Genomic DNA, 57,671 nt, shown 5'->3' on the forward strand with positions numbered 1-57,671 from the left:
AGAATTCCAAAAAGATTCAGGCTACGAAGTTCAAGTTCTTGCTGCTGGTACTGGTAAAGCATTGAAAATGGGCGAAAATGGCGATGTTGATTTAGTAATGACTCACGCACCAAAAGCTGAAGCAAACTTTGTTGAAAAAGGCTACGGTGTTGAGCCAAAATCACTGATGTACAATGACTTTGTGCTAGTAGGTCCTAAAGCTGACCCTGCTCATATTCACGGTATGAAAGACGTTACTGCAGCATTCAAAAAAATGGCTGAATCTGACGTAACTTTCGTATCACGTGGCGATGATTCTGGTACAAACAAAAAAGAATTGAATCTTTGGGCTCAAACTAAAATTGAACCAAACTTCGGTGGTTATAAAGCAGTTGGTCAAGGTATGGGTCCAACACTAAACATGACTTCTGAACTACAAGCTTATACCTTAACAGACCGTGGTACTTGGTTAGCTTACCAGAACAAACTTGATCTTGAGATCATGGTTGAAGGTGATAAACGTCTATTCAACCCTTACCAAGTAATTCTAATTAACCCTGAGCGTTACAAAAACCTAAACACAAAAGGTGCGCAAGCATTCAGTGATTGGTTAGTAAGCGATAAAGGTCAGGCAATGATTAATAGCTTCAAACTGAATGGTAAACAACTGTTCACAGCGGACGCTAAATAATACATGACTATTTTAGCCACCTCTCAAGAGGCAATTCAATTACTGTTTAGTGGTGATACTGCATTATGGAGCATCGTAGGTGTTTCATTTTCTGTATCCCTATTTGCAATGGCAGTTGTATTATTACCTGCTCTTTTGTTGGCATTTGCGCTTGCTTATGGATCTTTTCCTGGGCGGTGGCTATTACTTTCTATTATGAATACATTGCAATCCGTGCCCACCGTTGTTATTGGGTTGCTACTGTATATGATGCTTTCTCGTGCTGGCCCATTAGGTGACTGGCAACTACTCTTTACCCAAGAAGCAATGGTTATTGGACAGATATTTATCTGTTTTCCAATTATGGTCGCTATGATGCATGGTGCATTTCAGCACAGTGACCGTCGTGTTTGGGAAACCTCATTCACGCTTGGTGCTTCACTTCCACGCGCATTTGGCAGCTTAATTTGGGAGACTCGCTTCCCTATTTTAGCCGCTGTAATCGCTGGATTTTCTCGTATAATTACTGAAGTAGGTTGTTCAATGATGGTTGGTGGTAACATCTTCAACTCTACTCGAAATATTCCAACTGCGATTGCAATGGAAAGCCAAAAAGGCGCATTTGCACAGGGTGTTGCTCTTGGTATGGTGTTATTAGTTTTAGCACTCGTTTTAAACTTTTTACTCTCTATCACTCGTGGTAAAGGGTATTTACGTACTTAGTAGGCATATAACGATGACAATTAGAATAACTGCCGATAATCTATCTATGCGATTTAACGATCGTGTGCTTTTTCATATCCCTCATTTATCTCTTGGGCCAAAAGAATCTGTTTATTTACGTGGCGCAAATGGCGTAGGTAAAACCACTCTACTCAAAATCTTATCGGGTCTGCAAACCGCGACAACGGGTAAGATCAACCTTGATCAACCTCACTGGTCTGTTCGTTTACTAGGCCGTTCAGGTAACAACCAAATCGTTTATTTGCATCAGAATCCATTTCTTTTTGATGGTACGGTTTATGACAATGTCATTTACGGTGTTAAATACACAGCAATGAGCAAGCAAAACAAACGTAATATGGTGATCAACGCCTTACGTATGGTTGGACTTGAGACATTAGCTGACGAACATATTTCTGTTTTATCTGGTGGTGAAAAACAACGTGTCGCTATGGCTCGAGCTTGGGTATTAAAACCGTCTATTTTACTAATGGACGAACCAAGTGCCAGTGTTGACCAAGAGTCCATCGATTTATTAGTAATTATGGCTAAAGATCTACTTGATCGTGGCTCTAGTATTGTCGTTACCAGCCACCAAACCAATGCCTTAACTGAAATTTGTCATCGTCAATGGACCATTTCAGATGCAAAGCTGATAGAATCAACCCCATTAAAAGTGATTGTTAGCAAGGATAAGTATGCTCCAGCCAAAGCAAACTAGTTGGGTAATTTTAGCGGGTGGGCAAGCTCGTCGTATGGGTGGAAAAGATAAAGGGTTTGTTTTATTTCAAGATAAACCACTCATCGAGCACGCTCTAGACACATTGACATCTCAAACTGATCAAATTGCCATTAATGCTAATCGCAGTATTGAAGAATACTCACGTTACGCCGTCACCTTTCCTGACCAATTTAGTGAATACCCAGGGCCTTTAGCAGGTATGCATTCTGGTCTTGTAAATATGAATTCTGACTGGGTTGGGTTTATTCCATGTGATTCCCCTAACCTACCAAACAATTTAGTTTCTTTGCTTTGTAATGCCGTCAAAGAAGATACTGATATTGTGGTGGCTCACGATGGTGAGTACATGCAACCTGTTGTCACTTTAATGCACAAACGTATTATTCCAAAAATTGATGCCTTTTTAACGCGTGGAGACAGAAAAATCATCCTATTATACAAAGAGTGTAATACTGTATTTGCTGATTTTTCTGACTATCCTAACGCGTTTATCAATTTGAATAGTCCTCAAGAACTTGAACAATTTGGAACTTTATTATGAGCTTAACGTCTGCGTCTATCCCTTTATTGGGTTTTGCTGCTTATAGCGGCACAGGTAAAACAACATTACTTGAAAAACTGCTGCCTAAACTGACTGATATGGGACTAAAAGTCGCAGTCATTAAACACGCTCATCATAATTTTGATATCGACCAAGAAGGTAAAGACAGTTACCGCTTACGTAAAGCGGGCGCTAGCCAAATGTTGATCAGTTCACGCTTTCGCAATGCCTTGATCACTGAAACACCCGATGAAGAAACAACGTGTCAGCAGTTAATCAATAAACTCGATCAAACTGAATTAGACTTAATTCTTATTGAAGGGTTTAAACAACTGCCATACACCAAGATTGAATTGCATCGTGATGAAATCGGCAAGCCTTGGATTTTCCCAGAAGATGAGAACATCATTGCGATTGCCTCTGATTCAAAAGCCGAATCTGAACTGCCTCAAATGGACATCAATGATACCGATTCAATCACTTCGTTCATTGTTGACTACGTCAAACAACATCAGCATAAACAGCAAAGTGACCTATCCGCTAACTGTGATGAGTTATCTCCTGCGTTTTTATCTGTTAGCCAAGGCAGAGCAAAGATTTTAGAGGCGATTACTCCACTAAATTCACAAAGTAATGTTTCTTTAGTTGAGTCGATTAATGCATTAGCCGCTCAAGATATTTTATCACCGATTAATGTTCCCCAACATAACAATTCAGCAATGGATGGCTATGTGATTTGTGGTGATGATTTAGAGCGTGAAAGCTATACGATCGTTGCCGAAATCATGGCAGGTCACAGCTATGATCGCCCTCTTCAACATGGTGAAGCAGCAAAAATCATGACGGGTGCGCCAGTACCTGAAAATGGTCATGCCGTGATCATGCGAGAACAAGCGACTCAAGAAGATGATCAAGTACGCTTCGATGCGGGTAAATCAGGCATTCGTAAAGGCCAAAACGTTCGTCTAGCCGGTGAAGATCTGGCTATCAATCAGATCTGTGTGGCTAAAGGTTCACGTATTACCGCACCTGAAGTAGGTATGCTTGCGTCTTTAGGCATTGCTTCTGTTCCTGTTATCGCTAAAACAAAAGTGGCTATTTTCTCGACTGGCGATGAAGTTCAAGCACCGGGTGAAGCACAGAAAGCCAACTCTATTTACGACTCAAACCGTTTTACTTTAACGGCATTACTGCAAAAATTAGGCTGTGAAGTAATTGATTTCGGTATCATTGAAGACAGTGAAGCTGCTTTAGAGTCAACGCTTTCTCAAGCATCACAACAAGCAGATATGATTTTATCTTCTGGTGGTGTATCGGTTGGTGATGCAGACTACATCAAAACGATTTTAGACAAACTGGGCAATATTAATTTCTGGCGTATCAATATGCGCCCGGGTCGCCCTCTTGCCTTTGGTCATATTGGCGATACTCCATTCTTCGGTTTACCAGGTAACCCTGTAGCAGTAATGGTGGCGTTCTTACAGTTTGTTGAGCCTGCACTTCGCAAACTTCAAGGCGAAGATAATTGGCAGCCTGAAACCTTTACTGCAATTGCAAAAGAGTTTATTCGTTCTCGCACTGGCCGAACTGAATACAGCCGTGGTATTTACTCTATTAACCAAAATGGTCAAATGGAAGTCGTAACCACAGGTAAGCAAGGCTCAGGTATTTTACGTTCAATGAGTGAAGCCAATTGCTTAATCGAAGTGCAACCAGAAGTAGAGTCGGTAGATATTGGTCAGAAAGTGACGATCATTCCGTTGAGTTCGAGAGTGTAAACATTCAATATAAAGCTAGCTCATAACAAACAGCTTACCATTCTATGCCCCTACTCTTTAGGGGCATTTTTTACCTACAAACGCTATAAAAAAACACCGCAATCACGTATTATATCCCCATATTTCATTCGCTTAATTAGCAACAAATAAGCGTGACACATAACAGCTAGGTAACTCATGCCACATACCCAAATCAACCAAGACGACATCAACAAAGCCGTATGGTCTGCTTGCGATACTTTCCGCGGCACCGTCGACCCATCTATCTACAAAGACTTCATCCTTACCATGTTGTTCTTAAAATACATCTCAGATGTACGCCAAGACAAAGTCGAAGAACTAACTAAACAGTTCGGTGACAACAAAGAGATGGTTGAAGCCATGCTTGCCAGCCAATCATTCAAGATCCCAACAGGTTCAACCTTCTGGGATTTGTACGATGCACGTAATACCGCAGGTAACGGTACTCGCATTGACCAAGCGCTGCACGCGATTGAAGAAGCCAACGGCACCAAGCTAAAAGGCGTGTTCCAAGACATCAGCTTTAACACCGATAAATTGGGTGATGAGAAGCAAAAGAACGACATCCTACGCCACCTATTAGAAGACTTTGGTAAGCCAACCCTAAACCTACGTCCAAGCCGTGTTGGTTCGCTGGATGTGATTGGTAACGCTTACGAATACCTGATCAAACACTTTGCCGCAAGTAGCGGAAAATCGGCAGGCGAATTCTATACCCCGCCAGAGGTATCAGATCTGCTTTCTATCATTCTAGAGCCACAACAAGGTGACAGCATTTGTGACCCAGCGTGTGGTTCAGGCTCACTATTGATGAAGTGTGGTAAGCAAGTTCAAAAAAACTTTGGCGGCTCTAAGCAGTACGCTCTGTTTGGTCAAGAAGCGATTGGCTCAACATGGTCATTAGCAAAAATGAACATGTTCCTGCACGGTGAAGACAACCACCGTATTGAATGGGGTGACACCATTCGTAACCCTAAGCTTCAGGATACTGAAGGCGGTCTACTGCACTTTGATGTCGTAACAGCCAACCCTCCATTCTCATTAGATAAATGGGGCCATGAAGATGCAGAAAGCGATCATTTTGGTCGTTTCCGTCGTGGCGTGCCACCAAAAACCAAAGGCGACTACGCTTTCATCTCGCACATGATTGAAACCCTAAAGCCTGCTACTCCAACAAGCAAGGGCGGTCGAATGGGCGTGGTTGTGCCTCATGGTGTGCTATTCCGTGCATCAAGCGAGGGCAAAATCCGTCAACAACTGATCGAAGAAAACCTATTGGATGCCGTGATCGGTTTGCCTGAAAAACTGTTCTTTGGCACGGGTATTCCAGCGGCAATCTTGATCTTTAAGAAGAAGAAAGACACCAAGGATGTGATGTTCATTGATGCGTCGCGTGAGTTCAAATCTGGCAAAAACCAAAACGTTCTAACAGTAGAAAACATCGACAAGATCGTGAAGACCTACCGCAGCGGCGACAACGTGGATAAATACGCGTATGTGGCAACGCTCGATGAGATCCGTGAGAACGACTACAACCTGAATATTCCTCGTTACGTCGATACGTTTGAAGAAGAAGCGGAGATCGATTTGATGGCAGTGCGCAGTGAGCGTTTGGCGCTGCAAACTGAACTAGCCGATCTAGAAGCAGAAATGGCGGGCTACCTAGAGGAGTTGGGTTATGAATAGTGCTTTTGAAAGGCATACCCTATCGTCCTTAGTTGATATTGATAAAAAATCTTTAGGGAAAAAAACTCCTGGTGATTACGAATTTTCCTACATTTCATTATCTAACGTATCAAAGGGACAAATTGAACGTAATCTAGAACGCTGTATCTTTAGTTCAGCACCTTCAAGGGCAAGAAGAGTGCTGCAAACTGGGGATATATTACTCGCAACAGTAAGACCAAATCTTCAAAATTTCGCTAGGGTAACTGGCTCTTTTAGTGATTGTATTGCATCCACAGGCTTTGCGGTGCTAACTCCAAAAACAAATGTTTCAGGAGGGTTCGTATATCAAACACTATTTAGTCACCAAGTTACACAACAGATTGAATCTTTAGTTGTAGGTTCTAATTACCCAGCTATCAATTCATCTGAAGTCGCTGGTTTACATATTAATGTCCCCCGTACCCAGAACAACGCAAAATTGCCAAAATCCTCTCAACATGGGACAAAGCGATTAGCACCACTGAAAAGCTGATTGAAACCAGCAAGCAGCAGAAAAAAGCCTTGATGCAGCAGCTTTTGACGGGTAAGACGCGTTTGGTGAACCCTGAAACGGGTAAGGCGTTTGAGGGGGAGTGGGCTTATGTTCAAGCAGGCAGTATATTTGCGACAAGGTCTAATAAAAAACATAACTCAGATCTACCTATACTTGCGATCACGCAAGATCAAGGTGCTGTTCCAAGAGAACTGATTGATTACAATGTTTCAGTGACTCAGGGCAGTATTGCAGGCTACAAAGTTGTTGAGATAGGAGACTTCATTATTAGTTTAAGAAGCTTCCAAGGTGGTATTGAATATTCTAAATACAAAGGTATTTGTAGCCCCGCTTATGTGATTTTATATCCGAAAATAGAAGTAAGTGATAACTTTTACAAATATCATTTAAAGTCTTTTTCTTTTATTCAAGCAATGAAGAGTCGACTTGAAGGTATTCGTGATGGAAAGATCATTAGTTATAAATATTTTTCAGAAATCAAATTACCTCAACCATCACTAAAAGAGCAGGAAAAAATCGCCTCAGTTCTAACCGCTGCCGACAAAGATATCGAGTTGTTAGAAGCCAAGCTTTTGCATTTCAAGCAAGAGAAAAAGGCGCTGATGCAGCAGTTGTTGACTGGTAAGCGTCGCGTGAAGGTTCCTGAAACCGAAGTCGCATAACAAGCGCATCTTTTGACAACCAATACAGGGCTTGTTTACAAGCCCTGATAAACAATAAGAACAACGTCATAGGCTAAGTATGGAACCATTATCTCCTAGTGAACCTAAGCACCACACTCCCAACTTTAAAGAAGAGCAAAGCGCAAAAATCCCCGCGTTAACTTTGCTCACTAACCTTGGCTACCAATTCATTCCACCGAGTGAATGCATGATAATGCGTGGCAACAAAACCACGGTGATCTTGCCGCAAATCTTACGTAAGGTTCTGAGCTTTAAAACCTATTCTTTCATGGGTAAAGAGCGACATTTATCGCAAGCGGCAATTGATAAAATCGTGCAAGAGCTTGCCAACCCTGCGATGAATGAAGGACTTAAAGCCGCCAATGAAAAGCTCTATAACGCCTTAACCTACGGCATTAGCGTCACTGAGTTTGTCGATGGTAAAAAAGCCAACCCAACCATTCAAATCATCGATTGGGATACGCCAGAAAACAACCAATTCCATTTCACCGAAGAGATGGAAGTCGAGAACGCTCGTGGTACAGGTAAACGCATTCCTGATGTGGTCTGTTTCGTTAATGGCTTGCCGTGGGTCGTGATAGAAGCAAAACGCCCTGACAGCAGCATCAACGGCAAACCAACCATTGTTGAGGGTATTTCGCAAAACATTCGCAACCAAAAAGTGGATGAAATTCCTCATCTGTTTGCTTACAGCCAACTGTTGTTATCCATCAATGGTCATGATGGTTTATACGGTACGTGCGGCACACCTGAGAAATTCTGGGCGAAATGGAAAGAAGAAGAAATTACTGAAAGCACCTTTGAACGCCTTAAGAACACCCCTCTGAATGACGCGCAACTGAATGCGATTTTCAGCCATCGCACGCCAGCAATCAAAGACGAATACCTATCACTGATTGCAGGCGGTGATTTGGTGGTGACAGACCAAGATCGCTTATTGGTATCCTTACTGCGCCATGACCGACTACTAGAGCTAACCCGTTTATTTACCCTGTTTGATAAAAAAGCAGGCAAGATTGTAGCTCGTTATCAGCAAGTATTTGGCATTAAAGCTTTAGTGGAACGCATCACCTCTTTTGATGACAAAGGCGCACGTAATGGCGGTGTGATTTGGCATACCACAGGTTCGGGCAAGTCTTTTACGATGGTGTTTCTGTCAAAAGCGCTGATTTGGCTAAAAGCGTTAGCGAAATGCCGCGTTGTGGTTGTGACTGACCGTGTGGATTTAGAAGATCAGCTTGCTCGCACCTTTGCCTCTGGCGGCGCACTGTCAGATAAAGATAAAAAAGAGGCAATGGCAACCACAGGTAAACGCCTTGCCGAGCAAATTGGTAAAGGCAATGAACGTATCATCTTCTCGATCATCAACAAGTTTGGTACAGCGATTAACCTACCTGAATGCTACAACGATAGCCCAGACATTATCGTATTAGTGGATGAGGGGCACCGTAGCCAAAACGGTGAGAACAACATCCGAATGCAGCAAGCCTTGCCGAAAGCCGCTTACATCGGTTTCACTGGTACACCTCTGCTGCAAGATGATAAAACCGAGAACAAGTTCGGTAAGATCATTCACTCTTACACCATGCAGCAAGCCGTCGAAGATGGCACCGTTACGCCGTTGTTGTACGAAGAACGCAAACCTGATTTGAGCACCAACGACAAAGCCATTGATGCATGGTTCGACCGCATTACCGATACCCTATCGGAAAAGCAACGCAGCGATCTAAAACGCAAGTTCGCACAAAAAGGTCAGATCTACCAAACCGAAGGGCGTTTAGAGTTAATCGCGCACGACATTTCTGATCACTTCCAAAACTTTAAGCAGCAAGGTTTGAAAGGTCAACTGGCTTGCGACTCCAAAGCCTCTGCGATCCGCTATAAGAAGCTTCTCGATCAAATCGGTAAAGTCACTTCAGTGGTTGCGATGTCGCCACCAGATACTCGTGAGGGACACGATAACGTCGATAATGAAAGCACTGATTTAGTGCAAAATTGGTGGAAAGAAAACGTCGCACAGAAAGGCTGGAGCGATGAAAAAGCCTACACCAAGCACATCATTGCAGAATTTGAAAAGGATGAAGGTCCCGACATTATGATCGTGGTCGATAAGCTGTTAACGGGCTTTGATGAGCCTAAAAACACCGTGCTCTATATCGACAAGCCGTTAAAGCAGCACAACCTTATTCAAGCCATTGCACGGGTTAACCGCCTGCACAGTAAAAAGCAGTTCGGTTATTTGATTGATTACCGTGGCATCCTCAAAGAGCTGGATATCACCATTGAAAAGTACCAAGACTTGGCTGAACGCACCCAAGGCGGCTTTGATATCGATGATCTCAAAGGCTTGTATAACCGCATGGATACCGAGTACAAGAAGTTGCCAGGTTTGTATGATGACCTTTGGGCAATTTTTTCTTGTGTGAAGAATAAGCAAGATGGACAAGCACTGCGTCAGGCTTTGGCACCTAAAATTGATACCATTGATGGTCAATTAACGGATACCAACTTAAAGCTGCGTAATGATTTTTATGATGCGCTGACCGCGTTTGCTAACTGCCTAAAGGTTGCCCTGCAATCGGCGACCTACTTTGAAGATAAGAGTTTCGACAATAAGCGAGATTTATACAAGAGCACGCTGAAATCCATGAGCCAACTGCGCCAACAAGTACGCGCAGATGCAGAAGAAACCGTGGACTACGACGAGTATTCGGAAAATATTCGCGCCATGTTAGATAAGCACATTGCAGGTGTGTCGATTGAAGAGCCAGAAGGCGCTTATCTGGTTGGTAACATGGGTAAAGATGCCAAACCAGAGCAAATGACCGATGATGAGGCCAAAAACAAAAAGGATGTCATCACAGGTCGTGTAACCAAGATGATTGAGCAAGATTTGGCGGATGATCCGTATGCCCAAGAGTATTTCTCAAACTTGTTAAAGCAAGCTATTGAGAAAACCAAGGAGATGTTTGATAGCCCCGTTAAACAGTATCTTCTATTTGCGGATTTCGAGCAGCAGGTCAGAGACCGCGATGTGGCAGGATTACCAACGGATCGCTTTGCAGAGCTTGACCCTAAAATCAAACGTCATGTTCAAGCCTACTTTGGGCTGTTTCGGAAAGTGCTAGGCGAACCATCACCACTAACGGAAGACCCCGCTCTTGAAGATAAATACTTTCAGTATGCGTTAGACATTGATGGAATTGTGCGTAAAGCGGTTGCCGAGTTTTCAATTAACCCATCAGAAATTGAAAACCAGATCCGTTTGGGGCTACTGCCACTGCTGTTCGCTGATGTGGGTATCGATAAGGCACAAGCCATTATCACGGATGTCATTCAAATCACCCGATTTGGCCTCTCTGGTTACAATAAGTCAGGTCACTAAGCATGACTTCGGTTAACCATAAAGAAGGCAACACCGAAGAGTACAGCTTCATCTATGGTGATGAAGCAGTTACCTATGAGGTGATCCGCAAGGTATTTGCTTTAGATAAAAACGGGAAAGCTAAGAAAAAGAAAATCACCATCCGAGTGCATCCAGATTGTCGAGTCGCTGTGACTGCGCCTCAAGATACTGAAAAATCAGCAATCCATGAGGCGGTCATGCAACGCGCTCAATGGATTTGGAATGCCCTGACGGAATTTCGAAGCCATTTAGAATATGTACAAACCAAGCACTACGTGAGTGGTGAGATGCAATTCTATCTAGGCCGCCGCTATGTGTTAAAGGTGGTTGAAGACAGAGATGCCATTTCCAAAGTGAAGATGGAGCGAGGCAAGTTGTTAGTTACTCTCAACCGCTTTAACGAAGATAAGCCCAAGCTCGTTAAAGCACTGGTGTCTGGTTGGTATGGCGTTCGCGCAGAGCGCATATTCCATGAACGTTTAGCTGCGCTTTTGCCGCAGGCAACGTGGGTAGAAGGTATTCCTTCATTTCGCATTATGCCGATGCAAAAACAATGGGGAAGCTGCTCAGCCAAAGGTACGCTGATGCTCAACCCTCACCTGATCAAAGCGCCTAAAGAGTGCATTGATTACGTGATCTTACATGAGCTTTGCCACATCGCAGAATACAACCACAGTGAACGTTTCTGGCGCTTATTAACCAGTGTAATGCCGAACTGGAAAGAAGTAAAAAGCAAACTCGATGGCATGGCAGAGTTATATTTAAATGAATAGGGATTAATACAATGAGTTTACTCGATCAGTTAGTATTTCCAACAATATCAAAACCTCTGTATTCATTTGGTTTTACTTACAACCTAATGCGTGCATTTATCAACCACACAGAAGAAGCCATTGATACCAGTATTACAGCTTATAAGAAAGCAGGTCCATCCGTTGAAAAAATAGAAATTTGTCCTGTAGAAGGGATTTATCAATACATCAACCATTATCAAGGACTCTATGAGCACATTGATGATGTAATCTTGGATGATGTCGCTGAAAACTATTTCCCAAGTCTTCAGAGACGTTCTGCTTTGCTGACACTAATTGCAACTTATGAGCACGAACTAGAAAAATTTTGTTCTTTTTATTCCCAAGAACATAAAACACCAGTGAAACTAAACGACTTGAAAGGCAGTGGTTTAGAGCGTGTTCATCTGTTTATGACAACATTGATTGGTTTGGAAAATTCTCAATCATTTCCAATGATTAAAAAACTCATCAAGTTAAGAAATAGTTGCGCTCATAATGACGCAAAAATCACTACAAATGATGGGCAACCGATAAAAGAAATCAAATATCTCATCGACGACGGTTCAATAAAAGTACGTCAAGATGGCCAGTATGTTCGCATCGATAAAGGATTTTTATCTGATGTATTGGAAGAGTTGAACTCTTACATTTCAGAGATTCAGAAAGTAATTGAGAAAGGTAAATCGTAGTAACAGTTTATGCTACCAAAGGAAGGTGGCATTTTGACTGTAAATATGTAGATGGCATTATGTAGAATTGACCACCTTTTTTACCTTCTGCAAGCGCAAATTGACCAAGCATGTATTCATATACGTGACCAAGGATATCTTTACAGTTTAGGTCGGCATGAACAAACGGAATGGTAGCGCTCAGGTTGATTCGCTCATTCAGCTTTGTTTGGTCAATTTTAGCGCTGAGTATGACTTCTTAAGTACACCTTTTAGTTTCGGGTTGTCACGCTCGATGCCATCAAGAGCGTTATCAATCAAGTGACCAACTGAAGTGATTTTTTTAACTTTACCGTCGTTCTCAAGATCGGCACCACCAATCACACGAGGGCCGTTATCTTATTAGAACTGCCGACTCTTCTTCTGAGAAGTCGGCTGGATCTAGGTAGTATTCGTGCTCTGGATTAGCGAGGTCTGGTTTGATTTCTTCCTGACGCAGCTTAAACGCATCAGAAACGTATTTTAAGGGATGGTTACAGCGTCTAATGTTGAACATAGCTTGTCTACGGCATTCCAAAGCTTACCTTAAAGCTCTTTAAGATATTGTTGTTCATCGTTTTTCATGACTGTGTTCTTCTACAAGAAATATTCCGTCAATCATATCATGAGATAGGGCATTGTCTTTGATTTGTGCCTTACTTAAAGTGCATTTTTATGAAGTAAGGGACAGGCAATTCCATACCATTACTACACTACGCTAGTGAACCGTTTGGTAACCAATATTGGGTTAGATAAAACCCAATATGGCACACATTCTCTACGTCGAACTAAAGCTTCTTTGAACTACGACAAAACCAAGAATCGTCTAGATATTCAGTTACTTATGGGACATGCTAAACTCGAAAGCACGATTGAATACCTTGGTGTCGAAATTGAAGATGAACGCATTGAGCCAAACGAAGAGTTCGAGTGCCCTAACTGTGGTGTAATGCTGCGTTACACCATTGATGAGGGTACTTATTATGGTGCCCAGCATAAATCTGTTGAAGTGGTTGATGATTGAATACTAAAGTTACGCCCCTTAAACCATCAGTATTGAAAGCCGGCTAACATAAAGGAAATAATTAAGCCTAATTGATCTTATCAGACTTAATTATTTCACGAATGAGTCTACCCGTTTATGTGGTGAGGTTTTACAGTCATCAACATCTACCAAGGTCTCAGACTCACAATATGTCTACACGATTGCCATCCCAATAGTTGATAGAGAGCTAGATGTAGACCTGTTTAATGAACGGCTACAAGACCTGTGTATTAAGTTCAAAAAATACAATTTAAGATTCTAAACTATCTAGCATGTCGATATGTATATCTTTGCCATCATATCGTACACCATTGAATAATATAGTTTTTTTATAACTCATAAGATTTTCGACTCCGACTTTACTTTCAGATGTCAATAACTGCTCAAAAGATATGCATCGTACTAAATTTTGAATATCAACGGTCGCATTCAAACGTAACTTTTTCTTGGGAACGTTAAACTCAAGTTTCACCTTACCCTCTGGTAATTTAGATAGCGAAATGAACTCTAGTTGTTCAACCTGACTCTCCTGATCTCTGCTTTCAGATTTCCGAAATAATTGTTCAATATGAACACCTGTTTTCGGGTCAACAACATATACACGAAAATGGCGTTTTTTCTTCGTGTCTTCAACCCATGCATCTAAGTGTTCACTACCCTTTAATAACCATTGGTTGATCGCTTTTTTAGCACTACGGATAAATTGAATATCCTGTCCATCATATGAAAGTGATATATGAACACGTTTGTCTTCAATGTTAAGATAAAATGGGATCTTTAACTTGCCGAGTGGGTCAAAGATTTTTTTCTCTTGCACTGTCGTAGTTTGGGAAACTTTGGTCTCATTTACTTGCTCCACCAGTTCCCCTAGCATTGTCCATGACTGAAGCCCGCTTGTAAGCGCAATTTCTACCTTAGGTCGAATTTTGTCTTCGGTCTTTCTTGACAGCATAATTAGCTGTTCTATATCATCCCCACTGCAAAATTTTTGCTTCAACAACTGATTTTTTAAAAGGAATCTAACAGAATATTCACTAGTCTTTGCTTGTACCCTAACCCCCTCTCCATTAGCGAGCTTTACTTTTTTTTCTAAAATTAGCGGCTTCCAATAACTACTCATCCAATTAGCCGAAACTGGCTTATTTTTCGAAATTTTGTGCTTAGTGGAAGTACGACGCTCGATTACACAAGGGTGTTTCGGCCATGGTGGTCCTAACTCATCAAAATATACTTTTGCCCCATTTGGATGCTCATAATAAAAAACATTATCACCACAATTTGGACACTTTGCATTTGGAACCGTAAAGGCCTGAACTGAATTATATTGTTTTGAGTTAGATTTAAAACCTGTTGGTTTCTTAACATTTAATAATGTTGTAGCGTTTCTTGTTGTTTTTCTATTCACCGAAATTGGACGCACAATCCCGTCAATAGTCACAAATTTAATAGACATAAAATTAACCTTACGAGCCTCTACAAACTTCTCTCACTGCATGGTGTATTTTAAACTAATGCTCAAGGAACACTCTTGCTATCAATCAAAATATGATTTGTACACATAGCATATCTCTGGACAATACTAGTTCCGAAAGTCGTAATTAGTATTCTTCCTGACATACCTCTGAACTAGTAGTTACTCTGTTTCAGAAAAAAAGTTACTAGTTTAACCAGATCTTGGCTGCTGCACTTGGTAAGTAGAAATCTGCACTTTTCTGCAAACTCTTCATTCTGGATAGTCACACCAGAACAAATGACCGCATGTACCTTGTCATAATCTTCATTATGAATAGATAATAGCAATTGAGACTCCCAAGGACCTGAGACTTGTTCTTGCTGTTCCATTGCTCGTTCTATATCTCTCTTCGCTTCTTTACGAGCAACTATTTCACGAGCCTCGTTAAGAATCTTCGCTTCATCAACAATCGACTCCGCTCTGAGCTGTATATAAATGCTCTCACATTTATTTTTATCACCTTCAGACAATCCACGAGCTTTGGTCCACAAGCCTCTGCGTATTTCTCCAACACTCAGTTCATCAGCAACACGTTCATATACCCACTCTTCAATTATTCTCTTCTTCGAACTTCTATTCTTAGTAAAAAATCGCATTGCTCTCGTACGTCCATCCTAGTTCTTAATTTCGTAATTTTATCAATGCCAATCATCTGAATCCACCATAAGAGTCAAACCTGTTTGAAAACACCTAACATTATGCCAAACACGCATCTCGCTTCTGTCCCAAAGCCCTCACGACACCGCCCACGCTGCGCCAATAAAAAACACCGAATAAACCCAAAGTAATCACAACCCTCACCTGATCAAAGCCCTAAAGAGTGCATTGATTACGTGATCTTACATGAACTTTGCCACATCGCAGAATACAACCACAGTGAACGTTTCTGGCGCTTATTAACCAGCGTGATGCCAAACTGGAAAGAAGTAAAAAGCAAACTCGATGGGATGGCGGAACTGTATTTGAATGAGTAAATCAAGATTACTTTTTTTTAAACTTTATCACTCCACCTGTTTATAGTATAAACATGCCTAAAATACTGTGTTCTAAAATTATAAGGCTCCAAGATGTCTAAAATGTTCTTCAAAGGTCGTATCGAGACTCGTCAAAACCACGTTCTTTCTGGTTACAACACTAAGCGTGACGTTAAGTTAGGTACTGAAGAAGCACCATTAACTCTAGTTGTTCAAACAGAAGAGCGTAAAATCGAAGTTGAAGCCCAAGTTGCTGAGCATAAATTGTTTGCTAACATTGAAGTGAATGCAGAGAAAGAAGAAAATATTCTTGAGCTTGAAGGCGTATTAAACAAGCCTAAGACAACTCGCTTTGAGAAAACACCTAACCGCAACGATCCTTGTTCTTGTGGTAGCGGTAAGAAATACAAAAAATGCTGTGCTTAATAGCTAATTAACGTTAAGTTACTTAATTAAATCTAAACGCATTACAAAAAAGAGCCTCTGTTTATCTGTTAGTAATAACAAACAACATGAGGCTCTTTTTGTATCTAAATTTCTATCTTATTTTCGTAGAACTTAGTCTTTAATATTCAAGAATGCTGCACCACGCACACCACCAGAATCACCGTGTTTCGCTTTAATAATACGAGGAACGCGACCTACTGATAATAAATGTTTTGGTAAACGCTTTGGTAGCTCTTCGTAAATCAACTCAAAGTTAGATAAACCACCACCAAGAGCGACAACGTGTGGGTCAAAACAAGTAAATAAATTAGCGAAACAGATTGCTAAGAGCTCCATGAAACGATCAACATGTTCTACTGCATTCGCATCACCTTCAGCATGAGCTTTAATAATATCAATCGCTTTCTTTTGCTCACCATAGTAATGCGCGTAAAGCAGCTCAAAGCCACGTCCAGAAAGGTAGTTATCAATACAGCCTTTGTTACCACAGCCACATTCAAGTAATGGTGCGTTTTCACCTAAATGAAACCATGCATCAATAGGTAAACGTGAATGACCTAATTCACCAGCAACATGGCTGTAACCCGAGAAGGCCTTACCATCAAAAATTAAACCACCACCAAAACCAGTCCCTAGAATTAATCCCATCACTGATGGTGAATCTTTTAACTCTTCATCCCATGCTTCTGATAATGCAAAACAGTTAGCATCGTTATCAATTTTTACTGAACGACCAATTTTTGCTTCTAAATCTTTACGTAAAAATTGCCCTTTTGCTGCCGGAACATTACTTGTTAATAAAGCACCAGTTTCAGCATCTTCCATTCCCGGAATACCTAAACCGACTTTACCTTCAACGCCAAACTCTGCATCATACTTTGCAATCAATGATGCAATATCATCAACTAATAACGAGTAATTTTCAGTTTGTGTTGGAATTCGCTCAGTTGCGACACGCTCAAGTTTTTCATTAAACGCACCAAACTCAATCTTGGTTCCACCCACATCAAAACCGTAGTACATAAGGTATCCTTGTCCTAATCTATTCTAAATTTTTATGGTGTTATCTTACCTAATTTTTAGCTATACAGACTGTGACCTATCCGATATTCATCGGTTTTTAGTGTGAATTGAACCTCAAACTGGTATTAGATTTCGTTATTTACTTTCAGATTTGTACGAAATTCAATCAAACGTTTTAACCCCATACCTCGTTCTGCACCTTTTACTGGTCGCTTACTATAAAGGTAATGCTCTCGGAACAATTCAAACCAGTGCTCTAAATGTCTTGCGTTCTGTTGTTCACCAAACAGATCAAGTACCAAGCTGGCAACTTCTGCAGTAGCAAGCTGATGATCTTTTGAAGCTTTACGCATAATGTAATTAGAAAGTTGCTCACTCTTAAAAGAAAGAACGGGTAACTGATGTAAATATGGGCTTTTACGATACATTCTTCCTGCTTCACGCCAGCTACCGTCTAATAAGATAAATAGTGGTGTTTTCCCTTCTTCCATAATCACTTCGTTACGCACTAATGACTTATCTTCAATTTGCTCTTCTGGGAAAACCACAAAAGGCTGATAAGCTTCATTATTTAACAATGCTAACATTTCTTCACTTGGCTCAGTACGCGACCAAAGATAGGCGTGCGTTTCTGGGATCACATCAGCAATCAATTTGCCTGTATTACTTGGTTTTAATACCTCTGTATCAAACATAATAAGTAAGAAAGCAGCATCTGATGTGGTTTCTGGTTGATATTCACAGATACAGTGGTCTTTATGAACTTGGCAAAATTCACAGCGATTCACATTCGCCCCTCTTGCATTAAAAGGTTTAGAAGAACGAGCTAATCTTTCTTTATGTAACTGGTGAACTTTATGAATGCGCATGAACAACAACCAAGCAATTTTATTTATATGGAAAAAAAAGCGCATTTTACTTACAGTATGAGTAATAACAAGTTCTAAAGAGAAATTCCTAATGGAAAATAATTGGATTGAATACAGTGACACGTTACGTTTTGGATTTTTTGTTACTGCTTTCATCATTTTTGCTTTGGCTGAATACAAATGGCCTCGTAAAGCACTCACTCAAAATAAACAGTTCCGTTGGTTAAACAATATAGGCTTAATTTTTTTCAACAGTATCGTCCTTCGTTTAACCTTACCGTTATTAGCCGTTGATGCTGCTCTTATCGCAAATCAGGAACAATTTGGTTTATTTAATTACCTCAATACGCCTACTTTCTTAACGATTCTCTTATCCATTTTATTATTGGATTGGCTGATTTATTGGCAGCATCGAGCGTTTCACCGCATTCCTTTACTGTGGCGATTACATCGTATGCATCACTCAGATCAAGATATTGATGTCACGACAGGAACACGCTTTCACCCCATTGAAATTATTCTCTCTATGTTGATTAAAATCGCAGCGATAGGGTTACTTGGTATTCCAGTTGAAGCCGTCATTATTTTTGAAATTGTTTTGAACGTCAGTGCGATGTTTAATCACAGTAATTTATTTATTCCACGTACACTTGATCGATACATTCGAGGGTTATTCGTTACTCCTGATTTTCATCGAGTGCACCACTCTGTTCACATCTCTGAAATGCATAATAATTATGGTTTCTTTTTATCTATTTGGGACCGAATTGGAAATACTTATTTAGTAAAGCCCATTGATGGTCATCAGGATATGAAGATTGGATTGGGATTTTTCAGAAAAGAAAGAGAACAACGCTTAGATAAAATGCTGACTCAACCCTTTAGGAAGAAATAAAAAAAGGCGATCCAAAGATCGCCTTTTTTATTTATAGATTATGTATTTCTCGCTAAATTTCTATATTAATTATGGTGTATAGAACGTAGCTGCACCAGGACCAACTGGTAGACCAAATACAAATACCCACACGTAAAACAGAACACTCCAACCAAACATAAAGCAGATTGAATAAGGTAGCATAGTTGCAATCAGAGTACCGATACCTAGATTCTTCATGTAACGTGTTGCTACAGCAAGAATAAGACCGAAGTAGCTCATCATTGGTGTAATGATGTTCGTCGTTGAATCACCAATACGGTATGCAGCTTGAATTGTTTCAGGCGCATAACCTACTAGCATTAACATTGGAACAAAGATTGGTGCGGTTACTGCCCATTGTGCAGACGCTGAACCGATCATTAAGTTAATGAAGCCACACATTAAGATAAATGCGAAGAATAACATAGGACCAGTAAGACCAACGTCTTGTAAGAAGCTCGCCCCACCAACCGCAATCACTTGACCAAAGTTAGTCCACTTAAAGAAAGCAACAAACTGCGCAGCAAAGAATACAAGAACAATGTACATGCCCATTGACGACATTGATGTAGCCATTGCATTGATGACATCACGATCATTCTTCATTGAACCAGTCACTTTACCGTAAACAAAGCCTGGAATAGCAAAGAATACAAAAATAAAGGCAACGATACTCTTAAGGAATGGTGAACCAGCGACGGTACCAGTAGCTGAACGTAAAACACCATCTTCAGGAACAATTGTCCATGCAAGTAATGCACTCACGACTAGAACAGCTATACCAGCTAATTTAAGACCTTTCTTTTCAACATCCGTAAGTTTACCCATCGAATCATTAGACAGATCTTCAGATGCTTCTTCATCATTGTATTTACCCAGTTTCGGCTCAACAATTTTCTCTGTTACAAATGCACCAGTGATAGCAATAAAGAAAGTAGAAACAAACATAAAGTACCAGTTTGCTTCAGGACCAACAGTATAAGTTGGGTCAATCATTTGCGCTGCAGTTTCAGTAATACCTGAAAGCAGTGGATCAACCGTACCAATAAGAAGGTTTGCAGAATAACCACCTGATACACCCGCAAACGCAGCAGCAAGACCGGCTAATGGGTGACGACCCAATGAGTGGAAAAGCATAGCAGCAAGGGGAATAAGTACAACATAACCAAGCTCTGATGCTGTATTTGAAATAATACCAGCAAAAACAACGGTTACAGTAACCATACGCTTAGACGCACCCATTACCATACCACGCATTGCCGCTGATAATAGACCTGAATGTTCTGCAATAGCAACACCAAGCATCGCTACAAGTACGGTACCTAATGGAGCAAAACCAACAAAGTTTTTCACTAAGTTAGTTACGATTAATTGTAAGCCTTCTGCATTAAACAGGCTTACTACGTGGATCATCCCATCAGCGGCACGTCCTTTCGCTCCTTCTGGGCGAGGATCCATAACTGATAGCTCAAAATAACCTGCGATACCGGATAAAACGAGAATGGCCACACAAAAGATTGCGAAAAGAGTAATTGGGTGTGGTAGTAAGTTTCCTAGGTATTCAACAGAATCAAGAAAGCGAGTAAATAAAGGCCTTTTAGGCTGTTGTTGTGATGCAGACGAACTCATCTGTAACTCCTTGTTTTTGACCTACCTTAAACAAATCATATTAAACGTTAGAAACAATGAACAATATTGTGTGATTTAGTTAAAAGTAAGTACATCCAAAATTCACAGAAAGGTTACTTGATTGTTACAATCATTAAAAGAGCAAAATGTCACAAAGTATTTCAAATGTAGTTAATTTAACCAGTTTAACATCACAAAACAAAACTTTTAATTAACAATCAATCAGTTTATTTCACATAAAAGTCGAGATGAAAAATGAGAAAGTACTATAATTAGCTTTCAATATTCTCTATTTTGATGTTAATTCCCGTGAAATTCATTCAAAATAGTTATCTGCATTTTTTATATAGGCTTGTTATGTTTCGTCACCTTTTCGCTATATTTACTGTTGTTGGCTTATTGGGGTGCTCCTCAACTCCTCCAGTGGCAGAGTTATCAAAACAAGAGATCACCACTCAACATCCACAGCTCTCATCATCAGATGCTTATCAAGATTATTTTTATCAATGGCAAGGAGTTCCGTATAAATACGGGGGTACTTCTAAGAATGGCGTTGATTGTTCTGCATTTACTCAAAACGCATTTGATGTTTTACATCGTTTATCGCTGCCAAGAACTACAGAGTATCAAGCAACTTCTGGCACTCAAATCGCATTAGCTAATGCTAAAAAAGGCGATTTAATCTTTTTCAAAACCAGTGTAAAAGTAAGGCATGTTGGTGTTTATATTGGAAATAGAGAATTTATGCATGCATCTACATCCAAAGGCGTGATTATCTCTAGCTTAGATAATCCTTATTGGAAAAAAGCATTCTGGCAAGTTCGAAGAGTGTTATAAACAAAAAAGCTAAGTGAAATACCCCTACTTCACTTAGCTTCACGATCTTTCGTTCTTTATGATATGAATTACTTAAATGCGCTATCAAATAAGTTTTTAATTAGACCAATATAATCATCTAAAAACATTACTTGTTCATTTGTCGCTTTTTGAACCCATGCTCCAGCTAACACTTCCCCTAAGTCATCAACAACAGCATCAGCTTCTCTTAGCAGTGTAAATCTAACATCAGGATCCAATTCAGGATTTTGCTGAAAAACGACCATCAAATTTGAAGCAACAAGATCATTAACGATATCTTCAACCGTCTCTTCTCCTGTATCACCTTGTTGGTTTGCAAAAATTGAAAGGTGTTCAGTCAAATATTCAATTAATGCGTGGTATCCATCAGTGTTGACAATCATATTCTGTCCATTTAGTTGTAATTTATTATTAACTAACCAGTAATTTATCAAAATTGAGATCGACACTCAAACGCTTTCCATTAAGCTTGACAGATAGATCAACTCTTTAATTGATTTTCTTCACGCTTATTACTTCCTTTTTACGAATTGCTTATAAGCTTTTCACATTGAGGTGTTTTTTAGTCTTACCTCACAGATATTTATCTCAAATATACTATGCTTAGTGTCTGTTTATCAGATATTGTGAGGTAATATTATGTGGCAAGCTATTGCAAAACAAATCTCTGAAGTAACTCAACAACCTTTCAGTATCTCAGAACGTGAGAGTGTGAATGGTGGCGAAATAAATGACTGCTACATGATAAGTAATGGAAGTCAGCGTTATTTTGTCAAAATTAATGAAAAAGCAGAACTTCCTATATTTGAAACTGAAATAGAAAGCCTCACTCAACTTGATAAATCAGATCATATCTTTGTCCCCTCCCCAATCCATATAGGAACAACCAAAGAACATTCATTTTTAGTTCTTAATTACCTCCCAACCAAAAGTATGGATAAAGACGCTTTTTATGAATTAGGTGTCAGTCTTGCGAATCACCATCTATGGGGTGACCAACTCGAATACGGTTTTGACTGTGATAATTATCTTGGAAATGTATTACAAGTAAATACTTGGCACCGTCGTTGGGATTGTTTTTTTGCAGAGCAGCGCATTGGCTGGCAACTTCAACTACTCAAAGAAAAAGGGATGGTCCTTGGGGATATCGATACCCTAGTTAAAAATAGTAAATTAATTCTTCATAACCACCAACCCAAACCGGCATTACTGCATGGTGATTTATGGCATGGCAATATTGCTTTAAGTGTTAAGGGACCAATAAGTTACGATCCCGCATCTTATTGGGGAGATGCTGAATGTGATTTAGCAATGGTTGAACTGTTTGGAGGGATTCAAGACAGTTTCTTTGAAGGTTATGAATCCATATCCCCTATTTCTGAAGGCTTTGAGACTCGTCAGCACTTATATAGCCTTTATCATGTATTAAATCATTGCAATATGTTTGGTGGTGAATACATGTTCCATGCACAACAACTGATCGATAAGCTAAATTTAAATGAATGACAATAGGTATTCACCTAGCAAATACAATGAGATGGTACTTGCCATCTCATTTTTTGTTTAATGTTAAACTCTTTGGCTTAAAACATCGCATCAATCAACTTTTTTACTTAATTCACTGCAGAAACAAACTCTTTTTTCTACTATTAAATGGATATTCATTAATGCGTTATGCCAATTCTATAAAAGTTAATTAAAACTGGCATTTACGATTACAGGACAGTAAAAGGAGTTTGTTGTGAATAATTACATTAATAAAAATATCCAGTGCCCTAACTGCCATCACTCAATTGATATGGTTATCGACCAATCTCAATCAAATAAAAAAGTATACGATGACTGTCCATCTTGTCATCGTGCCATTGAATTTAACATGGAGATTAACCCATATACTCAATCGGTAAGTCTTTCTATCAATAATGATGAAGATGGATTGTTTTAGCTGATCTTATTGTTGGTTCGCTAACACTCGCTCAACAGTATCTACAATCGCTTGTGTTTGCGGATCAATCTCTAGATTAATTTTATCGCCAATTATTCTAGTACTTAAATTGGTACGCTCTAGAGTTTCAGGGATTAAATTTACATTAAATCCTTTTTCATCGACATCACCAATCGTCAAACTGATCCCATCAACCCCAATATAGCCTTTATGTAAAATGTATTTTGTCCATTGTGCAGGAACATCAAACCATATTTGGCAATTCTCACTGGTTTTATTAATTTCACGTACAACCATTACATCAACGATATGGCCAGACATTGAGTGCCCACCAATCTCATCTCCAAAGCGAGCTGCACGTTCAATATTAACCTCTTGCCCTACTTCTAATAAACCAAGATTCGTTAAACGTAACGTTTCCTCGATAAGGTCAAAGTGCGCTTGTTGGCCTTCAATCTTAGTTACGGTCAAACAACAACCATTATGAGCAACTGAAGCACCAATTTCTAAACCTTGATGGTACGGAGTAGGAATTTCAATAATATGAGTTTGAAACTTGTCTTTTTTTACAATATTAACGACTTTTGCAGTGGTCGCGACAATACCTGTAAACATTTGCTTCTCCAATAATCTTTTATCAAGCATTTGAACTATAAATAATTAACTCAACTTTATTACAATAATCTACAATACTTGGAATATTTCATTTTGTGAAGCTCACTGTTTTCTATATAATGACGCCTTTCTGCTTACCTTTAACAGTTCCTCTGTTCAAAGCACTCAATCAGACCTTTTTTCTTCATTACATCCTTATGTGATGATGAATCGATAAATTAAACTCCTTATTTACAAATATATTGATACGGTGACGCAGTGCACAGATACCAAAAAGAAATCGTTCGTTTAATTAAACTCTCTACACCTGTATTAATTGCAAGTGTGGCACAAACAGGCATGGGCTTTGTTGATACAGTAATGGCTGGTGGCGTAAGCGCAACTGACATGGCTGCTGTAGCCATTGCTGCAAGTGTGTGGCTACCTTCTGTATTGTTTGGTGTTGGTCTACTTATGGCCCTTGTGCCTGTTGTAGCTCAACTAAACGGTTCAGGAAAATCAAAAAAAGTACCATTTGAGATCCACCAAGGTGTTTACCTTGCTTTATTAACCTCAATTCCAATTATGCTGGTGTTATATAATGCTGGCTTTATTATTGCCGCAATGGATGTAGAACCTGAGCTATACGAAAAAACTCAAGGCTATTTACATGCTGTATTGTGGGCTGCGCCAGCATTTTTATTATTCCAAACTCTGCGTAGTTTTTGTGAAGGTTTATCTCTAACCACTCCAGCAATGATTATCGGCTTCATTGGTCTTGCTGCTAACGTTCCATTAAACTGGATGTTTGTTTACGGTGAGCTTGGCGCTCCTGCTCTTGGCGGTGTTGGTTGTGGTGTTGCTACTGCTATCGTTTATTGGTTGATGTTCTTAACCATGACTTTGTATACGTTTATCGCTCCGAAACTGCGTCGCGTAAACCTATATGAAAACTGGAATAAACCACAAAGAAAAGAGATCTATCGCCTTTTCAAACTGGGCCTTCCTGTTGCTTTGTCTATTTTCTTTGAGGTGACCCTATTTGCAGCTGTTGCATTACTGGTTTCTCCGTTAGGCTCTACGGTAGTTGCCGCTCACCAAGTTGCGATTAACTTTTCATCATTAATTTTTATGATCCCGATGAGTATCGCTGTTGCGGTAAGTATTCGAGTTGGTCATAAATTAGGTGAGAAAGATCTCGATGGAGCAAAAGTAGCAAGTTATTGCGGTCTAGCTTTTGGTTTGTTGATGGCATGTTGTACAGCTATTCTAACTCTTATTTTCAGAGAACAAATTGCTTATTTGTATTCAGATAACCAAGAAGTAATTACCTTAGCGGTAAGTTTAATGCTATTAGCTGCTATTTATCAATGTACTGATGCCGTGCAAGTTGTTGCAGCTGGTGCCCTACGTGGTTATAAAGACATGAATGCCATCTTTAAGTGTACTTTTGTCTCTTACTGGATAGTTGGTCTGCCTTCAGGTTATGTTCTTGGCATGACAGATTGGATTAGAGAACCAATGGGCGTTTATGGTTTTTGGTTTGGCTTTATTGGTGGCTTAACGACATCTGCAATCCTACTAACTTGTCGCCTACTGTGGCTTCAACGTAATCCTACTCGTATCGATATGGAAGTAGATGAACTGCAAATCATGCACTAACTTTCCATTCTAAAATAATAAAAAAGCCGAACATATTAGATATGTTCGACTTTTTTATTTTTAATCAAATACTTATATTAATTGTTATTACTTACGTTTCTCTTTAATTGTTCAATTACATATTCAGGCGCTACCTTTGCTAGCTCTTCTAAACAAGCATCTGTTTTTTCATTTCCATAGCGTACATAAATATCACATACTGCATATAACTGCTCTGGCGAACCAGAAATTAAATACGCCTTTTCAAACGATTCAGTCGCTAATTTCACATCAATACTTTCTTGTAGAACACCATTCAAATACCAATAATAACTATTATTATCCGCTAATGTTGCTGCTGTCTGAATCGATTTAGCGGCGTCTTCTTTTTGATTTAAACGCACTTGAGTTAATGCTTTTGAATAAAATAAGCTCGGTTCTTTAGGTAATTGCTTTATACCTTGATTTAGCGTAACTAGCGCTTGTTCATCTTGATTTTGGCCACGGAAATTATCAGATAAATTCAACCATACTTCTGCATTTTCAGGTTCGGATTTAACTAATTTTTGATAAATAACATCGGCTTTAGTCCACTCACCATGCCAGCGGTATATGTCTGCTAATTGCAGTTGAGTATCCTGTCTATTTTGCGATGTTAGAGTATCAACTAACTCTTTATATACAGGTTCCATTTGAACCTGTTGTTCTGCCGTCATAGAACGATATTCACGCATTAAATTAATACCAGCAGCGAGACGAACACTCATTTCAGAATCACTCAATAACGGTGAAATCATTCTCCAACGATGAGATAACTTGTATAACTCTGATCCTGTAATTGCCGCTTCTCGGATAACCGGATTTGGATCTTTTAGCCCTCTAGCGACCGCAACCAAACTGTTTTGGTTAGGAAATCGAGCTAATTGGCGTAATGCATCTGCTCTATTTTCTATCGTTTCATTTTTATTTTGAGCCCTATACGCTAATTCTTGCTCAGGGCTCATCTTTTGTGCTTGATTCACTGTCGGAGCTTGCTGAACACTGTCACTAGCAAATGAAGGCGCAGAAAATCCCAATATGGATAACAAACTAATGCAGACTATTTTTTCATAAGGTACTCTTAAACGTACGATCTTAAAGATTAAATAATTAAAACTTAGATTATTAAAACTTAGTAGGAAAAGCATTTTGGTGAACTTGCTGCATCTTCGCGTCACTGTATTTACCGTGCTGAACAGGATTCCCTAGCATTTTCAATATATAAGCGATTGATTTATCAGCATGAGCAAAAAACTTCTTCCAACCTGCACACAGATAATTTAATCCTGGCTCACCATCACGTGTTTTAATAAAACGGTTTTTAGGACATTCACCATGACACGCAAATTTGTATTCACACTTCTGACATTGAGTCGTTAACGTTTTTGATTTGGCAAAACCAAACTCTTGTTGCTTTCGGCTAAACGCTAATGTATCCAGCTCTTCATTATGAATATTTCCGATTTTATATTCAGGGTACACATAATGGTCACAAGCAAACACATCTCCATTGTGTTCCATTGCTAAGCCTTTTCCGCAAATCTCACCTAATGTACATAATGGGTTTTTACGCCCCATCCATGTTTCAACACTGGCTTCAAAATACTGAACAAATACTTTACCTAGGTCATGCTGAGTCCATTCATCAAATACAGCAATTAAGAAATTACCCCACGCTTCATCTGAAACACACCAAGGTTCCATAATGGATTCTTTATTACCTGGAATTAAACGTTTATCGCCTTGACGTAACTGTGCTGCAATTTGCTCAGTTTGAGGTGCAACTGTTCTAAACGTTTTTTGCTCAACGATTGGGATAAACTGCATTTGTGGCGATTTCACCACATCACGTAAGAATCGATATACCTCAAGAGGGTTTCGGCTCGTTAAATTATTCACACACGTTAACGTGGCAAATTTCACATTATGTTTATGGAGTAATTCAACGGCATTCATCACCTGCTTAAACGTACCGCGCCCCGCTTTGTTGGTGCGATAAGCATTGTGTAGCATTTCAGGTCCATCAATACTCAAACCAACTAAAAAATTGTTTTCAGCAAGAAACTCACACCATTTATCGGTTAATAACGTACCGTTTGTCTGTAAATCATTAGAAATCAAGATCCCTTCAGGCTGATATTTTTTTGAAATTCAACAATTTTTTTAAAGTAATCAAGACCTAATAACGTCGGTTCACCACCTTGCCATGAGAAGATAATCTCTGGCGTGTTTTGTCCTTCAATATATTGACGAATATAAGTTTCAAGCGTTTCGTCATCCATTTGTGGTGAACACCCTTTTTATACTCAAGTAAATCTTCTTTACTTAAGTAATAACAATAAGAACAATCAATATTACATACAGCACCAATAGGCTTGGCCATAACATGTAATCGTTTTGATGCTTTACCTTGAAATTGTGGGCCTTGAGTAATGATCATATTGATTCCTATTATTTTACGAATTTGGTTAAGTAGAACTTACCTAGCCAAAGAGAAAACCACCCTTATAGTTTTGCTGCTAAGTAAGTTCTAACTCTATAATAAACAAAAAGAACTACTCTATTAGTTATATACGTTATTCCAATTTGGAATGTTAAGTTACTGTATGATAAACGTACAAAAATAACTGTTGAGGATGTCATGTTTAACGTCTCTTTTTTACAAAAAACAAAACTTTTTTATCTATTTCACTCCTCTGCTTTGCTTTATTGGGATGTACAAACACACCTCCACATCCTATCACTCAAAAAATTGAGCAAAACATGGTGTCCGTTCAAGGTGGAGAGTTTCAAATGGGCTCTAACGCCCCTGAAGCGAAAAAATCCGAAAAGCCAGAACATTCTGTATTTGTTGATGATTTCTATATTTCTAAGTTCGAAGTTACTCAAGAAATTTTTGAATCAGTAATGGGCTCTTCTCTTAGCTATTTCCAAGATCCTAATGTTCCAGTTAATAACTTAAGCTGGCAGCAGGCTAATTTTTTCATTCAAAAATTAAATGAGCTGACAGGTGAAACTTATCGACTACCAACCGAAGCTGAATGGGAATACGCTGCTCGTGGAGGAAATTTAAGTAAAGGTTATATCTATAGTGGTTCAAACAATATTGATGATGTGGCTTGGTACTCTAAAAACGCCAATAACCGTGCGCATCCAGTTGGAATGAAACAACCAAATGAACTAGGCTTGTATGATATGACGGGGAACGTTGGTGAGTTTGTAAGTGACGCCTATGATGATAATTTTTATCGCGTTTCACCAAAAAATAACCCTAACAACGCACGTGATGAAGCAAGTGGTTTAGTACATAAATCAGTTCGCGGCAGTAGCTTTTCTTACGATGCAGATGAATCAGAAAACTATCGACGTGATTTTGCCAGTCAGTCTATTATCATGTCGGATATGGGATTACGTTTAGTAAGAGATAAAAACTAAACTAACTAAAAGTCTTCATTCAAAATTAATTCTTCACAAATAAAAACAGCGCCGAAAATTCAGCGCTGTTTGTTTAAAAGACATTTTTAGCTGCTTTTTGAATTTGTTGTCGCAACCAACGATGGCCACTATCATTACTTCGACTTGGATGCCAAATGCTACATAAATCGTGTTGTTGACGATTCAAAGGTAAATCTAAAGATTTCAAATTGTAGTAATCGCCTAAATCATCAATAGATGACTGAGGTAACATCCCAATCATCTCAGTAGACCCAATAATTGGCATCATTTCAAAGGCACCAGCTGCTCGAATAACAATATTACGAGCTTCTAATTCTCCAATATCTTCAGCATTCAATAAGCTGCTTCGGCTATGCCAACGAGACGCGGCAACATGCTCTTCACTTAAGAATTGTTCAAGGCTAATTGAATCCCCTATTCTTGGGTGATCTTTACTGCATACGACTCTTAATCTTTCAGTATAAACTACCTCAGATTTTAAAATAGTGCGTCCACGAATAGCCATATCAATCACCAGATCGTAACGCTGTAAACGTAAGTCTGACTCTAGATCTTCAGTAAATTGAGGATGTATTTCTAACGAAATATTAGGTGCAGATGAACGAAGCTGTTTCACCAATTTTGGTATTAATGAATAATTCACCGTAGACACAACCGCAATTGAGAAAATTCGATTGGATGTCTTAGGATCAAATTCTCTTGATGCTGACAACGTAGAAGTAAAATTCTTAAGTGCTGCAGACATTGCGGGGTAAATATCTGAAGCAAAAACGGTGGGTTCTACTCCCGTCGTATTTCGATGAAAAAGTGCATCATCATAGATTTCTCGTAGACGTTTTAATGCTTTACTCACCGCAGGTTGGCTAATATTCATTCTTATTGCCGCCTTTGAGAGGTTTTTCTCTTCATAGATGGCGACAAAAATAGGGATCAAGTTTAGTTCTGTGCTTTTCATAATAACCGACACGGCTGATTCATCCTGATTTCACTTTATATAACTGAGCAGATGAAACAAGTGCAGTCCATCAGTTCTGTGTTGATTATCTTACTTTTTCGTTTTGCTTATTCGACACTTATTCAGCTGAGGCAAAGCTTTCTTAAATTTAATTATTTCACCTAATTGATATTTGGCTGTATCTCTACGATTAATTGCTTTCCACAACCGTTTAGATAGTGACATTGTCACCTTTTCATTTTGAAATTGTGTTGTTTCACTCTGCCATTCTTGCTTGCTTTCATACGCTTTGAGCTCAACGAGATTATCTGTTTCTCTCAATAAACGATAAAGCAGCATTCTAACCGTTCCCCATTCCTCTTGATTTACCGCTCTAGAATATACGAGCCATGCAGGAAGTGGATGAGTTTGATAATAACGCAGTGTTTTAATCGCTGCGACAATTAGAATTAGAAGAATGAATACACAAGCTGCGAATGGTTTCCAATATTCAATAAACCAAGAACGCAAAGTATGTGATACCGCAAAAGTTTCGCCCTCAATATTAATCGTTTTTAATTCCCCTGCATCAACATCCCACCAAACTAGCTCAAGAGCCGGAAACGTAACTTCTCCACCAGTTTGTAATACATAAACTGAAGATTCTTCTCGTTGAGATAAATAGTCACCTCGAGTTTGTGTATCACTCAATTTAGGTGGTTGATTATAGGTTTGATAGTGCGTGCTTGATGTCGCTGGCAAAATCTCAGGGATCAACATTGCAAGTGTATCAGCCCCTTTAATCGTAATCGTACGAGTTATCGAATCGCCAGCTTCGAGTTCTGAATTAGACGTATCCCATTTTTGTTGCACGGTAAAATCTAAACCAGACACCCATTGTTGTTTATCATCAAGTAACCCAGACGGTTTAATTACTTTAAATGTTTGAGCTTGGGTATAAATGGTTCCTGAGACATTACCTACACCTTCTTTTGATACTTGCACTTTTACCGCCGTAGGAGGAATAACATAAGTACCTGCTTTTTGAGGATATAATGTCACTTCCCAGCGTTGGTGTGTCCAAGTTACTCCGTTTTTACGTTCTGTAAAATTAGTCGCAAGCTGATTACGTTGTTTAACTGCAACGTTGGGAATATCAATTGCAGCAATGCGAGTACCGCCTGTAAACCACCTTGGAGTAACCACTTCTATATACAAAATAATTTGTTGATTAATGGCATATGCTCTCTGCTCTTCATCTGTTTTTGATGGTTCACTTAACCACGTTTTAATCGAGACATTATCAGCACTTTCAAGTTTGTTCGCTGCATTGGATCTTGCACTAAAACTTACCGTAATAAGCAGTACTATCATAAACACAAGAAGGTGTATTAAACGTCGTTTATCATTATGCTGAGACATTATTTCACCTCTTCATTTTGCATTTGTGTATTACTTGTTTGTTCACGAAGTTGTAATTGAAACTTGGCACGCAAGAAATATTTTGGGTCAGCCTCAACACGACGAAGCCATTTGTCTGCCAACTCTTGACTTCCTAAGATCTCATTTGCATTTAAACTTTCTTTCGTCATTAAAGAAGAGTCCACTTCTTCATCTGCACCATCACCGGTTCTAGGCTTATCATCACCCAGTTCAAATGACTCTTCTGGGCCATCTGTTGTGCCTTTTTGGCTTTCACTCATCCGGTTGACCTCATCAACAATGCCTTGCATGACGTTTAAATTATTCTGCGTTTTTTCTTTTAAATCAGGATCGAGATCTTTCTTTAACAACATACGATAGATGTCTCTCGCAGCAACATATTCTCTTTGTCGAGCCAACGCATTTGCAGCATTAAACATTCCTAAATCAGATTTTACAGCAATAAAAGCACTGTGAGCTAACTTATACTCACCTGCATAATAATACGCAGTACCCTTCATTAATGGGTCTTGATAACTTTTTGCTGCTTTTAAATATTCTGATTTATCAAAATACCATTGCCCTTGTTGATCGGGGTTAACCACAAATCCATCCACCAATCTGTCGTTTTTTCCCATAAAGTCACTTCTTTAACAGGTTCTTGAGTTTTCGCTTTTAAACTTACGGTTTCTGCATACGTTGGCACTGAATAAAATGTAGGGGAAACCAATACCACCACAAAGCACCATTTCACTAACCACCCCTTTCTGAACCATGACAACATAAGTAATGAAACAGGAAATAGTAGGTAGTAACCCATGTCTTTCCACGGCATAGCTGATTCATTATTTAATTGCATATGTCGCTCGACTTTACTGTTTAAGCTACGAACATCGCTATCATCCACAGTAACGCTTATAACGCTTCCACCACTTTTACTTGCTAATTTTTTTAATGAGGCATAATCCATCGGATTGTCACTCGCTCTGTTTTCATTGCCGGCAGCAAGCACAAGCAGCTGATGACGACTCTTAGAAAAGTATTTCTCATAAGCCGCGATGGTTTCAGGGTTAGCGCCATCCGTAATTAATAACACGGTTCCCGCACTCTCTGTCCCTAATTGAGGCTCAATGAGTGGTAATGCACTTTCTGCATTCTTCCCTTCTATAGGCATGATATCTGGCTGAATCGCCGCTAAGAATGGCGCAAAAACGGAGTTATCTTTGGTTAACGGCATAGCCAAGTGTGAAGTTCCCGAAAAGACAACAAGCCCTGTTTTCCCACCTTTACGTAATGCAATCAAATCTCGAATTTTTTGCTTAGAGCGCTCTAATCGATTCGGAGCTAGATCCTTTTGCAACATGGATTCACTATTATCTAATACAATAAGCAATGCGGCTTTATCTTCACCAAATGGCGAAGCCTCACGCTCCCATGTAGGACCAGCACAAACCACAATGGCTACGAGCATAGAAACAGCCAATAATTTTAGTGGTAGTTGTTTTTTCCAACCAACATCATTGACCGTTAGCACTGAACGAAGGTGTTTTGGTAATTCTTGTTGCCACTCATTTTTACTGTCTTGTTTCCAACGTAAATAAATAACAATACTTAATGGAATCAAGGCCAATATCCATAGTGGACGAATAAAATGAAATTCATTGACAATTTGTTGCCACATCAGAAGATCAAACATGCTTTTCTCCTGCTTTTTTTGAAGACGATGAAAAATGACGTCTAATAGTGGCGAAACCAAAGGCAAACAAATACATCGCAACAATTAGCATTGCTGGGTATTGGTGAATTGACTGCTTTGGTCGGTAAGTCGTACTTTCATAAAGCTGAGGTTCTAACTCACCAATTTCATCATAAGCTTGTTCTAATTCATCACGGTTAATCGCTTGGAATGCTTTACCTCCAGACTCTTTAGCAACACGATTAATGATGTTCATATCCAATGCTTGTTCACCCACAGTTCGTGGATCACCCATTGCAATCATATGTATACGCACGCCTTTCGCTGCTGCAACTTTTGCGGCATCAATAGGTTCAACATAACTGCCAGTGTCGTTACCATCCGTTAAGACAATCGCGACTTTTTCTCGTGGTTTTGCATTTTCTTCTGCTGACGCTTTATCTTCGCTGCTCTGCTCAAACACTTTAATCGCAAGGCCGATAGCGTCACCTAGATGGGTACTTTGCCCTGCCATTGCAACGTCTGTTTGATTCAACAATTCAAGCCAAACGGATTGATCAGCCGTGAATGGCGTTTGTACAAAGGCGGCATCACCAAATAAAATAAGTCCTAAACGATCCCCTTTACGTGTCTTAACAAAATCGGCTAATACTTCCTTTGTTGCTTCTAGACGTGAAATCTTCTTTACTGCGCCTGAATCTGATGATTGCTTAGAGACAAAATCTTGCTCAGCCATTGAACCAGATAAATCCACCACAACCATGACATCACGACCTAAACTTTCACGGGTTTGTGGCTCTCCTAATATCGTAGGCTTTGTTAAAGCAAAAATAAGCAGACACCACGACACAACCAAAAATGTTTTTTGCCATAAACTTGCACTTAATTGACTCGCACCTTCTGATGGTTCCTCATCTAACGCTTTAACCAATACATCAAAAAATGGCACTTTAATCGCTGATTGACGTGTTCGATATGCAGGTATAAACCAATATATTATCAGTGGTAAAGGAAGCATCCATAACCAATATGGATTTGCTAATTCAAGTTGATCAAACGGCATAATCCTCTCCTTTTTTAATATCTTGGCTCGCCGTTTTTATATCTTTGTGACTTTCTAACCAATCGATACACAACGCAAATAAGGCTGCAATTTCTTGTTCATTTAATGCTTTTTGTGATTGAACTAATGAGCGCATCCATTTTTCACCTAATTCTGAATGAAATGTCTCTTTGTCATCTCTTCCATATGAATCAAGTGCCTTCAAAAAAGTATCTCCAAATTGATTAGAGCGACTCGGGTCGATATACACTAATACCGCTTTCATCACTTCAAATATTTCATAACTGATAGATTGATTAGGTACTTGTGAATCTCGCAGTAATAAAATCACATCCAATGCTTCACGACGATAACGATTTGTCCACCATCGTTTTAGCCATAGCACACTTTTGTAGACAATAAATGCAAGCAATACAAATGCGAGAATTTTCCATCCAATGGTCTGAGGAAACCAACTGACGTGTTCAGGAACTGTAACTTCACTTAATTTTTTAATATATAACTGCTAGGTGGCTGATGTACGCTCATCGACGTCCTCCTATTGCACGCTTGAACTGCTCAATATGAGATCCTGACGTATCCACTTCTATAGTAGGAAGTCCTTTTGCTGCCATTAATTGAATAAGTTGTTCTTTTTTCAATGACTGATGCTCAGCAAGTCCTTTGTTCGCTAAATCAAACTTTTTGGCATCATTTAGGTTAATTTGAAAATCCCCATCACCAACAACCCATTCATTATTTAATGAAGGAAACATTGATTCGAAAGGATCAGAGATAAGAACACCAAGCACATCATTATGCTTTTGAAGGTGTTTTAAATGAGTAACATCATCAGGAATTGCACCACTCCAATCACTCAAAATAATAATCGTGGCTTCTTTTAGTTTTAAACGACCAAGCAGGGTGACAAATTGTGTAAAACTAACGGAATCAACATCGGTACTCGTCACATTTAAAGATTGATTCGAACTTGCTAACAATTGTAATCGATGGAGTAAATCACCTTGAGAACGTTTTGGCGTCAACCAATGTAATTTCTCGGTTGCATTAATAACAAAACCAACACGATCACTGTCTTGTAAAATGCGCCATGCTGTTAAAGCGGCTAATTCCGCCGCGACAACCGATTTCATCGTATCGACCGATGAAAAAAACATACTACTGCGTTGATCAACACAGATAATAAAATTTCGATCTTTCTCTTCGGTATAGGAACGAACATGAGGTTTGCCTGTTCGCATGGTCACTTTCCAATCAAGATTTCGAATATCATCCCCTAATTGTAGTGCCTTAACTCTTCAAAATTTAATCCGCGTCCACGAAATACTGAAGAGTGACGACCAGACAATGCCGTCCCTGATTTTAGGTTAGGAAGCAAACTAAAAAAACCAGCTTGAGACTGTAATTTTACCAGTTTGCTATATTCACAGTGTATGCGTGCGTCTGTGCTTTTCTCTGTCATCAAAAGCCCTACCCAATAACAACGTGATCCAATAATTCATTTATCACTTGCTCTTGTGTCACTCCATCCGCTAAAGCGTCATAACTTAACGTAACACGATGACCGAGAACTGAGTGTGCCATTGCTCGAATATCATCGGGCTCTACATAATCTCGGCCCTGTAACCAAGCATAAGCACGGGCACATTTATCTAATGCAATAGATGCTCGTGGACTTGAACCAACTTCAACCCAACGAGATAAATTAGATTCTGCGTAACGCTCAGGCTTACGTGTCGCCATCACTAACGCCACAATATAACGCTCACTGATTTCTGAAACTTCAATTTTGGACAGCTCAGCTCTCGCTTGCATAACTACCGACGGATCTAATTGAATAGCATCAGGCTTAGGAGTCGTATCATTTTCTAAACACTCTTTATCCGATGGTTTGTTATCAAGATTTTCTTCGCTTCTTACTAAACGAATAATATCTAGCTCTGCATCATCATCAGGATAATCAACGATACTTTCATAATAAAGCGGTCCATTTGCGCTTCTGGTAATGGGTATGTCCCTTCTTGCTCTACGGGGTTTTGTGTTGCTAATACCATGAACAAATCAGGCAAAGTATGTGTTCTATCACCAACGGTGATCGTTCCTTCAGCCATTGCCTCTAAAAGCGCTGCTTGAACTTTCGCAGGCGCCCTATTGATTTCGTCCGCTAGAACGATACTGTTAAAAATCGGGCCAGGCTGGAAATTCAATTGGGGTTTACCATTTTGCTCTTGATAAACCTCAGTACCGGTAACATCAGAAGGCAAAAGATCTGGAGTAAACTGAATACGACCAAATGATGTATGTAAATTATCAGCCAACGATTTTACTGAGCGTGTTTTTGCCGTACCAGGCAAACCTTCAAGCAAAACATGACCTTGAGTAAGTAACCCAATAACTAATGAACGAACAACATGAGCTTGACCAATAACTGATTGCTCAACCTGTGACATAAGTGTATTTATTGCTTGTTGCGTTTGGTTCATGTTTCCTCCTAAACCCGATACGATTCGTTATCCATATTCATTGTAAGTAAATTAACTATAACTATTGGTTATACACATCATTAATGGGTGCTCACCTGATTAAGACGTTGGTTTAATGAATTAATCACATTCGCAGGGGCGTATTTCTGTAGTTCATTAATACATGCTTTTGCTTTATTTGACTGATATTTCAATAACATGTCACATTGTGCGAATAAGTGCTGAGGGTTACCACTAATGGTAAAAGCACGCCCCAATGCATCGGCCGCTTGCTTACCATTAAAGGATTCCATTGATAACCCATAAACATACCAATATTGGGCATTTTGTTTTTCTATCTGAGTCGCTTGCTTAAATCGCTCTGCTGCTTCCGCTTTTTGATTCAAACGTAAAAGTGATAATCCTGCACTATAACGAAGTGCTCCTGAATTAGGTTGCGCTTTAATGCCCTTTCTTAATATCTCGTATCCCTTATTTTCATTACCTTGAGAACGATATAAATCAGCAAGATTGACGTAACTATTCACAAAATACGGTTCTATCTCGATTGCGCCTAAATAAGCGTCTTCTGCTTTAGTTAGCTCTCCCTGAGCACGGTACACATTACCTAAGTTTGTTCGACCAAAGCCCCTGTCAGAATTAAATTTTTGAATCTCGATGTATTCATCTAGTACAGGTGCCAACTGCTCTCTTTGTAATGGATTCAATTCAGGCCAATAAGCCGCTAAAGCGCCTGCTGTCTCCGTTCTAATCGCTAATACAGGATCGGTTAATAAAGGAGAGATAATTTGCCAACGATCAAATGCCTCATAGCCAGCAGACCCTTGAATGGCTCCTAGCCTTATTAGCTCATCATTATTTTTAACCGCTCGTCCTAAAGCTACTAAGGTATTTTTACTTGGGAAAGCGCTTAGTCTCTGTAAAGCAGAGCCTCTGATTATTCCTGCTTGTTTCGCATCTTGAGCGGTATAAGACAATGCATCACCGGCTCCTCTATAATGAATATCTGATGCATAGAATGCCACGGCAAAGTGTTGTTGGTTTCTATACGGAGAATCAGGAAACCATTGTCCAACTTGCTCGTCAGCCCAAACATCATCTTTATCTTCATGACATTGAGTGCAAACGTTCGGAGTACCAATGTTCTTGCTAAGATCTGGTCTTGGTATTTGCCAACTGTGATCACGCCTTGCATCAACTCCCATATAAACCGTTTCAGGCATATGGCACGTCGTACATTGAGAGGCTTCCGTATTGGCTAAATGAAAGGTGTGTTTCTCTGGTGTGTATTCTGATGCGATATGACATTGACTGCATATTGCTTCTTCTGGGATGCTTAATTTTGTCGTGTGTGGGTCATGACAATTTGTACATGTCACCCCTTTTTTGGCCATTTTTGACTGCATAAATGAACCATAAACATAATCTTCATCATAAATTTGACCATCATTATGATAAAGCTCTGGAGTAATTAGACTTGGAAGGTAGCTATCCAGTAATGAACGCTCCTCGAGATCACCTTTTGTATGCGCTTGCGCCTCATTTAATTGAGTTCTACGACTATGGCACTGAGCACATACAGTAATTTGATCCGTTTTGTTAATGGCTTTTGGTTGAAGAATGGATGAACCTTGTTTAAATACCCATTCTTTTACTGACTTACTCAGATCACGATCAAAACCATAATGAAGCCCAATAGAACCCTCTTGCTTTTTACTCCATTTAATATGCTCACTCGCAGGGCCATGACACGCTTCACAACTAACATTTATTTCTGACCATGAAGTCTCATAACTATTTTTCTCTGAATCGTAATTTTTTTGTACATTGGTTGAGTGGCAATCCGCGCACATGAAATTCCAATTTTGTCCTGTATTAGTCCAATAAAATTCGTCGGTTTTTTCCATATCAGGGTATAAATGATACCAACGTTGGCCACCCTGACTTTTGTGTCTTGAATCCCAAGCAAATGGAATTAATTGAATTCGCCCATCTTCAAATTCAACCATGTATTGTTGTAATGGTTCGAAACCAAATGTATAACTAATTTTATAATCATGAAATTGGCCATCAGGCCCTTCAATATTGACCCAATACTCTTTGCCTTTTTTGAAAAAGCGGTTAGTTTTGCCTTCGAACTCAAAAGTAGCATCATTAAAATCGCCAAATACACTACTTTTATCCGCATGCTTCATCGCCATGTCATGATCCGAACCTTGCCAAGCATCAACGGCTTCTTTATGACAATCAATACAAGATTCGCTACCAACAAAATCAGCAGAAAATACAGCAGGTGAAAACAACATAATATTCACCCACATTACCAAAAATACGTAGGTAAGTTTTTTCTTAGCCATATATATCCTTATACATTTTGACCATTATTCTGATTTCAAAAGTAAACAAATAACAATGAGTTAGATATAGTTCACTTGTCGCAAACTTTCCATTTAACTCATTGATATTGCGTGTTCCTTCATAATTTCTATTGCAATACACTTATATAAAAAGGGGCTCCGAAGAGCCCTCTTAATTAAGAACTGCCATGATAAATTAAGTTACTTACTGTGAGGCTGTTGAAGTTTTTCCATTACCTGATCAAGACTAAAGCTTGCTGCTTTTTGACGAGGTGGGAATTCTTCAAATGTTTCTAAATATTTTGCTACATAGGCTTGTGCAGGTACAAACATATAAGCGTGGTCTAGCAACCAATCATAATAAGTATTCGACGTTACATCAGCGACTTCATATGGATCCATACGTAAGTTAAACAGTTTAGGCACACGTAATGTTACAAACGGTTCAGCCCAGATTTGAAGCGTACCCTTCACACGTTGCTCCATAAATACGGCTTTCCACTTGTTATAACGAAGTGCAGCCAAATCACCATCATCCGTGAAGTAGAAAATTTCTTCACGACGGCCTTCTTTTTCTTTACCCGTTAAATAAGGTAAGAAGTTATAACCATCTAAGTGATTTTTAAAACTCTTATTACCAAGTTTTGTTCCTTTTTTCAGATCATCTTTAATATGATCGTTACCAGCAGCTGCTGCAAAAGTTGGTAACCAATCCATGTGGTGCATAATTTCATTCGATACTACACCTGGTTCAATTTTTCCTGGCCAACGAACCATTGCAGGAACACGATATGCCCCTTCCCAGTTTGTATTTTTCTCACTACGGAACGGTGTTGTACCCGCATCCGGCCATGAGTTCATATGAGGGCCATTATCGGTAGAATAGAAAACAATGGTGTTATCTTTAATACCTAGTTTATCCACTGTTTTTAAAAGTTCACCAACGTGGTTATCGTGCTCAACCATACCATCAGCATAGTTACTAATGCCTGTTGAGCCTTGTAATTCAGGTTTTACGTGAGTTCTAAAGTGCATACGAGTTGCGTTCCACCATACAAAGAATGGCTTATCCGCTTTTACCGCTCGTCCCATAAAATCAATAGCTGCAGAAACCGTTTCATCATCCACCGTTTCCATGCGTTTACGAGTTAGAGGACCTGTATCTTCAATTTTTCCATCAGCAAAAGATTTAATTACACCACGAGGGCCAAATTTTTTACGGAATTCAGGATCTTTTGGATAATCAATATTTTCTGGCTCTTCTTCAGCATTTAGGTGGTAAAGGTTACCAAAAAATTCGTCAAAGCCATGTGCTGTAGGAAGGAATTCGTCTTTATCACCAAGGTGGTTTTTACCAAATTGCCCTGTCATGTATCCCATAGGTTTAAGTACTTCAGCGATCGTTGCATCTTCAGCTTGTAGACCGATATCTGCACCAGGTAATCCAACTTTACTTAGACCTGTACGTAGAACACTTTGTCCTGTGATAAAAGTTGATCGACCAGCGGTACATGATTGCTCACCATAATAATCAGTAAACATCATGCCTTCTTTAGCAATACTATCGATATTTGGTGTTTTATATCCCATTAAACCAAAAGTATACGCACTGATATTAGACTGACCGATATCATCGCCCCAAATAACCAGAATATTTGGCTTCTCTGCTGCTAATGTATACCCCGAAGCTCCCATTAACACTGCACTTAGTATTGTTAATCTACGCTTCGTTCCTTTTTTGACTTCCATATAAACTCCTGTTTCCATTGATAAAAAGAGCATCATTAAAGGTATAGTACATAAACCTAAAACTGACAACGGAATATACAACAATAATTTTACTTTTTAACTACATAACCACTAGTTATGAACTTAATAACCAATTTCAGTACATCGTTTTTTCCGTATTTGCAGGATAATGCAGATCCCTTTCCAATATTATCTAGCTGAAATCATTCCTTCAGGAGATAGCGATGAACAAAATAGTAAAAAAAACCGCCATTGCAACAGGCATTGCTTTATCAGGGATCCAAGTAGCTTATGCTGCTGCTCAACCGAATATCCTTGTCATTTTTGGTGATGATATTGGTTACGGAAACATCTCTGCTTATAACCAAGGTATGCTCGGCTACCAAACGCCAAATATCGATAGCATTGCAAATGATGGAGCCCTTTTTACGTCTTATTACGGTCAACAATCTTGTACCGCTGGTCGCTCAGCTTTCATCACTGGTCAAATGCCAGTCCGTACAGGTCTAACTAAAGTTGGATTACCAGGAGCAAAACAGGGTTTACAAGCACAAGACATCACTCTTGCTCAAACTTTAAAAGACCAAGGTTACGTTACTGGTCAATTTGGTAAAAACCACCTTGGTGACCGCGATGACATGCTGCCAACCAACCATGGTTTTGATGAATTTTTTGGTAACCTTTACCACCTAAATGCAGAAGAAGAACCAGAAAACGCAGACTACCCTAAAGACCCAACCTTCCGTAAAAACTTTGGGCCTCGTGGCGTTATTCATTCATACGCAGATGGAAAAATTGAAGATACAGGTCCTCTAACTCGTAAACGCATGGAAACGGTTGATGAAGAAACGATGGATGCGGCGATGGACTTTATGACCAGAGCAGTAAAAGCAGACAAACCTTTCTTCACTTGGTACAACGCAACTCGAATGCATATCAAAACTCACGTCAAAGCCGAGAATTCAGGAAAAACCGGACTTGGTGATTATGCAGATGGTATGGTTGAACATGACAACATTGTTGGAGACCTACTTGATAAAGTCGATGATCTAGGCATCAGTGATAACACTGTCATCATTTACACAACCGATAACGGTCCAATGAATGCGACATGGCCTGATGCGGCCTTCAGTCCATTCCGTGGTGAGAAAAATACAGGTTGGGAAGGCGGTTTCCGTGTACCTGCAGTCATTAAATGGCCGGGACACATCAAACCTGGCACAAAACTTAATGGCATGTTTGCTGGTGAAGACTGGTTACCAACACTAACAGCAATCGCTGGTAATAAAGACATTAAGCAAGAGCTACTTAAAGGCTACACAGCGGATAATGGCAAAACGTATAAAAACCATCTAGACGGTTATAACCAAGTTAACTACCTAACAGGTAAATCAAAAGAAAGTGCTCGCCAAGAGTTCTTCTACTGGTCTGATGATGGTGAACTACTGGCTATGCGTGACGGCCGCTGGAAAATGCACTTCAAGATCCAAGAAAACCAAGGTTGGAAAGTATGGACTCGTGAATTTACGAATCTACGTATTCCTATGATTTTCGATCTACAAGTAGATCCATACGAAAAAGCAGATCAAGGATTTGGATATGATTCATGGGTTTTTGATCATGTATTTTTGCTAGTCCCTACTCAAGCAAAAGTAGCAAAAATGATTGAAAGCTTTAAAGAGTTCCCACCACGTCAAGAAATTCCAAGCTTCTCTGTCGACAAAGTAATGGAACAGATGAAAAACATGGAAAAAGTAGCTAACGCTAGTAAATAACATGAATAAGATTTAGGGCTCATATGGGCCCTATTTTGCTATTTATAAGATACATAAAGGTGAAACCCATGCAGACAAATGCAGACTTTACATTTGATGAGTTCAGTGAAAAATTATGGTCAATATTTCATGGACAAGCATTGATCACAAAATTTAGTTTTCCATTAAATGACGCCTGTTTCACGTTTAAATCTCTAAAACGAAATAATGTAAATTTTTACCTATTTGAAAGCCCTGATCCATTATCTTTATTCAGTTTTCACCTTCCTTCTACATCACAGCCAAAAACATTGTTATTACTCGATGTAGATAATGCTGGAATGCTTTTCAATGGAATTCTATGTGAGGAGCATCAATTTGCGTTAATTTCAGAAAAAAGCCAGCAACCATTTTGTTTACAAATACCAGCTCACAGCCCTATTTTAGTATGTGATATCAATACCGATAACAAACAGTTTCATCAACTTTGCGGTAGTTTAGTACCTGTTGGGATAGATATAAAATACGCAGAAGAAATAAAAATTGCCGTTCGTAATGCAAATAATATGTTTCCAAATAATCATTCCAATGTAGGTGCAACCTTATTGATGCATATTGTTGAGCTTTTATCTTTACATCCAATTCCAATGCGTCGCCAAGCATTAATGGGAAGAAGTCGTTTACCAAGACGCAATTTTATTCCTAAATGCATTGATTATATGATGGAGATGTCCTCAACTGAGGCAATTAAACAACTCTCCAAAGAACGAAATATTTCAGAAAAAACCATTAGAAATGCATTTAAAGAAACAACAGGGTTCACCCCTAAAGAGTTTGAACAAATCAGTAAACTTTTTGCATTTCGTCGGGCCTTAAAGCAACCAGATATTAAAACTGTTTTTGAAGCAGCTATTGCGAGTGATGTGTATCGCTGGTCTCGTTATGCTAGTCGTTATTTTAAGATTTTTAATGAGTTACCAATTCAAACTCTTTGAGAAAGCTCTCAATTCACCTGAGTCACAAGCGTGAACAAATAAAGCAAAATACCTATAGATTCAATAAGATAAATAACAAGATAACTTTTGGTTATAAAGTCTATAAAGCGACGATTTAAAAATATTTATTTATGATCTCCGCGAATTAAACACGACTATAACTATTATTTGGAGTTATTTATGGGTAATCATTTAAGTAAGATTGCTGTTGGAGTTGGTCTGCTTGCAACCTCTAGTGCAGCAATGGCAGCAGCGCAACCTAACATACTTGCTATTTTTGGTGATGATGTTGGTTATTGGAACATTAGCGCCTACAACCAAGGAATGATGGGTTATAAAACACCTAACATCGATCGTATCGCGAATGAAGGTGCATTGTTCACTGATCACTATGGCCAACAATCTTGTACTGCTGGACGTGCTGCTTTCATTACAGGTCAAGAACCTTTCCGTACGGGTCTATTAACCATTGGCATGCCAGGTTCTGATCATGGTATTCCTGATTGGGCTCCAACCATTGCCGATCTTCTTAAAGATCAAGGCTACATGACGGCACAATTTGGTAAAAACCACCTTGGTGACCAAGATAAGCATCTTCCAACTAATCATGGTTTTGACGAATTCTTTGGTAACCTTTACCACCTAAATGCCGAAGAAGAACCAGAAACTTACTACTACCCTAAAGATCCTGAGTTCCGTAAAAATTATGGCCCACGTGGTGTAATTAAATCTTATGCTGATGGTAAGATTGAAGATACGGGTCCAATGACTCGTAAGCGTATGGAGCACGCAGATGAAGAGTTCTTAGATTCTTCACTTGCCTTTATGGAAAAAGCGGTAAAAGCAGATAAACCTTTCTTTATCTGGCACAACACAACTCGCATGCACGTTTGGACTCGTCTACAAGAAAAATACCAAGGTAAATCAGGCGTAAGTATTTATGCTGATGGTATGCTTGAGCACGATGACCAAGTTGGTATCCTACTTGATAAACTGGATGAGCTTGGTATAGCTGATAACACGATCGTTATATATTCAACCGATAACGGTGCAGAAACAGTAACATGGCCTGACGGCGGTGCTACACCATTCTATGGTGAAAAAGGCACAACATGGGAAGGTGGTATGCGTGTACCACAACTTGTTCGTTGGCCGGGAACTATTAAACCTGGAACAAAAATCAATGAAATGATGGCGCACCAAGATTGGCTTCCAACTTTACTTGATGCTGCTGGTGTTCCAAACGTAAAAGAAAAACTTGCTAAAGGCTATAAAGCCAACGGTAAAGAGTTCAAAGTTCATATCGATGGTTACGATTTCAAACCATTCTTTGAAGGAAAAGTAGATAAAGGTCCTCGTGAATCACTGCTTTACTTCACTGCAAATGGTGAGTTGAATGCCGTTCGCTGGCAAGATTGGAAACTGAACTTCGCAATAATGGAAGGTAATATTTCTGATGCAGTTCGTTTGTCACCAAACTGGCCTCAAATCATCCACCTACGTGCGGACCCATTTGAAAAAGCACCGCATGAATCAGGCATGTACTTACGTTGGATGGCAGATAACATGTGGTTATTCGTACCAATGCAAGACGTATTAGCGGAGTTCTTTAATACTCTACCTGATTACCCAATGCAAATGAGTACTCAAATGAACCCTGCAGCTATCAGTGCACAATCACTTGGCTTAAAAGCGAAAATGCAACAGCTAGATAAGCTTCAAGCTCAAATGAATAAACTAAATGCTAAATAGTAATATCTAAAACTAAAACGCCCCGAGTGAATTTTCACTCGGGGCGTTTTTTTATCTGAAATCTAGCGACGCTGACAAGTTGTACAACCACGACACGCCGAACGTGTATGTGGGTCTAGCCGCCCTCTTTGTATTTTACAATACGCATTTTTAAGTGCTCGGCGAGCTGAAAACCAGTCGTCAGGTTTTGCTAAAATCAAGTTGCCATTAAAACGTTTCATTAATGGCACTCGATACTCATTAATAAACTTGCTATCGAACTCAATCTCAAAATGCTCAAGTGCTTGTTCAATCGAAGTGAAATTCGCAATCACTTGTTGGATAGTAGATTGGTTCATCGTTTTATTAATGATTAAATGCGTTCATTTCTGCTGCACTTTTTGCTGTTAAATCACCTGTTGGATTTAATAAATGCGGCAAAATTTTTGGTAGATTTAATACGATGTCTTGATTTTCTACTGGGTAAATAACCTCGTTATACCAGCCTAATAAACCCATTGTTGCGTAACCAATTGCATCATTATCTTCACGGTTTTCAATAATGATTTGTAAAAAACGTAAAATCGCTCTGTCATTTGAACCAGCTTGATTACGAGTGTCATCAAAGATAGTTGTCGCTTCTGAAACTAAGCCTTCAAATTCAGTTTCAATCGATACTTTAAACGAACCACCATCAACAGATATTTTCATATTTTATAGCCAATTATTTATTTTAATTGTGGCGATATTAACGAATAAATTGCCTCTTGTCGCTACCCTCAGATAAGTGATTTACACAAAAATAAAAAAATGCGTTTCTATGATTGTTTTTTAATCTTCGCTGTCAAGTTCATGGCATATGCCAAAAATAATTATTGGCATATGCCAGTAACAAGCCTATACTTTCATCAAATTTAATGGAGAGCATTGATGGCTAGACCTAAAAAATGTCGTCGAATTTGTAGTAGAGCACCATACAGTTGCTTTAAACCTAATGGCGTACCAACAACAGAATTACCTCAAGTTCAATTACTTGCTGAAGAATTAGAAGCATTACGATTGGCTGATTTTGAAGGCTTAAGTCAACAAGACGCAGCCGCTCAAATGATGGTGTCACGTCAAACCTTCGGCAACATAGTGAAACAAGCAAGATTTAAAGTAAGCAGTTGTTTAGTTAAAGGTCAGGCTTTAATGCTCCAAGTGGAGACTGAATAATGAAATTTGCTATTCCATACCAAAATGGTCGTATCGCAGGACACTTTTCTAAAGCAGAATCGTTTCTATTTACGGATCAAGAGCATTCAGAAATAACACCAAACCCTGCACTGAATAGTACGGGCTGCGGTGGAAAAAAATCACTACTCTCATTATTAAAAAGCCAACAAATTGATGCTCTTGTCGTTCGTAACATTGGACAAAAGATGCTTGGTAACTTACTTCAATCGAACATTCGAGTATTTCACGCTAAAGGTAATGCATCATTAAATAACGCTGCATTTACAAATTTGCCTGAATTTACAGATGCGACTCAAGGTCGACCTTGTAAAAATACAAAACAAGGTTGTTGTAGCAAAAAACAAAATGTTATGACGCCGAAGTTAACAGCACCCTCACGACTAAAAGAAACATTCACTGTATTAGGATGTAAAGCATGAATACCGTTTTAATTACTTTTGGCGCTTTTGTATTGGTCATTTTACTAATGGCATTAGGTGTGATTTTTGGACGTAAAGAGATCCAAGGAAGTTGCGGAGGATTAAATAATGTTGGTGTTGATAAAGTATGTAATTGCGAAACAACTTGTGATGAACACAAGCTTTATCAAATTTCAGAACCAACGGACAAATAAAAAGTGAAACCAGTTATCTAGTTTCACTTTCTTTACGTGGTAACGCTTTATTTCGTTTCTTTTGTATTACATAAATAAGCGTTACCAAACATGGTCACAGAGCTTGAAAAATCTAAAGACTGGTATAGATACAATGTATCCGCCCCTAACGCCGCAGCTTTGATACGCATTTGGTTTAATGTTCCCCAAACCATATCCTTATCAGCATGTAGCCAGTAATCATAAAAATGCCCTTCTGAACCAAAAACGATTCCCAGACGTTGGCAATTCTCAACTACTTTTACTTCATCCCAAATAACCTCGACCTTTTCAGACTCTTTAGTCGGAAAAGTAACACAGCCCGTTAACAGCGTTGTTAAAGCAAACATTGAGCTAATAACACGTTTTTTCATTAAATAATCACTACAGAATAAATGTTGCGCGATTTTAGTAAAAAAAGTCTCAATAGCAAGTAATAAGTAACTAGACGATTAATTAAAAAACTTCCCTACCTTATTCTGTTATCGCCACTTGCTTGCTTCTGCTTCTCCATTTGCACGACGAGCCGCCGCTGCTACTTCTTTATCTACAATCGTTTGACCAATAGGCGCAATTGAAATTGCAGCCAATTTTAAGTGTTGAATAGCAAACGGAATACCAATAATAGTAACAAAACACGCAACAGCAGACATAACATGGCCAAGTGCCAACCAGAAGCCAGCAAAGATAAACCATAAAACATTACCGATAAAACCAAGGCTACCTGTACCAATATCTTCAGAACGTGTTAATTCATCACGGTAAATAGCTTCTTTACCAAATGGGAAGAAAGAGAATCCAGCCATAACAAAACACGCTCGTCCCCAAGGAATACCAATAATACTAATAAAGGCTAAGATCCCAAAAAAGCACCATGCTAGCCCCATAAAAACGCCACCAAAAAGGAACCAAATTAAATTACCAATTGCGCTCATTTTATTTCCTTAACTACAATTCTTACTATAAATAACAAACTCGCAGAGTGATTAATCACTTGCACCACATTTGGCACATTCATCATATGTTCTATCGCCTTCGCTAATAACGATATATTCTGTGACGCACTTTTCACATAACGCCAGAATAGGATAAGCTTCTTTTTGTTTTTTGGAAGACGTATTTCCTTCCGTTGTATAAAATTTTCTCATTTTGTCTCTATAATCTTTCTTATTCCAAATAGCATTATATCGCTATTTACTCAGAAACCTGTCGTTAAATAATAGTTCAATCACTTGTATCAAATTACATACAAAAGTAACATGCCTTGGACAAAGTTATACACCAAAGCAATAACTCACTTGGTACAATTATAATGAAAAAACTACTATTAATTTCGCTGCTGTCTGTTCCAGCATTTGCTTCAAGTAATATAGCCAATAATTTTTCATATATTGGTATTGGTTTTCAATCTGCTAAATACTCTTCCGAAGCTCTATCACCGTATTTTAACGATAAATACAGTAATGATGAGAAAAAAACATTAGGAGGCCTATATATTGATGTTAACGCAAACCTTGTAGATAAAGTCTTTTTTGATGGATACGCCGATTTCGCAACCAGAATCAGTTCAGATGTTGATACTTGGAAGGCCGGTCTTGGTTACGCTTTTTACTCAACACCAACATTATCAGTTCCGGCCTCTTGTGGTTGGGTAAACTATCATGCTGAACGTGACTCAAGATCATACTCAGAAGGTGCAGGCTACTGTAAAGTCGGAGTAAAAACACAAATAGCAAATCACTGGCTACTGGATGCAACCTATCAACATGAATTTTTAGATGAATCTAAAGATACTTTGGGAATTAAAAACGTATTTCAATTTGGGCGTGTTTTTGGATTAGTTGCAGGCTTTAAATATGCAGAACGAATCGAGAGTGAAATCACATATCAATTAGGTATGCAGTTCTCTTTCCACTAATTCAATCAGTTATATTGATATTAATGGAAGACATGGAGGTTTACATAGTATTCCTCCATTATCAAATAGCATGATTATCACTCTAAAATGATTTTTGCATTTTTCTCTTGGTCTTCACTTACCAAACTTTGCACTGATGGATTTCTAGGGTAACTATTACCATCAAAGCGCATTAATACACTTCCCTTTCCTTTTGACCATACGATTATATCGTTCCATCCACTCGTTTTTGTTTCAGCAATACGTATCGGTGAGCCCGTTACTGTACTTTTAGATATGAATGTAAAATCCGAACCCGTATTTTGAAAGATTAATACGGTACATCCACCAGAACCACACCAATTCATTCCTTTCAACATTACAATTGCATCATCAAATCCATCTGAATTTAAATCAGCATAACCAACATCAAAATTTGGTTTATTTTCTTGAGATATTGATGACACTGCTTGATTAATATCTGGAATCTCACGGGCTTCTTCATTACAACCAAATAAGAATAATGAAAATAGAATCCACCAGTATTTCATCTTATTCCCCTCTTATAACAACAGAATGATTAAAACAAAAATACTCGACAAATTAACTGCCGAGTGCTTTTTATTTATTCAAATAACTAACTTAATTTACCAGTTATCTTTGTATTTCTTTTTATTCTTTTTACCAGTACCTGCTGGCTTAGCAACTGGTTTAATCGCAGCTAAAAGTGCTTCCGTGACCTCTTCATTCACTTCAAACCCTTCAACTTGTTCACGATCAAGACGAATTTTATTCTTCTTCTCAATGATTTTAAAGTGATGGTAATCTTCATAATCAATCAAAGATAATGCTAGACCAACTTCACCAGCTCGGCCACTTCGACCAATACGGTGCATATAATCTGCTGGACTTCTTGGTAAATCAAAATTAATCACAACAGGCAGCTTTTCAATATCCAAACCACGAGCAGCAATATCTGTTGCGATCAAAACATCAATCTCACCCGCTTTAAATGCTTCAAGAACACGAGTACGAGCACCTTGACCTTTATCACCATGGAACACTTCCGCTGCAATACCACGTTTAGCCAGTTTATCAGCTAGATGATTACACGCATTTTTAGCGTTTACAAAGATAAGCGCTTGTCGCCATTGGTTCTTTTGAATCAAATGAGCAAGAACCGATGTCTTCTCACCTTTATTCACGGTAAAGACACGTTGTACGACGGTACTTGCATCTGCGCTTTGTAATTGAATTTCTACAGGATTATTCAATAGCGCTTGAGTTAATGTTTGAACTTCTTCAGGAAACGTTGCTGAAAACAGTAATGTTTGTTTTTGCTTTGGGGCTAATGCTAATAATTCATTAAGCTCTTCAGTAAAGCCTAAGCTCAGCATTCTATCTGCTTCATCAAGCACTAGCGTTTTCACTTTATCTAGCTTAACTGCATTGCTTGAAATCAAATCAAGTAAGCGTCCTGGAGTAGCGACCAAAATATCTGCGCCGCCACGTAATGCAAGCATTTGAGTATTTACGGATACACCACCAAAAACAGAAACGGTTTTGATTGCACCATTAAAATGCACAGCGTAAGACTTAATGCTATCCGCTACTTGTTTCGCTAACTCACGAGTAGGTACTAATACTAAACCAGTAACAAAGTTCCCTTTGCTCGCTTGTGCTTTACCCGATTGAAGTTCAGCAATCTGTTGCAATAAAGGCAAAGCAAACGTTGCAGTTTTACCAGAACCTGTATTTGCTCCTGCAATCAAATCACGTCTAGCAAGCACGCTTGGGATAGCTTGTGCTTGAATTGGTGTTGGCTGTTGATATTCCAACTCAGTTAAACGAGCTAAAAGAGGCGAAATAAGGCCAAGTTCTGTAAAATTGGCAGGTGCTGTCGTAGTGGTCATGTATATAAAGAACTCAAAGCTAAAAAATAGCCGATCATTTTAGCCTATTTCGATGCGATTAAGTGAATTAATTACGTAATAAATTCTGTAGCTATTCAAAGCAATTGATCTTTCACGACTGCGATATGAATCATTTCTTCTATTGTTTTTCAATAAACCATGTACCTCGGCACGGTGCGTTTGTTACTTTCCATTCACCTTCAATACGATTATTTCTAGCTAAACCAGTGAAACGATAGCCCCACTTTTGACTATCAGCATACAAGGCTAACTCCCCATGATCAGATATCCATCCTTTTAGGGTCGTATTGTTATACACCAGTCTTAACGACACTTTCCCTTCTTGAATGGTACCGACAACACTTGTTTGGCGACAAATACTATCACCACTAATATCAATACGTTTACCACTCCAATCACCATCAAAATCGTTTGATATATTAAATGAAGGATTATCAGGTAATGGCGTATTTAATGGAACTCTCTCCGTATTGTTCATATTACTCGTAATAAAAACAAATAAACCAACCGCAATAATACCTAATAATCCTTTTTTCATCTTATATCCTTACATAAACGATATATCCACTAACAAATACTAAGTTTATATAGGTCTTTTTTCTTCATCATTACTGTTTCTATTTCAAACAATAAATATGCTAAGTCACTCTAATAACTTGTCATTGAATATAAAAAATTGAGAGTCACTCAATATATCAATTAAATTCACCACAATTATTTATTGACCCCATAAACACATCAATTCTTTATAAAAGTTCTGTAATTAGTTACAAAAAAACTTCAAATAAAAACATTAACATATCCATCACTAGGAAAATTACATTTCCTTACAATCGTCACAAAATATTCAATGCTTTTTTATATATTTCTGCCGATATAGTGAGCGAATAGTTTTTTTCGATAAAACGACATGAAATAACAATAATTCAACTCAATAAAAAAAATCATTAAATTACATTAAGGATGAAGCAAATTGATCAAAAAATTAGGATTTAAAAACGCTCTATTAGCAACCACTGGTTTGCTTATGGTGAGCGCTCTAGCTGCACTTTCAGGGATCAGTTATAACTTATTCGACAACAGTTCTGCACAAAGTGTACGCAATCAATTGGAAGAAATGGCAAATTATGAGGCGGATAACATCTCTGACTGGCTTCAGATAAAAGCCAAGATGATCGATGCACAAAGTAAAGAATACGATCGTCAAACACTGTTGGATCATGTTGCTTTTGCACATTACACAAAAAATCTAACTGGATTTAGTGAAATTTTCGTTGGCACAAAATCAGGGACAAGCTACTCAACCATGGGTGACACTGGCGTTTGGCAAAATGGCGTTGTCACTGCTGACAAGTTTGACACTCGTACCCGTACTTGGTACCAAACTGGCATGCAAAAAAATACGGTACGATACATACCACCAGAACCTGATGCCACAACGGGAGAGCTAGTTATCACTATTGCAAAACAATTTTCTGATGGTGTGATCGGCGGTGATATTTCTATGAATTACCTTGTGGAACGCTTAAGCCGAATTGCACAGCGTGAAGGACTGCTAGCCGTTTTATACGATCCAAATGCTGATGCATTAGTGTCAACCACACCAAACGTTAAATACGGCGATAGGATTGCTGAAACAAATCCACTAAAAGATCGTATGTTAATCAACTATATCGATTATGAAGAGTACACAGGACTAGATGGTGTAGAACGCATTGGTATCACTCGTGAAATTGAGCTTTTCGACGACACTAAATGGTATATATTTATTGGGTTAGATCGAGATGTAGCTTACAGCAATGTTGATAAAACGGCTGAGTCAATGATATTCACTGTCATCATCGCTATCATCATTAGTTGCGTTATTTTTCTACTTGCAATTAACTTCTTGTACAAACCAATTTTACAGCTTAAAGAGGTGATCAGCGATCTTGCTTCAGGTAATGGCGATCTAACTCGACGTTTGCCTGTAGAAAACAAAGACGACTTGGGAGAAATTGCTGAAGGTGTAAACACATTTATTGAAAATCTACAGGGCATGATGCTTGACGTAGAACAAGCAACTCAGAATATCTCCACCAGCATTGATAAATTGAAACATCAAACGGATCACAGTAAAAATACATTAATTGCACACTCAGCAGAAACAGAGCAAGTGGTAACTGCGATTGAAGAGATGAACGCTACCGCCGCCGATATGGCAAAACTGACGGCGGATGCTGCTTCTCATGCAAGCAAAACCAATGAACAAGTTGAGCAATCCAGTATTGCGATGGTTTCGACAAGCAATACAGTATCGCAAATGGGACAAGATACGAATTCAACAGCTATTAATCTTGGTCAGATCAACGGTAACATGCAGGAAATTACCAATATTTTGAAAGTCATTGGGGATATAGCTGACCAAACTAATTTACTAGCACTTAATGCTGCTATTGAGGCTGCGCGAGCCGGCGAGCAAGGCCGAGGGTTTGCTGTCGTTGCCGATGAGGTAAGAACTCTAGCGTCACGTACACAAATGAGCACAGAAGAGATTGAGCAAACAGTAAGTCGACTAAATCAAGGTATGACAACCGCCATTAGCGCGATGTCGAATACACAAACATCATGCGATCGAACAACCGAGCAAACTACACTTGTTGCTAATAATCTTGACGAAATTGGTAATATGGTAAGACTAATCAATGACTTGAACACTCAAGTAGCAACAGCAACTCAAGAACAAAGTGCTGTCACTATTGAAGTTGCTAAAAATATGTCCTCAATCAGAGAAATCGTTGAGCAACTTGCTCAAAACAGCAATGAAAGTGAGGCTGAGGCTTACTCCTTATCATCTGCAAACCAACAACTAACCGCCCTATTAAGTCAGTTCAAACTCAAATAATACTTCTCAACCAGGTAGCTTTATCTATAAAAGCTATCTGGTTTATTTCTCCTTGACTCCCAAGTCACCGTCATACCTATTATCCATTAATATTAATCACATTCACTTAAGCTCATTCCATGAAACTTTGCGCTAGATCTCTTATTCAGTCTTTCATCAATTAGATTCCTGCGTTTGATCACACTTAGTTACATTCCTAGATGCAATGAGTCAATTCTTGCTCTAAATTCACTATCGAAACGTTTACGCAAACGTTTCGATGAGCATAAAACAGACAATAAACGCTCATTGCATTTTTAACTTAAGGTGTCCTCATGAAAAAAAATACGCTGCTAAATTCTGAATTGTCATACGTTATCGCAACACTTGGTCATACTGATGAGATCACCATTTGTGATGCTGGCCTTCCTATTCCTGACGCTTCACAACGTATTGACCTTGCTCTAATTCAAGGCATACCAACCTTTATTGACACCGTAAAAGCAACACTTGCTGAAATGCAAATTGAAGGCGTAATTGTTGCCGAAGAATTTAAAACCGTTAGCCCACAAATGCACGATGAGCTAATGACACTCATTGCAGCCGAAGAAGCGCAATGTGGTAAATCAATCACTGTTTCTTACATTCCTCATGAAGAATTCAAAATCCATACTCGTGAGAGTAAAGCGATCGTTCGAACTGGTGAATGTACCCCTTATGCCAATGTAATTTTTCAATCTGGCGTTGTTTTTTAAGTAGGATACGTTATGACTGAAGCTATCTTAGAATTAAACGGCATTGAGAAAGCCTTCCCCGGAGTGAAAGCTCTGGATGGTGCTTGTCTTAATGTCTATCCCGGTAAAGTCATGGCCCTTATGGGTGAAAATGGCGCGGGTAAATCAACCTTAATGAAGTCACTAACGGGCATCTACGCAATGGATGCTGGTGAAATCCGTTACGAAGGCAAAGCAGTTAACTTTAATGGTCCTAAACACTCTCAAGAATCTGGTATTAGTATTATTCACCAAGAGTTGAACCTAATTCCTGAATTGACCATTGCAGAAAACATCTTCTTAGGCCGTGAAAAAACCAATGCGTTTGGTGGGATCAAATGGTCCGAAATGTACAAAGATGCCGATGCCCTACTTAAACGTTTGAATGTAAAACACCACTCTCGTCAACTATTAGGTGAACTGAGTTTAGGTGAACAACAAATGGTTGAAATTGCTAAGGCACTGTCGTTCAAATCCAAAGTTATCATCATGGATGAACCGACAGATGCGTTAACGGATACCGAAACCGAATCGCTATTTAAAGTAATTAATGAACTACGTGATGAAGGTTGTGGCATTGTTTATATCTCGCACCGTCTAAAAGAAATCTTCGAGATCTGCGATGACATCACAGTACTGCGTGATGGTAAATTCATCGGTGAACGTGTCGTTGCGGATATCGATGAAGACACACTAATTGAAATGATGGTAGGCCGTCGTCTTGATGAGCAATACCCGCGTATTGATGTTCAACATGGTGAAAAATCCCTAGAGCTGTTCGATGTATCAGGTCCTGGTGTTCATAATGTTAGCTTTTCATTAGACCGCGGGGAAATCCTTGGGATCTCAGGTTTAATGGGCGCAGGCCGTACTGAATTAATGAAAATCATCTACGGTGCACTGCCAATGACTTGTGGTGCTATCAAGCTAAACAACAAAATGATTAACCCTATTTCACCACGTGATGGATTAGCCAATGGCATCGCCTACATCTCTGAAGACCGTAAAGGTGATGGACTGGTTCTTGGGTTGTCCGTTAAAGAAAACATGTCGATTTGTTCTTTAGATCAACTATCGAAAGGCATTCAATTAGATCATTATGCGGAAGTCACCGCCGTTGAAGACTTTATTCGTCTATTCAACATTAAGACCCCTACTCGTGATCAAATCATTGGTAATTTATCTGGTGGTAATCAACAGAAAGTAGCCATCGCTAAAGGATTAATGACTCGTCCAAAAGTCTTAATTTTAGATGAACCAACACGTGGCGTTGATGTTGGTGCGAAAAAAGAAATCTACCAATTAATTAACCAATTTAAAGCGGAAGGCATGAGCATCATTTTAGTCTCATCTGAAATGCCTGAAGTTCTAGGAATGAGTGACCGCATCTTAGTTATGCATGAAGGCCGTATTAGTGGCGAATTCATGGCAAAAGATGCCGACCAAGAAAAATTATTGGCTTGTGCAGTAGGTAAAACTGTTGAGCAAAATGTAGAGGTAACAGCATGAGCACCAAATCAATGACTTCAACTGAAACACAACAAAAGAAAGGCGGCATTTTTTCTAAAGAGTGGCTGATTGAACAAAAATCATTAATCGCGCTACTGCTTTTGATTGTCGTGGTCTCTTTTTTGAACGACAACTTTTTTACTGTCGACAATATCTTAAACATCCTGCGTCAAACCTCAGTTAACGCGATTATTGCGGTAGGTATGACGTTAGTTATCTTAACGGCAGGTATCGACTTAAGCGTTGGTTCTGTATTAGCCCTTTGTGGTGCTTTTGCGGCAACCATGATTGGCCTTGAAATTCCGGTAATGATTGCGGTTCCTACAGCACTACTTGCTGGTGCAGCTCTGGGCGCAATCAGCGGTATTATTATCGCAAAAGGTAAAGTTCAAGCCTTCATTGCAACGCTAGTAACCATGACGCTACTGCGTGGTGTAACAATGGTTTACACAGAAGGTCGCCCTATCTCTACTGGTTTTACCGATGTTGCTGACAGCTTTGCATGGTTCGGTACAGGTTACGCACTTGGCATCCCAGTTCCAATTTGGTTAATGGTTATCGTGTTTGCATCGGTATGGTACTTACTAAACCACACACGTTTTGGTCGCTACGTTTATGCTCTAGGTGGTAACGAATCAGCAACTCGCTTATCTGGTATCAATGTGGATCGCGTTAAGATCGGTGTTTACGCTATCTGTGGTCTACTTGCTGCACTGGCTGGTTTAATCGTAACCTCTCGTCTTTCTTCAGCTCAACCAACAGCAGGTATGGGCTACGAGCTAGACGCTATCGCAGCGGTTGTACTTGGTGGTACAAGCCTTGCGGGTGGTAAAGGTCGCATCATGGGTACATTAATTGGTGCGCTTATCATCGGCTTCTTAAACAACGCTCTGAACTTATTAGATGTTTCTTCTTACTACCAAATGATTGCCAAAGCAGTGGTTATCCTACTGGCAGTATTAGTGGACAATAAAAACAAGTAACACCTTATTATTTATACAATAACTTATTACGAATACCCCTATAAATTCGTTTGCTGTTAACACAAAAATAGGCACAACCAAGCGTACCATGTTTGACTTGTGCCGCCCTACACCCTTATAAGGAATATAGAATGAAAAAGTTAGCAACCCTAATCTCTGCAGCCCTACTTTCTACCTCTTTCGCATCAACAGCGGCAGCTCAAGATACGATGGCAATGGTCGTTTCAACATTGAATAACCCATTTTTTGTGACCATGAAAGAAGGCGCTGAAGCAAAAGCAAAAGACCTAGGCTACAAACTGATTGTTCTTGATTCTCAAAACGATCCAAGTAAAGAACTTTCAAACATTGAAGATCTTACGGTTCGTGGCGTAAAAGCAATTCTTATCAACCCAACCGATTCTGATGCCGTTTCAAATGCGATTCGTATGGCTAACCGCTCTGGTA

General features: G+C 39.1%; 52 protein-coding genes and 7 pseudogenes (2 of these 59 cut by a window edge). 32 read left to right on the forward strand and 27 right to left on the reverse strand.

Annotated features, from left to right (window positions below; all coding sequences use genetic code 11):
- The 11 genes from AAFX60_007560 to AAFX60_007610 all read left to right on the forward strand — a co-directional run.
- On the forward strand, positions 1 to 670 hold the 3' portion of the coding sequence (locus AAFX60_007560; protein XDF76648.1) for a substrate-binding domain-containing protein. It extends 152 nt beyond the left edge of the window; the window shows 670 of its 822 coding nt (coding positions 153-822); the start codon falls outside the window, past its left edge; it ends in the stop codon at positions 668 to 670.
- Between the two features lie 3 nt (positions 671 to 673).
- A complete protein-coding gene (locus AAFX60_007565; protein ID XDF76649.1) occupies positions 674 to 1,372 on the forward strand; it encodes an ABC transporter permease in 699 nt (232 codons plus the stop codon).
- Positions 1,373 to 1,385: 13 nt separating this feature from the next.
- Entirely contained in the window at positions 1,386 to 2,093 is a 708-nt protein-coding gene (locus AAFX60_007570) for an energy-coupling factor ABC transporter ATP-binding protein (GenBank protein XDF76650.1), read from the forward strand.
- Positions 2,071 to 2,655 carry a molybdenum cofactor guanylyltransferase MobA gene (gene mobA, locus AAFX60_007575; protein XDF76651.1) on the forward strand — a complete coding sequence of 195 codons (585 nt, stop codon included), beginning with the start codon at positions 2,071 to 2,073 and terminating at the stop codon, positions 2,653 to 2,655. Before AAFX60_007570 ends, mobA begins: the two co-directional genes overlap by 23 nt.
- The gene (locus AAFX60_007580; protein ID XDF76652.1) at positions 2,652 to 4,433 is read left to right on the forward strand and encodes a bifunctional molybdopterin-guanine dinucleotide biosynthesis adaptor protein MobB/molybdopterin molybdotransferase MoeA; all 1,782 of its coding nucleotides are present in this window, start codon (positions 2,652 to 2,654) and stop codon (positions 4,431 to 4,433) included. Before mobA ends, AAFX60_007580 begins: the two co-directional genes overlap by 4 nt.
- Before the next feature lie 177 nt (positions 4,434 to 4,610).
- The gene (locus AAFX60_007585) at positions 4,611 to 6,140 is read left to right on the forward strand and encodes a type I restriction-modification system subunit M (protein ID XDF76653.1); all 1,530 of its coding nucleotides are present in this window, start codon (positions 4,611 to 4,613) and stop codon (positions 6,138 to 6,140) included.
- Positions 6,133 to 6,654, forward strand: coding sequence for a hypothetical protein (locus AAFX60_007590; protein ID XDF76654.1), 522 nt, complete (start codon positions 6,133 to 6,135; stop codon positions 6,652 to 6,654). Before AAFX60_007585 ends, AAFX60_007590 begins: the two co-directional genes overlap by 8 nt.
- Positions 6,655 to 6,686: 32 nt before the next feature.
- Positions 6,687 to 7,337, forward strand: coding sequence for a restriction endonuclease subunit S (locus AAFX60_007595; GenBank protein ID XDF76655.1), 651 nt, complete (start codon positions 6,687 to 6,689; stop codon positions 7,335 to 7,337).
- A 79-nt stretch (positions 7,338 to 7,416) separates the two neighbouring features.
- Positions 7,417 to 10,743, forward strand: coding sequence for an HsdR family type I site-specific deoxyribonuclease (locus tag AAFX60_007600; protein ID XDF76656.1), 3,327 nt, complete (start codon positions 7,417 to 7,419; stop codon positions 10,741 to 10,743).
- Positions 10,744 to 10,745: 2 nt separating this feature from the next.
- Positions 10,746 to 11,537, forward strand: coding sequence for a SprT family zinc-dependent metalloprotease (locus AAFX60_007605; GenBank protein ID XDF76657.1), 792 nt, complete (start codon positions 10,746 to 10,748; stop codon positions 11,535 to 11,537).
- Between the two features lie 11 nt (positions 11,538 to 11,548).
- Positions 11,549 to 12,247 carry a hypothetical protein gene (locus AAFX60_007610; protein XDF76658.1) on the forward strand — a complete coding sequence of 233 codons (699 nt, stop codon included), beginning with the start codon at positions 11,549 to 11,551 and terminating at the stop codon, positions 12,245 to 12,247.
- A gap of 61 nt (positions 12,248 to 12,308) precedes the next feature.
- Here the strand turns inward: AAFX60_007610 and AAFX60_007615 are convergent.
- Positions 12,309 to 12,850: pseudogene (locus AAFX60_007615) on the reverse strand (N-6 DNA methylase).
- Positions 12,851 to 12,947: 97 nt separating this feature from the next.
- Here AAFX60_007615 and AAFX60_007620 point away from each other — a divergent pair.
- Positions 12,948 to 13,166, forward strand: a pseudogene (locus tag AAFX60_007620) (integrase).
- Between the two features lie 394 nt (positions 13,167 to 13,560).
- Here AAFX60_007620 and AAFX60_007625 read toward each other — a convergent pair.
- Entirely contained in the window at positions 13,561 to 14,763 is a 1,203-nt protein-coding gene (locus tag AAFX60_007625; protein XDF76659.1) for a hypothetical protein, read from the reverse strand.
- A gap of 173 nt (positions 14,764 to 14,936) precedes the next feature.
- Positions 14,937 to 15,419 (reverse strand): hypothetical protein, encoded by a 483-nt coding sequence (locus AAFX60_007630; GenBank protein ID XDF76660.1) that lies wholly within the window; start codon positions 15,417 to 15,419, stop codon positions 14,937 to 14,939.
- Between the two features lie 210 nt (positions 15,420 to 15,629).
- On the opposite strand from AAFX60_007630, the pseudogene AAFX60_007635 reads away from it, so the two are divergent.
- Positions 15,630 to 15,797, forward strand: a pseudogene (locus AAFX60_007635) (M48 family metallopeptidase).
- A 93-nt stretch (positions 15,798 to 15,890) separates the two neighbouring features.
- Entirely contained in the window at positions 15,891 to 16,223 is a 333-nt protein-coding gene (locus tag AAFX60_007640) for a PBPRA1643 family SWIM/SEC-C metal-binding motif protein (protein ID XDF76661.1), read from the forward strand.
- Positions 16,224 to 16,355: 132 nt separating this feature from the next.
- On the opposite strand, the gene nagK is transcribed toward AAFX60_007640, so the two are convergent.
- Both nagK and AAFX60_007650 read right to left on the reverse strand, forming a co-directional pair.
- The gene (nagK, locus tag AAFX60_007645) at positions 16,356 to 17,267 is read right to left on the reverse strand and encodes an N-acetylglucosamine kinase (GenBank protein ID XDF76662.1); all 912 of its coding nucleotides are present in this window, start codon (positions 17,265 to 17,267) and stop codon (positions 16,356 to 16,358) included.
- A gap of 125 nt (positions 17,268 to 17,392) precedes the next feature.
- The gene (locus AAFX60_007650) at positions 17,393 to 18,136 is read right to left on the reverse strand and encodes a tRNA-uridine aminocarboxypropyltransferase (protein ID XDF76663.1); all 744 of its coding nucleotides are present in this window, start codon (positions 18,134 to 18,136) and stop codon (positions 17,393 to 17,395) included.
- Positions 18,137 to 18,227: 91 nt separating this feature from the next.
- Between AAFX60_007650 and AAFX60_007655 the strand changes: the two genes are divergently transcribed.
- Positions 18,228 to 19,031, forward strand: a complete 804-nt coding sequence (locus AAFX60_007655) for a sterol desaturase family protein (protein ID XDF76664.1) — start codon at positions 18,228 to 18,230, stop codon at positions 19,029 to 19,031.
- A 69-nt stretch (positions 19,032 to 19,100) separates the two neighbouring features.
- Here the strand turns inward: AAFX60_007655 and AAFX60_007660 are convergent, their stop codons facing one another.
- A complete protein-coding gene (locus AAFX60_007660) occupies positions 19,101 to 20,681 on the reverse strand; it encodes an AbgT family transporter (protein ID XDF76665.1) in 1,581 nt (526 codons plus the stop codon).
- Between the two features lie 357 nt (positions 20,682 to 21,038).
- Here AAFX60_007660 and AAFX60_007665 point away from each other — a divergent pair, with 357 nt between their 5' ends.
- Entirely contained in the window at positions 21,039 to 21,518 is a 480-nt protein-coding gene (locus AAFX60_007665) for an NlpC/P60 family protein (GenBank protein XDF76666.1), read from the forward strand.
- Positions 21,519 to 21,586: 68 nt separating this feature from the next.
- Here the strand turns inward: AAFX60_007665 and AAFX60_007670 are convergent, their stop codons facing one another.
- Positions 21,587 to 21,922, reverse strand: coding sequence for a DUF3802 family protein (locus AAFX60_007670; protein ID XDF76667.1), 336 nt, complete (start codon positions 21,920 to 21,922; stop codon positions 21,587 to 21,589).
- A gap of 256 nt (positions 21,923 to 22,178) precedes the next feature.
- On the opposite strand from AAFX60_007670, the gene AAFX60_007675 reads away from it, so the two are divergent.
- The gene (locus tag AAFX60_007675; protein XDF76668.1) at positions 22,179 to 23,045 is read left to right on the forward strand and encodes a fructosamine kinase family protein; all 867 of its coding nucleotides are present in this window, start codon (positions 22,179 to 22,181) and stop codon (positions 23,043 to 23,045) included.
- A 235-nt stretch (positions 23,046 to 23,280) separates the two neighbouring features.
- Positions 23,281 to 23,484, forward strand: coding sequence for a CPXCG motif-containing cysteine-rich protein (locus AAFX60_007680; GenBank protein XDF76669.1), 204 nt, complete (start codon positions 23,281 to 23,283; stop codon positions 23,482 to 23,484).
- 6 nt (positions 23,485 to 23,490) lie between these two features.
- On the opposite strand, the gene AAFX60_007685 is transcribed toward AAFX60_007680, so the two are convergent.
- Entirely contained in the window at positions 23,491 to 24,099 is a 609-nt protein-coding gene (locus AAFX60_007685) for a riboflavin synthase (GenBank protein ID XDF76670.1), read from the reverse strand.
- 258 nt (positions 24,100 to 24,357) lie between these two features.
- Here AAFX60_007685 and AAFX60_007690 point away from each other — a divergent pair, with 258 nt between their 5' ends.
- On the forward strand, positions 24,358 to 25,740 hold the full coding sequence (locus AAFX60_007690; GenBank protein XDF76671.1) for an MATE family efflux transporter: 1,383 nt from the start codon (positions 24,358 to 24,360) through the stop codon (positions 25,738 to 25,740).
- Positions 25,741 to 25,817: 77 nt separating this feature from the next.
- Here the strand turns inward: AAFX60_007690 and AAFX60_007695 are convergent, their stop codons facing one another.
- Both AAFX60_007695 and AAFX60_007700 read right to left on the reverse strand, forming a co-directional pair.
- On the reverse strand, positions 25,818 to 26,852 hold the full coding sequence (locus AAFX60_007695; GenBank protein XDF78904.1) for a tetratricopeptide repeat protein: 1,035 nt from the start codon (positions 26,850 to 26,852) through the stop codon (positions 25,818 to 25,820).
- A 31-nt stretch (positions 26,853 to 26,883) separates the two neighbouring features.
- Positions 26,884 to 28,198: pseudogene (locus tag AAFX60_007700) on the reverse strand (anaerobic sulfatase maturase).
- Positions 28,199 to 28,521: 323 nt separating this feature from the next.
- Between AAFX60_007700 and AAFX60_007705 the strand changes: the two are divergent.
- Positions 28,522 to 29,193 carry an SUMF1/EgtB/PvdO family nonheme iron enzyme gene (locus tag AAFX60_007705; GenBank protein ID XDF76672.1) on the forward strand — a complete coding sequence of 224 codons (672 nt, stop codon included), beginning with the start codon at positions 28,522 to 28,524 and terminating at the stop codon, positions 29,191 to 29,193.
- Positions 29,194 to 29,266: 73 nt separating this feature from the next.
- Here the strand turns inward: AAFX60_007705 and AAFX60_007710 are convergent, their stop codons facing one another.
- The 9 genes and pseudogenes from AAFX60_007710 to AAFX60_007750 form a co-directional block, all read right to left on the reverse strand.
- Positions 29,267 to 30,169 carry a LysR family transcriptional regulator gene (locus tag AAFX60_007710; GenBank protein XDF76673.1) on the reverse strand — a complete coding sequence of 301 codons (903 nt, stop codon included), beginning with the start codon at positions 30,167 to 30,169 and terminating at the stop codon, positions 29,267 to 29,269.
- A 90-nt stretch (positions 30,170 to 30,259) separates the two neighbouring features.
- Positions 30,260 to 31,570, reverse strand: coding sequence for a BatD family protein (locus AAFX60_007715; GenBank protein XDF76674.1), 1,311 nt, complete (start codon positions 31,568 to 31,570; stop codon positions 30,260 to 30,262).
- Positions 31,570 to 33,266: pseudogene (locus tag AAFX60_007720) on the reverse strand (VWA domain-containing protein). Before AAFX60_007720 ends, AAFX60_007715 begins: the two are co-directional and overlap by 1 nt.
- Entirely contained in the window at positions 33,259 to 34,329 is a 1,071-nt protein-coding gene (locus AAFX60_007725; protein ID XDF76675.1) for a VWA domain-containing protein, read from the reverse strand. Before AAFX60_007725 ends, AAFX60_007720 begins: the two are co-directional and overlap by 8 nt.
- Complete coding sequence (locus AAFX60_007730) at positions 34,319 to 34,825, reverse strand: DUF4381 domain-containing protein (protein XDF78905.1); 507 nt, start codon at positions 34,823 to 34,825, stop codon at positions 34,319 to 34,321. The genes AAFX60_007725 and AAFX60_007730 overlap by 11 nt, the downstream gene beginning before the upstream one ends.
- A 28-nt stretch (positions 34,826 to 34,853) precedes the next feature.
- Positions 34,854 to 35,791, reverse strand: a pseudogene (locus AAFX60_007735) (DUF58 domain-containing protein).
- Positions 35,792 to 35,799: 8 nt separating this feature from the next.
- Positions 35,800 to 36,812 (reverse strand): annotated as a pseudogene (locus AAFX60_007740) (MoxR family ATPase).
- An 80-nt stretch (positions 36,813 to 36,892) separates the two neighbouring features.
- The gene (locus AAFX60_007745) at positions 36,893 to 39,118 is read right to left on the reverse strand and encodes a multiheme c-type cytochrome (protein XDF78906.1); all 2,226 of its coding nucleotides are present in this window, start codon (positions 39,116 to 39,118) and stop codon (positions 36,893 to 36,895) included.
- A 252-nt stretch (positions 39,119 to 39,370) separates the two neighbouring features.
- A complete protein-coding gene (locus AAFX60_007750) occupies positions 39,371 to 40,918 on the reverse strand; it encodes an arylsulfatase (protein ID XDF76676.1) in 1,548 nt (515 codons plus the stop codon).
- 224 nt (positions 40,919 to 41,142) lie between these two features.
- Between AAFX60_007750 and AAFX60_007755 the strand changes: the two genes are divergently transcribed.
- The 3 genes from AAFX60_007755 (at position 41,143) to AAFX60_007765 (ending at position 45,419) form a co-directional block, all read left to right on the forward strand.
- Complete coding sequence (locus tag AAFX60_007755; GenBank protein ID XDF76677.1) at positions 41,143 to 42,693, forward strand: arylsulfatase; 1,551 nt, start codon at positions 41,143 to 41,145, stop codon at positions 42,691 to 42,693.
- Positions 42,694 to 42,761: 68 nt separating this feature from the next.
- The gene (locus AAFX60_007760; protein ID XDF76678.1) at positions 42,762 to 43,667 is read left to right on the forward strand and encodes a hypothetical protein; all 906 of its coding nucleotides are present in this window, start codon (positions 42,762 to 42,764) and stop codon (positions 43,665 to 43,667) included.
- A 180-nt stretch (positions 43,668 to 43,847) separates the two neighbouring features.
- The gene (locus AAFX60_007765; GenBank protein ID XDF76679.1) at positions 43,848 to 45,419 is read left to right on the forward strand and encodes an arylsulfatase; all 1,572 of its coding nucleotides are present in this window, start codon (positions 43,848 to 43,850) and stop codon (positions 45,417 to 45,419) included.
- Positions 45,420 to 45,481: 62 nt separating this feature from the next.
- Here AAFX60_007765 and AAFX60_007770 read toward each other — a convergent pair whose 3' ends face one another.
- Positions 45,482 to 45,757: a nitrogenase-stabilizing/protective protein NifW gene (locus AAFX60_007770; GenBank protein ID XDF76680.1), complete on the reverse strand. Its 276-nt coding sequence runs from the start codon at positions 45,755 to 45,757 to the stop codon at positions 45,482 to 45,484.
- A 7-nt stretch (positions 45,758 to 45,764) separates the two neighbouring features.
- The gene (locus tag AAFX60_007775) at positions 45,765 to 46,109 is read right to left on the reverse strand and encodes a hypothetical protein (GenBank protein ID XDF76681.1); all 345 of its coding nucleotides are present in this window, start codon (positions 46,107 to 46,109) and stop codon (positions 45,765 to 45,767) included.
- A gap of 219 nt (positions 46,110 to 46,328) precedes the next feature.
- Between AAFX60_007775 and AAFX60_007780 the strand changes: the two genes are divergently transcribed.
- The 3 genes from AAFX60_007780 to nqrM are packed head-to-tail and all read left to right on the forward strand — an operon-like array spanning position 46,329 to position 47,247.
- Positions 46,329 to 46,613 (forward strand): DUF134 domain-containing protein, encoded by a 285-nt coding sequence (locus tag AAFX60_007780; GenBank protein XDF76682.1) that lies wholly within the window; start codon positions 46,329 to 46,331, stop codon positions 46,611 to 46,613.
- Positions 46,613 to 47,053: a NifB/NifX family molybdenum-iron cluster-binding protein gene (locus AAFX60_007785; GenBank protein XDF76683.1), complete on the forward strand. Its 441-nt coding sequence runs from the start codon at positions 46,613 to 46,615 to the stop codon at positions 47,051 to 47,053. Before AAFX60_007780 ends, AAFX60_007785 begins: the two co-directional genes overlap by 1 nt.
- The gene (gene nqrM / locus AAFX60_007790; protein ID XDF76684.1) at positions 47,050 to 47,247 is read left to right on the forward strand and encodes a (Na+)-NQR maturation NqrM; all 198 of its coding nucleotides are present in this window, start codon (positions 47,050 to 47,052) and stop codon (positions 47,245 to 47,247) included. Before AAFX60_007785 ends, nqrM begins: the two co-directional genes overlap by 4 nt.
- Positions 47,248 to 47,294: 47 nt before the next feature.
- Here nqrM and AAFX60_007795 read toward each other — a convergent pair whose 3' ends face one another.
- From AAFX60_007795 to AAFX60_007805, 3 genes are all read right to left on the reverse strand, one after another.
- Positions 47,295 to 47,639 (reverse strand): DUF4156 domain-containing protein, encoded by a 345-nt coding sequence (locus tag AAFX60_007795; protein XDF76685.1) that lies wholly within the window; start codon positions 47,637 to 47,639, stop codon positions 47,295 to 47,297.
- 108 nt (positions 47,640 to 47,747) lie between these two features.
- Positions 47,748 to 48,200: a YccF domain-containing protein gene (locus AAFX60_007800; protein ID XDF76686.1), complete on the reverse strand. Its 453-nt coding sequence runs from the start codon at positions 48,198 to 48,200 to the stop codon at positions 47,748 to 47,750.
- Between the two features lie 51 nt (positions 48,201 to 48,251).
- Positions 48,252 to 48,413: a hypothetical protein gene (locus AAFX60_007805; GenBank protein ID XDF76687.1), complete on the reverse strand. Its 162-nt coding sequence runs from the start codon at positions 48,411 to 48,413 to the stop codon at positions 48,252 to 48,254.
- Between the two features lie 164 nt (positions 48,414 to 48,577).
- Between AAFX60_007805 and AAFX60_007810 the strand changes: the two genes are divergently transcribed.
- The gene (locus AAFX60_007810; GenBank protein XDF76688.1) at positions 48,578 to 49,183 is read left to right on the forward strand and encodes an outer membrane beta-barrel protein; all 606 of its coding nucleotides are present in this window, start codon (positions 48,578 to 48,580) and stop codon (positions 49,181 to 49,183) included.
- 77 nt (positions 49,184 to 49,260) lie between these two features.
- Here the strand turns inward: AAFX60_007810 and AAFX60_007815 are convergent, their stop codons facing one another.
- The 3 genes from AAFX60_007815 to AAFX60_007825 all read right to left on the reverse strand — a co-directional run bounded on the left by AAFX60_007815 (position 49,261) and on the right by AAFX60_007825 (position 51,634).
- Complete coding sequence (locus AAFX60_007815) at positions 49,261 to 49,713, reverse strand: hypothetical protein (protein ID XDF76689.1); 453 nt, start codon at positions 49,711 to 49,713, stop codon at positions 49,261 to 49,263.
- 96 nt (positions 49,714 to 49,809) lie between these two features.
- Positions 49,810 to 51,075 (reverse strand): DEAD/DEAH box helicase, encoded by a 1,266-nt coding sequence (locus tag AAFX60_007820; GenBank protein XDF76690.1) that lies wholly within the window; start codon positions 51,073 to 51,075, stop codon positions 49,810 to 49,812.
- 139 nt (positions 51,076 to 51,214) lie between these two features.
- Positions 51,215 to 51,634: a hypothetical protein gene (locus AAFX60_007825; GenBank protein XDF76691.1), complete on the reverse strand. Its 420-nt coding sequence runs from the start codon at positions 51,632 to 51,634 to the stop codon at positions 51,215 to 51,217.
- A 435-nt stretch (positions 51,635 to 52,069) separates the two neighbouring features.
- Here AAFX60_007825 and AAFX60_007830 point away from each other — a divergent pair, with 435 nt between their 5' ends.
- The 5 genes from AAFX60_007830 to rbsB form a co-directional block, all read left to right on the forward strand.
- Positions 52,070 to 53,980, forward strand: a complete 1,911-nt coding sequence (locus AAFX60_007830) for a methyl-accepting chemotaxis protein (GenBank protein XDF76692.1) — start codon at positions 52,070 to 52,072, stop codon at positions 53,978 to 53,980.
- 314 nt (positions 53,981 to 54,294) lie between these two features.
- Positions 54,295 to 54,714, forward strand: coding sequence for a D-ribose pyranase (gene rbsD, locus AAFX60_007835; GenBank protein ID XDF76693.1), 420 nt, complete (start codon positions 54,295 to 54,297; stop codon positions 54,712 to 54,714).
- 12 nt (positions 54,715 to 54,726) lie between these two features.
- Positions 54,727 to 56,241, forward strand: coding sequence for a ribose ABC transporter ATP-binding protein RbsA (gene rbsA, locus AAFX60_007840; protein ID XDF76694.1), 1,515 nt, complete (start codon positions 54,727 to 54,729; stop codon positions 56,239 to 56,241).
- Positions 56,238 to 57,224 (forward strand): ribose ABC transporter permease, encoded by a 987-nt coding sequence (gene rbsC / locus AAFX60_007845; protein ID XDF76695.1) that lies wholly within the window; start codon positions 56,238 to 56,240, stop codon positions 57,222 to 57,224. The genes rbsA and rbsC overlap by 4 nt, the downstream gene beginning before the upstream one ends.
- A gap of 131 nt (positions 57,225 to 57,355) precedes the next feature.
- Positions 57,356 to 57,671, forward strand: the beginning of a protein-coding gene (rbsB, locus tag AAFX60_007850) for a ribose ABC transporter substrate-binding protein RbsB (GenBank protein ID XDF76696.1). Its footprint extends 563 nt past the window's final position; the window shows 316 of its 879 coding nt (coding positions 1-316); its start codon is at positions 57,356 to 57,358; the stop codon falls past the right edge of the window.

This window comes from Aliivibrio fischeri (genome assembly GCA_038993745.2).
Taxonomy (GTDB): Bacteria; Pseudomonadota; Gammaproteobacteria; order Enterobacterales; family Vibrionaceae; genus Aliivibrio; species Aliivibrio fischeri_B.

What these genes read in the sequence shown, in the direction of transcription:
- AAFX60_007655 (XDF76664.1), top strand. Translation starts at nt 18,228, where the DNA reads ATGGAAAATAATTGGATTGAATACAGTGACACGTTACGTTTTGGATTT.
- AAFX60_007745 (XDF78906.1), bottom strand. Translation starts at nt 39,118, where the DNA reads ATGTTGTTTTCACCTGCTGTATTTTCTGCTGATTTTGTTGGTAGCGAA.
- AAFX60_007565 (XDF76649.1), top strand. Translation starts at nt 674, where the DNA reads ATGACTATTTTAGCCACCTCTCAAGAGGCAATTCAATTACTGTTTAGT.
- AAFX60_007650 (XDF76663.1), bottom strand. Translation starts at nt 18,136, where the DNA reads ATGCGCATTCATAAAGTTCACCAGTTACATAAAGAAAGATTAGCTCGT.
- AAFX60_007770 (XDF76680.1), bottom strand. Translation starts at nt 45,757, where the DNA reads ATGAACCAATCTACTATCCAACAAGTGATTGCGAATTTCACTTCGATT.
- AAFX60_007810 (XDF76688.1), top strand. Translation starts at nt 48,578, where the DNA reads ATGAAAAAACTACTATTAATTTCGCTGCTGTCTGTTCCAGCATTTGCT.
- rbsD (XDF76693.1), top strand. Translation starts at nt 54,295, where the DNA reads ATGAAAAAAAATACGCTGCTAAATTCTGAATTGTCATACGTTATCGCA.
- rbsC (XDF76695.1), top strand. Translation starts at nt 56,238, where the DNA reads ATGAGCACCAAATCAATGACTTCAACTGAAACACAACAAAAGAAAGGC.
- AAFX60_007665 (XDF76666.1), top strand. Translation starts at nt 21,039, where the DNA reads ATGTTTCGTCACCTTTTCGCTATATTTACTGTTGTTGGCTTATTGGGG.
- AAFX60_007755 (XDF76677.1), top strand. Translation starts at nt 41,143, where the DNA reads ATGAACAAAATAGTAAAAAAAACCGCCATTGCAACAGGCATTGCTTTA.
- AAFX60_007585 (XDF76653.1), top strand. Translation starts at nt 4,611, where the DNA reads ATGCCACATACCCAAATCAACCAAGACGACATCAACAAAGCCGTATGG.
- AAFX60_007630 (XDF76660.1), bottom strand. Translation starts at nt 15,419, where the DNA reads ATGCGATTTTTTACTAAGAATAGAAGTTCGAAGAAGAGAATAATTGAA.
- AAFX60_007625 (XDF76659.1), bottom strand. Translation starts at nt 14,763, where the DNA reads ATGTCTATTAAATTTGTGACTATTGACGGGATTGTGCGTCCAATTTCG.
- AAFX60_007705 (XDF76672.1), top strand. Translation starts at nt 28,522, where the DNA reads ATGGTGTCCGTTCAAGGTGGAGAGTTTCAAATGGGCTCTAACGCCCCT.
- AAFX60_007760 (XDF76678.1), top strand. Translation starts at nt 42,762, where the DNA reads ATGCAGACAAATGCAGACTTTACATTTGATGAGTTCAGTGAAAAATTA.
- AAFX60_007805 (XDF76687.1), bottom strand. Translation starts at nt 48,413, where the DNA reads ATGAGAAAATTTTATACAACGGAAGGAAATACGTCTTCCAAAAAACAA.
- AAFX60_007780 (XDF76682.1), top strand. Translation starts at nt 46,329, where the DNA reads ATGGCTAGACCTAAAAAATGTCGTCGAATTTGTAGTAGAGCACCATAC.
- AAFX60_007815 (XDF76689.1), bottom strand. Translation starts at nt 49,713, where the DNA reads ATGAAATACTGGTGGATTCTATTTTCATTATTCTTATTTGGTTGTAAT.
- AAFX60_007610 (XDF76658.1), top strand. Translation starts at nt 11,549, where the DNA reads ATGAGTTTACTCGATCAGTTAGTATTTCCAACAATATCAAAACCTCTG.
- AAFX60_007580 (XDF76652.1), top strand. Translation starts at nt 2,652, where the DNA reads ATGAGCTTAACGTCTGCGTCTATCCCTTTATTGGGTTTTGCTGCTTAT.
- AAFX60_007675 (XDF76668.1), top strand. Translation starts at nt 22,179, where the DNA reads ATGTGGCAAGCTATTGCAAAACAAATCTCTGAAGTAACTCAACAACCT.
- AAFX60_007715 (XDF76674.1), bottom strand. Translation starts at nt 31,570, where the DNA reads ATGTCTCAGCATAATGATAAACGACGTTTAATACACCTTCTTGTGTTT.
- AAFX60_007640 (XDF76661.1), top strand. Translation starts at nt 15,891, where the DNA reads ATGTCTAAAATGTTCTTCAAAGGTCGTATCGAGACTCGTCAAAACCAC.
- AAFX60_007660 (XDF76665.1), bottom strand. Translation starts at nt 20,681, where the DNA reads ATGAGTTCGTCTGCATCACAACAACAGCCTAAAAGGCCTTTATTTACT.
- AAFX60_007710 (XDF76673.1), bottom strand. Translation starts at nt 30,169, where the DNA reads ATGAAAAGCACAGAACTAAACTTGATCCCTATTTTTGTCGCCATCTAT.
- AAFX60_007600 (XDF76656.1), top strand. Translation starts at nt 7,417, where the DNA reads ATGGAACCATTATCTCCTAGTGAACCTAAGCACCACACTCCCAACTTT.
- AAFX60_007750 (XDF76676.1), bottom strand. Translation starts at nt 40,918, where the DNA reads ATGGAAGTCAAAAAAGGAACGAAGCGTAGATTAACAATACTAAGTGCA.
- AAFX60_007820 (XDF76690.1), bottom strand. Translation starts at nt 51,075, where the DNA reads ATGACCACTACGACAGCACCTGCCAATTTTACAGAACTTGGCCTTATT.
- AAFX60_007785 (XDF76683.1), top strand. Translation starts at nt 46,613, where the DNA reads ATGAAATTTGCTATTCCATACCAAAATGGTCGTATCGCAGGACACTTT.
- AAFX60_007775 (XDF76681.1), bottom strand. Translation starts at nt 46,109, where the DNA reads ATGAAAATATCTGTTGATGGTGGTTCGTTTAAAGTATCGATTGAAACT.
- AAFX60_007795 (XDF76685.1), bottom strand. Translation starts at nt 47,639, where the DNA reads ATGAAAAAACGTGTTATTAGCTCAATGTTTGCTTTAACAACGCTGTTA.
- AAFX60_007825 (XDF76691.1), bottom strand. Translation starts at nt 51,634, where the DNA reads ATGAAAAAAGGATTATTAGGTATTATTGCGGTTGGTTTATTTGTTTTT.
- AAFX60_007605 (XDF76657.1), top strand. Translation starts at nt 10,746, where the DNA reads ATGACTTCGGTTAACCATAAAGAAGGCAACACCGAAGAGTACAGCTTC.
- AAFX60_007685 (XDF76670.1), bottom strand. Translation starts at nt 24,099, where the DNA reads ATGTTTACAGGTATTGTCGCGACCACTGCAAAAGTCGTTAATATTGTA.
- nqrM (XDF76684.1), top strand. Translation starts at nt 47,050, where the DNA reads ATGAATACCGTTTTAATTACTTTTGGCGCTTTTGTATTGGTCATTTTA.
- AAFX60_007595 (XDF76655.1), top strand. Translation starts at nt 6,687, where the DNA reads ATGCAGCAGCTTTTGACGGGTAAGACGCGTTTGGTGAACCCTGAAACG.
- AAFX60_007670 (XDF76667.1), bottom strand. Translation starts at nt 21,922, where the DNA reads ATGATTGTCAACACTGATGGATACCACGCATTAATTGAATATTTGACT.
- AAFX60_007590 (XDF76654.1), top strand. Translation starts at nt 6,133, where the DNA reads ATGAATAGTGCTTTTGAAAGGCATACCCTATCGTCCTTAGTTGATATT.
- nagK (XDF76662.1), bottom strand. Translation starts at nt 17,267, where the DNA reads ATGTACTACGGTTTTGATGTGGGTGGAACCAAGATTGAGTTTGGTGCG.
- mobA (XDF76651.1), top strand. Translation starts at nt 2,071, where the DNA reads ATGCTCCAGCCAAAGCAAACTAGTTGGGTAATTTTAGCGGGTGGGCAA.
- AAFX60_007800 (XDF76686.1), bottom strand. Translation starts at nt 48,200, where the DNA reads ATGAGCGCAATTGGTAATTTAATTTGGTTCCTTTTTGGTGGCGTTTTT.
- AAFX60_007725 (XDF76675.1), bottom strand. Translation starts at nt 34,329, where the DNA reads ATGCCGTTTGATCAACTTGAATTAGCAAATCCATATTGGTTATGGATG.
- AAFX60_007570 (XDF76650.1), top strand. Translation starts at nt 1,386, where the DNA reads ATGACAATTAGAATAACTGCCGATAATCTATCTATGCGATTTAACGAT.
- rbsA (XDF76694.1), top strand. Translation starts at nt 54,727, where the DNA reads ATGACTGAAGCTATCTTAGAATTAAACGGCATTGAGAAAGCCTTCCCC.
- AAFX60_007765 (XDF76679.1), top strand. Translation starts at nt 43,848, where the DNA reads ATGGGTAATCATTTAAGTAAGATTGCTGTTGGAGTTGGTCTGCTTGCA.